Here is a 53,318-nt window from a genome sequence, read left to right on the forward strand (position 1 = left end):
GGAGTTCCGTACGGGCGGTGGTGTTGTCCTGACGGTGTGCCGCTGCTTGCGCGACGCGTCCAGGTCAACCCGCAGGATCTGGTCGATCGTCGCCTTGAACGGATCCAGGCGCGAGACCCGGTCCGGAAGCTTCGCCGCCGGGGCGCTTACCGGCTACTGGGTGCGCGCCACCAGCGTCACCGCCGCCTCCGCTCCCGCCCTTCTTCCTCCGCCCCGAACGCGCTCGAGCACCGGAGGGCTCACACGGCGGGCTGTTCGCCCCTGGACTTCAGCGTGATCCCCTCCGGCGCCCGCCGCAGCGCGCGGATCGCCGGGATGGCGAGCATCGCGGCCAGCAGCACGAACGACATGACCGACGAGAAGATCAGCACCTCGTTCGCGCCGAACGCGTCCGCTGCCGGGCCCGCCAGCGCGCGGCCCAGTGGGATGACCATGATGGAGCCCGCGACGTCGTACGCGGAGACGCGGCTCAGGACCGTCAGCGGGATGTGAGACTGGACGCTCGTCGCCCACATCACGCCCCAGAACGCGAAGCCGTAGCCTGCGACGACGTGGGCCACGGCCGTCGCTGCGAACGACCATTCCAGGGCCGGGGCGAGGGGGTTGAGCGCGAAGCAGAGCATCGCCAGGGCGCCGGCCACCAGGGGGCGGCGCGGGCGGACCCGCATGCCGATCAGGCCGCCGATGATCGTGCCGGCGCCGTCCGCGGAGGCGATCCAGCCGTAGCCGCTCGCTCCGTGTTGCTCGATCATGAGCGCTGCGCCCAGCGGCAGCGCGGGGCCGAACACGAACAGGCCGTAGATTGACCAGACCGCGATGACGCCCCACAGCCACTGGCGGGACCGGAACTCCTGCCAACCGGTCGCCAGCCTGCGCCACATCGGGTCGTCGCCCTCGTCGCGTTCCGTGTGCAGCTTCCGCAGCGGCAGCAGCACCAGGGCGCTTAGCGCGTACGCCGCCGCGATGACCAGGTACGAGCCCGATACCTGCCAGTAGGCGACCAGGATGCCCGCCAGGCCGGGGCCCAGCAGGGTGCTCAGGGCCTCGGAGATCCGCAGCAGCGCGTTGGCTTTCTGGATGTCCTCGGCGACCCGGGGGACCATGCTCGCCATACCGGGCTGGAACATCGCTGTCGCGGCACCGCTGAGTGCCATCAGCCCCATGATCTGCCACAGCGGGACGCTGTCCGAGAAGAAGAGCAGCGCGCCGAGCGTGATCATGGCCAGCATCCGCACGAGGTCGGCGCAGATCATCATCAGCTGGGGGGTGAACCGGTCGGCCAGCACTCCGCCGAACAGCACCAGCAGGACGATCGGGGTCATCCACGCGGCCAGCGCGTAACCGACGCCGCTCGCCCCGTGGCCCGCGCCCAGCACGGCTGTGGTGAGGGACACCATCAGCATGCCGTCGGCCAGCAGCGAGGCGCTGCGGGCCGTGAAGAAGAGCCGGAACCGGTTCGACCGCCAGGGGCTGGGCAGCGGCTCCTCGTGCTGCTTCTGCGGGAGGTTCGTGTTGTCAATGCTCATGTCGTACCTGCCGGCTTCTGCCGGTCCCTTCCTCGATGATTTGCAGCCGACGCCAGGCGTCGCTCCGGTCCCGCTCGGCAGGCGGGCTTTTGACGAGCACGTAGCGGGCCGGGGCGATGACCCCCGTACCGCCATGGGCGGGGAGCTCGGCCATCAGCGCCTTGTGGACCCCGGTCGGGGTCGGAGCCGTGTCACTGCCGCGCGCGATGTACGCGACCAGGCCGGAGCCCTCCGCGTCCGTTGCGATGTGCACCGGCAGGCCCCCCACCGCCGCTCCCAGCGCGTCCCGCACGGCGGACGGCGAGACCCAACAGCCGTTCACCCGCGTCCAGTCGGGACCTCGCACGGCCTGCCCGACGCCCGTCACCCCGGTGAGCGAGTCCAGCGGTACGTCCCGGGTGGCGGCGGCCTCCAGCAGCCGCACCAGGCCGGTCAGGAAGCCCTCCGCCTCGCCCGGGGTGAACAGCGCGGGATCGGCCCACAGGGAGATGTGGAGCTGGGGTGCCGTTTCGTAGGTGAAAGCCAGCATGCGTGTTGGCAGCGCTTGGAACGGGCCCCAGGTCAGGCTGGGTTCGGCCGCTCGGTTCTCCTGCGGTGAGGTCGACAGGAGGGTGGCAGGAAGCACGCTGACGTCGTTGAACACCACGTCCCGCGCGAAGTGGCTGCCCCGTTCCCCGGTGACCCGGTCGATCATCTCCCACAGTCTTACGGAGTCGAACTGGCTGTGCCGGTACGCGTTGAGCGCGGCGCCCCAGGTCTTGCGGACCAGGGTGTCGAAGGACGGGACCCGGACGTCCAGGCAAAGCAGCGCGTCCTGGGACAGGGTGTTCACGGAGCGGGCGATTGTGGGGTGGAACCGGTTGGAGGTCGGGACGGCGGTGACGCAGGAGTCCTGGCCCGACCGGTGGGCCACCAACGCGCACCAAGCCGCCAGCAGCACTGTGGCCTCGGGGTTCCCGATGCGCCCCGCCGCCGCGGCGAGCGCCCGCGCGCCGCGCCCGGACCGGAGCGTGAGCTGCCGGGCCCGGCCGTCCGCGCCCGCGGCCCGCGGCTCCGCGAACATCTCCTGCGGCTCGGTGCGGATGATCCGCTCCCAGTACCCCAGCGACGCCTCCGACTTCCGCTTCCCAGTGGGGGAGGCTTCCTGGGCGGCCAGGTCGAGCGGGGCGAAGGAGGCAGGGGAGGGGAGCTCCTCCCCTGCCAGCAGAGCGAGGAACTCCTCCCGCAGCACGGCCAGCGCGCTGCCGTCCGTCACCGCGTGACTGGACGCCAGGGCGGCGTGCACGGGTACGCCCTCGAGGGTGAGCAGCGAGATCCGCAGGGGGAATTCCCGGTCCAGCGCGAAGCGGCCGGCGCGGGCCGCCCGCGCCACCGACTCGGCGTACCAGGCGGGCTCCTCGGGGAACTCGCTGTGGTCGACGATGCTCACCGTGAACGTGCCCTGGGCAGCCACCACCTGTTCCACGGGCGCGGTTCCCGGGGCGTGCGGGAACGTGGTGCGCAGCCCTTCGTGGCGTAGGGCCAGGGTGCGCAGGGCGTCGATCGCGGCGTCCACTGCGGTGCCCGCGGGGATCGCCCACACATCGTGGTTGTTGATGTGCTCGGGGTCGTCCCGCAGAATGCAGCGGATCATATTGGCCTGGCCCATGGTGAGGGGGCCGCGGCGCTCGTCTCCGCCCGCGTAGGTGACGGAGACGGTACGCGGGGCGTGTGGGGTAGGCGGGGGGTTCAGATGCATGGTGTCCTTGCCGACAGAGGTGTTCATCGGTTCACGGCCAGGCCCGCTTCGGCGCTCGCACGGGCCAGCGCCTCCCAGTGGTCCATCAGGAGAGCGAAGTCGGCCATGTCGTCCCGGGCCTCGTCCAGGAGTCGGGAGCGGCTCTCCGTGAGTGTGTCCGCGACCGTGGTGTAGCGTCCGCCGAGCCGACGGTAGGCGCGTTCGACGGTGTCGAGGCGACGGACGACCTCCGCACGGTCGAGGCCGACGCTGTCGCGGACGAAACCGGCGACCACGGACGCCTGGACGTGGCCCTCGGCGTCGAGCAGCGCGTCGGCGGCTGCCGCTGTCCTTGCGTGCACGGCGTTGAGGTACGTCATCGCCAGCAGGAACTTCGCGAACCGCAGCTGGTACGCGAGGAAACCGGCATCCGTACGCCGCTCCTCCGTATGGAAGTTGACGATGTGCCGGTTGTGCTGGAGGCCGGGCAGTTGTGCGTTGTGGGCGAGGTGGAGCAGGAAGTAGTCGCTGCCGATGGTGTTCGTGGCGGGCGGCAGTGGGACTCTGCGGTAGACCTCGTGGTCGAGTCCGATGTTGCACATGTCCACGCGCATCGGGCTGATGGGGGCGAGCGTGGTCCGGTCGCCGTCGAACGAGGTCTTCCCGGCGCCCCGGAAGGACGCGCTGATCAGATGTTCCCGCCAGATCTCCGGCATTCCCTCCGGTATCGACAGGCCGACCAGTTCGCGGTACGTGTCCGGGTCGAGCTCGCTGATCTCGGCGACGTCCACCGACATCTCGCCCACGAAGGAGCCGCCCGTCAACGCCACCCGGCGGCCCTCGGACCCCGGCGGCAGCTTGCTCCGGTTCGCCGATTCCCTTACCTCGTCTGCCTGTTGGCCCAGGTAGGTGAGCTCCTGGTGGAGGGGGAAGACCGGTTTGCCGCCGAATTGCTGGTAGCGGCTGTCGGAGTCCCGGCGGTGGACGGACGTGCAGCCGAGGGCCTGGGCGATGAGGAAAGCCCGGTTTGTGCACGCCCCGTAGGAGACGCGGCTCGGCAGCATGAGGTCCAGCAGCCGGTCGGGCCGGGCCGCCCCGGACCGGCCGATCACCTCGCGCAGGAAGGCGCGCTGCGTGTCCTCGTCGAAATGGTGGACGGTCACACCGGGGGAGGGGGGCAGCGCGGCCACCGCCTCCCGGTGCTCGGCGAGGACCGGCGCGGGGGAGGAGTCCAGCACCAGCAGATGCACCTCGACGCCGAACTTCTTTGCCCCGTAAGCGGCTTCCTCGCCGACCGCCGCGATGGTGCCGACGCAGGCCCGATGGGTGGGCAGAGTCAGACAGACGCGGCGCACGAAAGCTCCCCGCTCTGCGCGGCGGGTGCCGTGGCCCCGGCGTCCCCAGTGCCCTTTGCGGCGGGTGCGGTGTCCTCGACCGGGTCCTGCCACGAGGCGAGCCCCAGCAGCCGGCTGCCCAGCGGGTTCAGTCCGGCCGTGGGGTAGCGCTTGGACTCGGGGAGCACCGGGTCGCCGACCAGGGTGCGGTTCCAGCGCGGGGTGCGCAGATGACGCCAGGACTCCACCCGGGACTTGCGCAGCCGCTCGTGCTCCTCCAGCGCGGGCATCATCGACAGGTACTGCACCGCCCGCACTCCGCTCTGGGAAAGGTTGCGCGCCACGCCGTGGGCCAGCAGACCGTTCCAGATGAGCAGGTCGCCGGGGCGCAGATCCGGTCGTACGACGGGGAGCTCGTCCCGGTCGATGATGGGGCGCAGGGGATCCCGGTCCCCGGGCTGGCCGACTTTCCAGGTGTGGAACTGGCGGAAAAGCTCCGGGCAGCACTGGAAACCGCCCGTGTCCGGCCGGGTGTCGTTGAGTGCGATGATGCCCTGCACCCGCTGCGGCGGGACGGCGCGCGTGGTGTCGATGTCCCAGTGGAGCTCGATGTCGAAGCCCCGGTCCGTCGGCTCGATCAGGGCGCGGTCACGGTTGCCCCGGTTGGGCGGGTTGAGGTTGAGCCGGTCCAGGGTGACCCACAGCTCCTCGCAGTCCCAGACGTCGACGAATGCGTCGTAGACCCGTTGCGACTGCCTGTTGTCCCAGAGGAGTTGGTGGTGGTACGCCTCCACGAAACCGTAGATGTGCAGTTGCTGGTCCAGCTCGGAGCGCAGCGGTCGGTCCTCGTACCAGCTATCAGGCCGTTCGGGGTCGAGCCCCTGGAAGTCCCAGGTGAAGTCGAGCAGCCGGCGCGCCACCGGGGCCGGGACCGCTTCCCGGACGATGACGTAGCCGTAGGTCTGCCAGTGGGCGAAGTCCTCCTCGGACAGCACCCGCAGCGGGCGCGACTTGTCGAGCTCCCGCAGGGCGGTCTGCGCGAGATAGGCCTCGCCGTCCGCGCTGAAGTACGGGAGGTCCGACGCCGCGCGGTGCAGGCGGGACCGACGGCGAGGGGTGGGTGTCGTCATGAGGTTCATGGCAGGTCCTTCTCCTCGGCCGGCCGTGCGGCGACCCCGGGGGGAGCGGGGTCGCCGCTGACGGCAGGACGGATGGCAGTGCCGTGGTGGGAAGAGCCGTGACCACGTCGGTCAGCAGGATTGGTCCAGACCGCCTGGGCTGTCAAGTGCGCTATGCATATGGGGATATGGCATACCTGTCTGTGCCAGGAGGCCACGGAACCGATACCTGCCGTTCGGTTTCTTTGGTCTAGACAACACCCGAGCAACGGGCCTACTGTCCAAGGGCGCGGTCGGAATTCGTGACGGGCTGTCAACCCGTTTTCCTGCCTGCGTTCCGGCCGCTGATGGCCCTGTTCAGGACCGCCGCCACGGCGATGTGGTCCGTACACCCGGTGGGTGTCCCGATTGCCGGCCCACACCGAGAAAGACGCGGTTTCATGAAGACATCCAGCATCACGGCCCTGCCGGGTATCGAGCTGAAGAGTCCCGGTGCCGGGCTGATCACGCTGGACCCGGTCCGCACTGCCCTGCTGCGGGGCCTGGACGAGCTGCTGACCAGCCTGGCCGCGCGGCTCGCCGCCCCCGAGGTCGTGGGGCCGCCCCTGCTGTCCGTCGAAGGACTCGCGCGGCTCGACTTCTTCCGCAACTTTCCTCATCTCGGCGTATCCGCCGGGCGGTTCGGCTCCGATGCGCTCGACGGCCTGGCCTCCGGTGGCTCACCCCAGAAGCTCCCGCTGCAGCCGACCGGCCATGTGCTGCCGTCCGCGACCTGTTACGGGCTGCTGCTCTCCCTGGAGGGCGAGGACGTAGGCGAAGACGGGCTCAGGCTCTCGGCGGTCGGCCGCTGCTTCCGCAACGAGACCCACTACGACGGTCTGCGCCGCCTGTGGGGGTTCCACATGCGGGAGGTGATCTACCTCGGCACCAAGGACGGGGCGAGCGAACACCAGGAACGTGGCGGGGAGTTCGTCCAAGAGGTGGCCGGGCGGCTCGGGCTCACCCTGACCCGGGCGGCGGCCGACGACCCGTTCTACGACAACGGGGGATCGCGGGCCCGTCTGATGGCGCTGGACCCGGTGAAGTTCGAGTACAGCTCCCCCGACGGCACGGCCATCGCCTCCGTCAACCGGCACCGCAACTTCTTCGGCGAGAGGCTCGGCATCCGGGCGGGCTCTCACGGGCCCGCCTACAGCTCCTGCGTCGCTTTCGGCATGGAGCGCTGGGTGCACGCGATGATCCTGGCCCACGGCACCGCCGAGCAGGCCCTGGAGCGGCTCCGCGCCGCCGGTTCCTGACCTCGACACCTGGCAGTCACCAGAAAAGTTAGAGGAGCGTTTTCCCCATGCAACGTGTCGCAGCGTGGCTGAATGAGAAGAATCCCGGCCTCGACGGCCCGATCGGCGTCGAGGAGGACCTCATCGAGGCCCGCCTCATCGACTCGATGGACTTCCTGGAGTTCATCGATCTCCTGGAGGAGATCTCGGGTGACAGCATCGATCTGCAGGAAGTCACCATCGACGACTTCCGCACCCTCGCCCTCGTCAGGGAGCGCTTCCTCGGCTCCGCCGTCCTCGCGGACGCGCCGGCCAGCTGAGCACGGGCCGGTGACCCGCCACCCGTCGCCGTATCTTCCGCAGCCTGGTCTCCCGCCGTCGTACGAGAAGTGCGTGGCCGCCTCCGTGCTGGTCGCCACCACCGCCGAGGTGCTGGCGCACCCGGAGCTGGACGAGGGCATGCTCGCCCCATGGGAGCAGCGGCGGCTCGCGCACATCCGGGTGCCGGGCCGGCGCGACGACGTGGTTGCGGCCCGGCTGCTGCTGCGGCTGTGCGCCGCCCTGGTCATCGGCCGGCCGCCGCGGGAGGTGTATCCGGCCCAGCTCTGCCCCGGATGCGGGCGGGACGGGCACGGCCGCCCGTATCTGCCCGGCCACCCCGGGCTGGGCGTCAGCTTCAGTCACGCCGACGGCCTTGCCGCCGCGGCGGTCGGGCCGGGCCCGGTCGGCATCGACGTGGAGCCCCTCGAACGTCGGCCGGGACCCCTGACCGTACTGCGCCGGCTGCTGCCTGAGGCCGAGGTGGACGCCGCCGGCGCTGAGCCGGAACCCGGCCCGGCGCTGCTGCGGTTGTGGGTGCGGCGGGAGGCGCTGTTCAAGGCCGGGCGGGACGACGCCCGGCTGACCGGGTGGACGGATCACCGCCGGGCAGCCGTGGTGGCCCTCGCGGGCGGGGGCCCCTCGGTGACCGGCCCGGTGGACGGGGCCCCCCGGTCGCAGCCCCCTTGGGCGGGCCCGTCGCGGGCCTCGATTCCCAAGGGCTCGCAGAGAATCAACATGCTGGTTTGATCTTCGTGGGGTTGCTGTTGGTGAGGAACTCGGTGACGTCAGCGGATGTCCGGAACCTGTCTGTCGAAGGTGAAATGGTGCAACCGTGTTCGGCCAGAAGAGGCTGGACTTCGTGAAGGGCGCTGGTATCGACTCCCAAGAGCTGGGCGAGGAGTTCTCGGGTGAACAGGCGCCGAGCAGTGGCACTCGCTGACCTGGGCACATCTCTCCTGGCACCTACATCCCCTTACTCCATCCGTATGTGAGGGACGTTGTCCCTGCTCAGCCACCGCCTGCGGCGGGTAGGGCTGAGGAGGCGGAGCGGACGCCGAGATCCCGGGAGGAGAACGGCCGTGACGGAAGGTGACCAGGGGCGGGGTGTGCGTCCCAGCCGGCGTGTCTTCGTGCGGGGAGCCGCAGGTGTCGTGGGGGCTGCGGGTCTGACCGGCACGATGGCAGTGGGTGCTGCTTCCGGCACGCCGAGGACTGGCTCCGGCGATGGGCGGGTGCCGTTCCACGGGGCGCATCAGGCGGGGATCCTCACCCGGCAGCAGCGGTTCGGCGGTTTCGCCGCCTTCGACGTGCTCGCGCGCGACCGGGCCGAGCTGGCGGCGCTCCTGAAGAAGCTGACCGTGCGGTGCCGCACCCTGACGACCGGGGTCACCCCGCTGGACCCGGATGTGGCGGCGGTGCGGGGACCGGAGGACCGGCTGACCATCACCGTCGGTGTGGGTGCCTCACTGTTCGACGGACGGTACGGACTGGCAGGGGCACGGCCGCCCAGACTCGTCCCGATGCCGGGGTTCCCCGGGGACCGGCTCGACCCGGAAAGCTGTCACGGTGATCTCTCGGTGCAGGTCTGCGCCCAGCACCCGGACGCCGTGCTCCATGTCGTACGGGATCTGGCGCGGGAGACCTCGGGCCTTCTGCGGACGCGGTGGCGGGCCGACGGCTTCCTCAACCCGCCGCGCCCCGAGGGCGCCCCCAGGTCGTTCGTCGGCTTCAAGGACGGCACCGCGCACCCGGACACGACATCAGCGCGGGAGATGGACCGGCTGGTCTGGGCCGGGCCGGAGGGGCCGGGCTGGGCGCGCGGCGGGAGCTACCAGGTGCTGCGCACGATCCGGCTGCGGGCCGAGGCGTGGGACGGGGTCCCGCTCGGTGAGCAGGAGCGGATCTTTGGCCGGCGCAAGTCGACCGGGGCGCCGCTCGACGGACGCGAGGAGAGCGACCTGCCCGACTACGGGCGGGACCCGGAGGGCCGGGTCACACCGCTGGACTCCCACATCCGTCGGGCCAATCCGCGGACCCCCGGAAGCGAGGACTCGGTGCTGCTGCGCCGGAGCTACAACATCGACCGGGGCCTCGCACCGGACGGGACGCTGGATGTGGGGCTGGTCTTCTGCTGCTATCAGCGGGACGTCGCCCGGCAGTTCGCGACCGTGCAGAAGCGGCTGGAGGGCGAACGGTTCGCCGACTTCAGCACCACGACGGGCGGCGGCTACTTCCTCGCACTGCCCGGGGTGGCCGACGCCTCGGACTGGTACGGCTCCACTCTGCTCGACTCCTGAGAGCCCAGACCCTGCGGTTTGACCAAGCTCAGCTGGGACAGCCCGAAGCTGATCGTCCCTGCCCACAGCAGTCGCGGCATCACGTGCTCCAAGCCCCTCAGGCGGCGTCGGAAGGGGCAGCGGACCGGGCGCCCCGGTTGGGTCCGGTCCGCTGCCCGCCTCGTCGATCCTCTTGCTGGGCCGGATGGCTTGCATCTTCACCGGCCCGCCCGCGTTGCTCCGACCCGGTTGCCGCACTGCGGGCGGGACTCCAATTTCGGGGGGAGCGGGGGCCGGGGTCAGTGGGTGATGGAGCGGAGGAGGCGGAGGCCGCGTTCATAGTTCGCCACGGCGAGGCCGAGAGCGAGGAAGGTTGGTGACCATTCGCCGACGAAGATGCCCCACCGGTCGGCCCGCGCGGTGCCGGTCGGCTCGACCTTCATCGATCCGCATAGGAAACGAAGGACAGGCCGATCGAGGCGAACGCCGCAATGTAGGCGTGCTCGGCCTTCAGGCCCCTCTCGCAACACCTTGACGATCATGACGCTGCAGTCGACGCAGGGAAACGGTCTCTGTCCACTGTCGCCTCCGGACACCGGCCTCGCATCTCAGCCCAGAACGCCCGCCCCGCCGCAGGGGGCCGGGACGTTCATCACCTTCCCAACGCAGGGAGAGCCCCCGCACGATCGCGTCCACGGCCTCGACCTGATGCGGCCGGAGAACAAGCCCCTAGCTCGTCGCCGTCGCCGTCATCGCTCCTCAATCCCCGCCCTGGGCATGTGGCCTGGGACGAACGGTGCGACGGACAGTGTCCCGTCCTCACCGACGGACACCCGCTTGGTCAGCTGGGCCACTACTTCGTGGGGTGTCAGCCCGGCCCGCGCGGCTGCCGCACGGATCCGCCGCCCCGCGGCCCCGCTCAGCCACACCTCGGTCCGCAGCTCGTCCTGCTCCTCACGCCGCCGCTGCGCCCACGCCGCCTGGGCCCGCAAAGCCTGGGCCCGCAGCGCCTCGGCGCGCCGCTCCTGCCGCTCCCGCGCCCAGGCACTGCCCTCCTTGTCGTGGTCGGCGTCGTAAGCGCGGGCGCCGGTCGCGGCGAGGTGGGCCGCGACCCGCCGCCACTCCGCGAGCCTGGCCACCCGCCGCTCTGCCACCTCTTGTGGATCCGGCGCCGGCTCAGCACGATGCTGCGTCTGCGGGGAGCGCAGGGCCTCCTGGGATTCCCGCACCCCCACCACCGCCTCGTCCACGGCCTGCGCCACCTGCCGCGCGTCCATGCCCGCCGCCTGACGGCGCACCTGGTCACGCGCAACGTCCTGCGAGCTCCAGATCACACATCCCCCTACATATGCCCATTAGTTGCCAAAGTCATGGTAAATGTAACACCAAGTAACGCTCAACGGTTGTACAGTTATTGGGTATGAGTGCAGGAACCGGCGTGGAAGCGCTCCTCGAAGAGGCCCGTCTCGCCAAGGTGTTCACATCCCCCGAGGAGCGGCAGCGGCTCCGGGAGGCAGCCGGCCTCTCCCGCGCCCAGGTCGCCGCCGCCGTGGGCGTGGGGCGCAACACCGTCGGGAACTGGGAGACCGGCGTCTCCGACCCCACGCCGCCCGCCCGGCTGGAATACCTGCGCCTACTGGAGGGCCTTGCCGAGCTCTTCCCTCCGGCCGCAACCTCCGACTGCATCGTCGCCTCCGCCGGTCCCGCCGCACCCGAAGCCTCGGCCACGCCCGTGGCCGAGCCGGTTCCCCCGACGTTCACCGCCACCCCTTCGCAGACACTGCGCGGCCCGGACGAACGTGCCGTCGAGGGCGACCCGGGCCCATGCGTTTAGCGCAGGGTGGAGACGACCAACTAGGTCACGACGGCCGACACCTGCACTCCGGCGCCATGTGCACCCCCGCTGCTGCGCTGGCCGCGGTCCCGCCCGCCATCGAAGCTGCCGCACCCAGCATCCCGGTGCCGACCCGGGTCTCACCGCAGCCGATGCCGCTATCCACCCGTCCGCAGCGCCGGGCCAAGTCCGCCGAACGCGCCCAGGCCGACCTGGCCGCGCTCATCAGCCGCGCCGTCCGGGCTCGCGGACGAGGCCGTCCCGAGAACAACCCGGCCGCCTGGGCGTCGCCTACTGAGACCTGCGGTGCCGCAACGTCGCCGCAGGCCTGAAGCGCCGCCTCCACAACGGCGGGCGGGGAACCAGCGTGGAGATCAACCCGGTCAACAAGTTCGCCGTAGACCAGCGCTCCCTTTCCAACCGCAGTATCAACGTCCGCGACCTCGACTTCTGGGGCCGCACGGTCAACGCCCGACCTCGGCTCCGACTATGAGCCTGCAGCAGCGTCTCCTCCATCGGCTGGGCCGCCTGACCGAGACCGCCGTACCGACCGCGACGCGGCGCAGAACTACCTCGATGGCCCTTGCACTGGCCGAGTCTCCGTTGGGCGGCCCGTCCTCGGGTGCAGCGGCGGTGAACATGGCGGAAGCTCAGGTCGAGCGGCTCCCAGCCGTACCGGCCCGGGGAGCCGGCCGTGCAGAGCTTGCGTGCGCCGCCGAGAGGCGGGCGGCGGCGGCCGGATCAGCGCTGTCGCCATGGCCTTCATGCCGATGTGAGCGGCGGCGGGCCCGAGCCGGCCCCGGCTGGGCGGGACCCGTACAAAGATCGAGGGGTGGACAAGCCCCGATTGAACCACTTGGCCCCGGGGTTGCTAAGGGGGTTGCGCTCGTTGCGGCAAGCCCTTCGTCTTACAGCTGGGAGCCAGCGCTTCGCAGGAAGTATGGGCACCAGGTAGTCGAGCGTCTGCGAAGAGGTCGACGACCTTCGCGCCCGTAACGCGGTCATGAAGGCGGACGCGGTCGCCCAGGGCGACGGCGAGTCGCGACAGGAGAGACGACCACCATGCCGACAGGCTTGACAGCTCGGCGCCTCGTCGGCGAGGCCGTCGAACTGGGCAGTGGCCTCGGCATTTTCCGTGGCCGCGGGTGTGTCGGCCGTCGTCGAGCAGAGTGGTGCCCTACTGGACCGGCCGACCCGCAGGGCCGGCCGGTCGTGCCGGGTCTCAGTAGCGCTCGGGCAGGTCACGCTCGGCGGGCAGCGGTGCGTGGTCAGGGGCGGCGGAGGGCGCCGTGGAGCGGGCGGTCGAGGTGGGTGTCGGCTGCTTGCCGCAGAACGCGGCTTCCAGGGTTCCGCCCAGCGCAGTGCTCGCGGCGCCGTGGTTGGAGGTGTTGGCCAACGCCGAAAGGCTTCGGCGGCCGTCGCGGGTGGAGAAGGCGTAGGTGTAGAAGCCTTGGACGGTGCCGGTGTGGCCGTACACCTGGGTGCCGCACGTCAGGTCGTAGCGGCGCAGACCGAGGCCGTAGAACCGGGTGTTGGTGATGTCCGTCGGCGTCACGGTGGTCATCGCCTCCAGCGTCGCTGGGGACAGCAGTCGTCCGCGCATGAGGGCGCTGGTGAAGGTGTTGAGGTCGGCGGGGCTGGAGATGACGGCGCCGGCGGACTGCGCCCAGGAAACGGTCTGCTCGGTGGAGTCGACGAGTGGCGCACCGGCTTCGTCGGGGTGCAGATAGCCGCGCACGTGCGTGCCCTTGATGCGCGTGTCCGGGTGGACGTACGCGGTTTTGCGCAGCCCCAGCGGCTTGATGATGCGCCGCTGATAGGCATCGGCCACCGGGCGCCCTGTCAGCTTCTCGATCAGCATGCCGACGACGACGAAGTTGGCATTGGAGTACTTGTACGCGACACCGGGCTCGGTGGTCCGGGGCTCGGAGAGGGAGAGGTCTACCAGCTCCTGGTAGCTGAACACCCGGTTTCGTACGGCCTCGAAGCCTGGCACGGTCTGGTTGAACATGGCGTTGGTGTAGTCGGCCAGGCCGCTGCGATGGGTGAGGAGGTGACGGACCGTGATCCGGTCGTCAGGCAATAGCCCTTCGAGGTAGGTGTTGACAGGCGCGTCCAGCTCCAGCCGGTCCTCTTGGACAAGCTGGAGCAGCACAACGCTGGAGAACGTCTTGCTGACGCTGCCGATCCGGAACCGTGCCTGGGTGTCCATGGACGCGCCGGACTCCCGGTCGCGGACGCCGACAGCTCTTTCCTTGACCCCGTCCGGGCCGGAGTAGCGGGCCATCGCACCAGGCGCCCCGTTGGCCATCGCGGACTCGAGTGCGGCGACGACGCCGGCCATATCGGGTGCCGGCGCTTGCGCTTGGGGGGCGGCCGGGGCTGCGGACGCGCTGGTGGCGGGAGCGAGAGCTCCGGCGAGTGCGGCGATCAAAGCGGCACTCACGGTCAGACGTCGGTGTGACGACAAAGGCACGGTCATCCTCGGTTCTTCCTCGGCTGGATCGGTACGGCACCACGACAGTGATCAACTATGGGCACCATGGAAGGGGAGTCCCGGACAGCCGGAGCGGTTCCCAATACGCGGGATACAGCATCCGGCCAGTCCGGCTCCACCCGGCGGCTCTCCACGGCCCTGATGGATCTTCAAACGTGTATTCGTCGACGGGTGAGCGCGCTCGGACGGGCTGCAGCCGGTCGGAGCCGCCAGCCGTTATTCCCCGGGGCCGGACCGCGCGGAGCCGGGTGGCGGGGCGGGCTGGATGGGCTGTTCGGCTCAGCACTGGCCCACGCCGGGGACCTGATTCTCGGCAGCGCTGAGATAGATGTTGGTGACGTAACCCCCGTACTGGGGCAGATAGGCCCACCAGTCGTTGGTGTACGGAGGGATGCTGACCTCCTCGCCCCGCTTCTGGCAGGACACCAGAACCTCGGCACCAGCGGGCAGCACCGTCAGGTTCCGGGACGTTGTGGTGGGGTTCTCGCGGACGTTGACGTCAGCACCCCACGTGCCGATCCACGTGCCGGCGGGGCGCGCGGCCCCGGGCACGTTCAGGGAGCGGGTCAGCCGGCCCAGGTCGGTGTACGCCTTGCCGTACGAGGTGCCGTCCGGGTGCAGGGTGAGGACGGCCACGATCGCGCGGTCGTCGGGGCCGACGGTGCCGGTGCTGTGGAGGGCCGGCTGGCCGAGGTCGACCCCAGTGACGGCCGGACCGCTGGTGCGGGTTGCCGGCGTGGCCGCGGCCGGTGTGGTGCAACCGCCGGAACGGAAGCCCGACCAGCCCTGCTTCACCGCCCAGGGACGCTCGAAAGCGCCGGGGATGCCGAAGTGCTGGTCATATCCGTCGTCGGCACAGCGGGTGGAAGAGCGCAGGCCGCCCATGACGTAATCGCGTACCGCGGCGGGCGCGGTGTCCAGCAGGTAGTGGTAGATCCTGACGGTGTCCCGGGCTGAGAGCGCGGTGTATCCCCAGTAGCCGGGGTGGGTCGCCGGAGGGCGGGCAGTGTCGGTGAGGCCGAGCTTGCGCACCATCCGGTCGATGATCGCGCCGGCGCCGTTCACCGTCCAGAAGTGGCTGGCCGCGTCGTCGTCACTGGCGCGCAGCATGGCGTCAACGCGTGCGCGGTCCAGCGCCCCGAGCGCGTCGGGGCCGCGGTCGCCCAGAAGGTCCAGGGTGATCAGGAGCTTGACGACGGAAGCCGAGCGGAAGGGCTGGGACGGGTTGAGTTGTTCGGTGAAGGAGCCGGACCTTCGGTCGAAGACGGCGACGCCAGCTGTCACTCCGGACGGCACGTCAGCACGCACAGTCCTGGCCGACGGGCCGGGAGACGGGGCGGCTGCTGTTGGCAGGGCGGCCACGAAGACCAGCGCCAGGAGAACAGCCCCGAGCACGGTGGCGCGCGCCGACCGCCAGGGCGGGCGGCGCCGAGCGGCGGCAAGGAAACGGATGAGAGACGGAGTCATGGATCGTCCAGGGATACGCAGGCATCGGATGGCGACGGTGACCTGAGGGTCGGTGGGCCGAAGCAGGGTCCGCCGCGGGCCGCGACGACGGTGTGCCGGTTCGCGGCCCACGGCGGACACCCAGGGCTGGGCCGGGTCTCAGTTGCGTCGATGGGTTACCACCAGTCGACACCGTTTTTGGTGGCGCAGCGGACGATGCCGTTGGTGGCGAGGGAACCGCAGACCCGGAACTGGTAGTTGGGGTCGGTGCTGGTGCGCTTGAAGGGGGTGGTCAGGCTCTGGCCGTGGCCCTGAACGGTAAAGGGTCCGCACTGGAGCCAGGGCCGGACCGGCCATTCGGGCCTGCCACCGTCGTCCCATCCGGCGGCCCGCCAGTCCATCCACACCTTGTCGCCCGGACGGGTGGGGCCGCTGATCTTCCCGAATCCGATCTGCTGGTCCCCGTACACCCCCTTCTCCAGGGTGATCACGACGCCGCCGCCGAGGTCCAAGCTGCGAGGCTTGTCGGTGTCGCCGGAGGCGTTGTCCGGGTGGTCGCGAAAGCCCCGGGCGCCGCCCGTACAGTCCGACGACGCGGCCTGCACCTGGGCAACGGGCCCCGCGACGGCCAGGCCGGCCGCCAGGGCGCATACCGCGGTGAGGGAGGTGAGTACGGAAGACAATGGACGCATGATGTAGATGCCCTTTCAGGTGGTTGGGGGACGCGACGTCAGCCGCGCCAGACCTTCACGTACGTGACCGCATCGTTCAGGGTGTTGCCGACGTAGGGGACCTGCCCTGTGAACGAGCCGTTGCCGCGCGGGCCACTGAGGTATGTCTTGGAGCAGCCGCCCATCACCTGGAGGGACGTCAGGTTGTTCGACCACCACGTGCTCGGCGTGAAGCTGTATCCGGACGCGTCGCACGGGCCGTCGTCGCCGTAGATGCGGTCGTACACACCGCCATAGTCACTGTGCTCCGCCCAGAGCATGAGCTGCGTTGCGGCGGCCGGTGCCGCCCGCCCAGCGCGCTTCTCCGCATCTGGTCCCGTGAAGCAGATGCGTGAGCGGACCGTCGACTCCCCCTCGCCGCGCCCGACCCCGTTCAGGACGGTCACGCACTGCTTGGCCCCCGTCCGTTGCTCGGCGGCCGTCGCGGCGGGCGCCACGGCCGCCAGACAGGTGATGGCGCCGAGCACGGCGGCGAGCGACGCACGGAGGCGGTAGCGGGCCGACCGCTGTACGTCGCCGAACGAGGCTCGTGCCGCTGGTGTTTTTCCGAACATGTGTGATCTCCCCGTGGGTCCGGGCGGATCCCGTCGTCCACCCGGAGCCGATCGTGGCGGGAGCCCTCTGTGCCGCGCTATGGGGAGAAGTGCGTATGGACAGCGGCGGGTTACGGTGAAGAGGCACATTCACGGGGACGTCGGGGGAAGTCGTCATGCCGGATCGGTACACACGCATGCTGGACCTGGCGGTCGAGGTGATGAGCACCGAAGCCCCCGAGTCAATCTGGCCGTTGCTCACACAGGAACTGCTCACAGCGCTCGACGGGGAGCTGATCGTGGTCAAAGAGGTGCCCTGGACACGTGAGCAGGGCAACGTGCTGATCCGGTCCCCGCGACGGATACCGGAAGTCGGCGTCGATGACGACTCGGTGCACGCTCACATCCGTTCGGGGTACCCCTTCATCGAACGCTACGGGGCCAGCGCCGACTGGACGCCGCAGAGCGCCACACGTGTGGTGGGGGCCCGGACCTGGCAGAACAGTCCGACCGCAGACGCCCTCCGCCAGGCGTTCGGAACACGGCACGTGTTCGGCCTGCCGCTGCCGCAGCGGGGGCCGCACGTCAGCGGGTTCCTGGTGCACCGCTCCGGCGGCGACTTCTCGCGGCATGACGAGCGCTACGCCGCACGCGTCCAGCCGCTCCTCAAGGCCGCGACAGCCCACCGGTCCCTCCTGATGGCGCTGCGTGATTCCTCCGGCAGTGATCGCAGACTGCAGGCCAACCAGGCCTTGGCGGCGCCGCTGACCCCGCGCGAAACAAAAGTGCTGCACCTGCTGGCCACGGGACTGACCGCCGAGGTGATCGGACGAAGGCTTGGCATTTCTCCCCGCACCGTCCACAAACACCTGAACGCGCTGTACCGGAAGCTCGGAGCGGCGGACCGGCTGAGCGCGGTGCTCCGTGCCCAGGACGCAGGCCTGCTTCCCGTGTCGGCCAGGCCGTCCGGCGCGCGCCCCGGCGTGGACTCGGCCGGCACGCATTCCGGATAGGGCGGGAAGCCTGCTGCCTGCGTGCCTCGCGGCCACGGTCGTCACAGGAGGGGGCGTATGCGCAGGCCGTGCCGCTGCCGCTGGATGGGGTACCCCGCTTGGCTAACCTGTGAACCGGAGCCCGCGGTTCTTCGTGCTGGGCAGAACGGCTGGCGCTGTTGCCAGACCGTCGGGAGCACCGCGCCAAGCCGCCGCCCGGGAGCCCAGAACTCCTGTAAGCGATGAACGCCCTTGCGGTCGCGTCGTCGTCCTTGCTCACCTTTGGCACCGGCCCTCTTCCGGGGCCTGGAGGACGGTGAGCTTGGACGGCCGGTCCCCGGCAGGGGCGTGCTCGGCGGCGAGCAGTGCCGTGGCCATGTCGTACTCGCTGGCAGTCGGCCTGCTTTTGTTCGCGCGGTCTTGGGTACCGGCCGCGAGCAGCTGCCCGATGAGCGGCTCGTCCTCAGGTGCGCTCGCCCGCTCCGGGTACGCGGTTCCCCGGCACAGGTCATCGACATACCGCAACAGGGCGTAGTACTCGTGCGTGTGCGTCGGGCCGTGGACGCCCAGGCGGGGCATCCCCACACCCAACGATCGGCGGTGGGCCGCGCCTTCGGCGATCGCGGGGCCCAGGGTGCCCTCCCGGTGGGAGGCGATGGCCCGCGCGGCCCAGGCCCGATCCGAGGTCGAGCGGTGGCAGTCGATCTTACGGTCGCGCATGTCGACGTATTGGTGCCCAGCGAGGGCGGTATCGAGGTGGGCGCGCATGTCCTCCTGCCGGGGCCCGTCCGTCCACATCGCGATCCACCGGGCGCCGGTGTCGTAGTACAGCCCCACCTCGACGTCGGTGACCTCGGACAGGTGCCGGGCCAGCAGAGCGGCCTGACGGCTGCGACTCATGCGCTGCCTCCCGGGCGACGGTTGAGATCGGACGGCTCTCGCCACGACCGCTCCGCGCCGCTGGCAGCCGTACGGACATCGAATGGCACGTGTTCCGGGCTCTCTTGGGCAGCTTGGGCCAAATCCGTGTACATCAGCGCGGCTGTAGCGCCACCGAGCAGGCTTCCGAGACCCTCAACTCCCCATCGGGTGAGATGGCGTGCAGCCTCGTCCAGGCCGTCCTCGGGGGCCGTGGGGAAGACCTCGCGCAGCGCGGCACGTGCGATCTCCACTGTGCTTCGTGTTCGCATGAGAACCGTCCTTCGTGCGATCTACAGGTGGTTCGCTCGTGCGGTTCGACTGCCTGAACCGTGTGCCGCAGAACTGACCCACAATGCTGCCACGCTCCACTCAACTGGCCTCGGGTGAGAAATCCCCCTCACCTCACAGGCAACGAAACCAAGACCCAGCAGGCCCGGACCCTTCGGTCCGGGCCTGCTGGGTCTTCAGGCCGGCCCTGTCGGAACTCGGCAGGTCACGCGTCCTGCGGTCCCTTCTGGGGCGGCACACCGAGGTATTCGTGGTCGAGGATGGAGTGGGTCACCGAGTCCCGCCACTTGCCGCCGCGCTGGACGTGCTCGCGGATGTAGCCCTCCTGGGCGAGCCCTGCGCGTTCCAGCGTCCGGGCGGAAGCAGTGTTCCGGGGGAGCAGGCGCCAGATGGAGGCGACGCTCACCGCCGAGCGCGAGCGCGCCGGCCAGCTGGCAGCCGCCCACCCCGAAGTCTCCGAACTCATGGGGGAGCGCGACGTCCTGCGCCAGGAAGTCGCCCGGCTTGGCCACGAGCTCCAGGAGGCGCGGGAGCAGCGGGCGGGAGCGGAGGCGCGCTGCGATCTGCTGGAGCGCCAGCTCGAAGCCGTCGAGCACCCGGCCCCATTACCGCAGCCCATGCCCAAGGTCCTCGTGGTGGACGACCAGCCCGACAACCTGCTCGCCATGACCGCCGTGCTGGAGACACTGGACCAGGAGCTCGTCACCGTCTCCTCCGGGCGCGACGCACTCAAGGCACTGCTCCACCATGACAACTTCGCCGTCACCATTATGGACGTGCAGATGCCCGGGATGGACGGCTACGAGACCGCCGCCCACATCAAGCGCCGCCCCCGCAACCGGGACGTGCCGATCATCCTCCTCACCGCGATGGGCATCGACCCCGAACACACCGCCCGCGGGTACGCGGCCGGCGCGGTCGACTACATCAGCAAGCCCTTCGACCCCTGGGCCCTGCGGGCCAAGGTCGCCGTCTCCACCGAGATCCACCTCGAACGACGCCTCAGCAACCCCATGGGCTGACCTCCGCCCTGCCCCGCGCCAGCGCGGGGCAGGGCGCTGACCGGCAGAGGCCTTCTGACGTGGGCGACGAGACGTCGGTTGCGCCGCAGCAGGCCCGGAGACGCTGTGCAGGGGACCAGCCCGAACCGCCCCGACCTCCGTGGTCACGACCGCGGCCTGCGAGACCGCTCCGGCGACCAAGGGCTGCCGTGTGCTTCCACCCCTCACCCGAGGCGATCGCCGAAGTCACCAGCCTGCTCGCGCCGGGCGATCGCCGGCGCTGACCACGTTTCCGGCATCTGCGGCAGTCAAGCCCAGGAGGTCCCGGCCGCCGGTGGCCCCGGTCGTGTTGCCCGCGCCGTGCCCGGCCGCCGTCGCTCCGGTCCTGGAGCCGGAGACCACCGTCCTCGACGACGATCAGGAGCTCGTCCTTGAGGACTTGACCCCCGACCAGGTGCGCGACTGGCGGGTGCGGGCGATGAAGGACCACCAGGTCGTCTTCGACCACATCGACCGCTACGGCGAGCCGTCAGCGAGGCGCCTGTTCAGCAATCAGCTGGTCGACCAGGCGCAGCACCACGCCCGGCTCGGGCACCTGAACCTTGGCTACTCGCCCTGGGGGCAGTCGTGAGCGGCGGCGAGGTGTCCGATGTCGACCTGGCGTGCCAGGCCCTGCTCGCCGCCCGGGAGGCGGCGAAGAAGCATGGCAACACTCGCCAGAAGCCGAAGCGGCGCACCACCACCGTCGTACGCCGTGACGGCCGTGAGCCGCTCGGTCTGGGCAGCGCGATCGGCATGATGATGACCGAGCGCGGCATGGCCGCCCCGGCCGCCGGCGGAAGCGTCCTCGCCGACTTCGACACCATCCTCGCCGCGGTCGTGCCCGAACTCGCCGGGCGCGTGAAGGCCGTGGCCTTCGACGCGGAGACCGGACGCCTGGACGTCGCCCCCGACCTTCCGGCAGCCGGGACGCAGCTGCGCTGGAGCGCGCCGAAGCTGGTCGAACGAACCGTTTCCTGGCTGGCTGGCTGCCGACGCCTGCACCGCCGCTACGAACGCAAGCCCGAGCACTTTCTCGCCTTCGTCGGCATAGCCGCAGTCCGCATCTGCCACCGTCGCCTCACCAGCTAGAGCGACGTCTTTTGGGCCCGTGCGCGGAAGATCTCCCCCGCACGCGTCCCCCCAGTGTTGAGCCGATTGGATTCCGGACCAACAGTTGCTCTACAGTCCGTAGCCGCAAGTCACTTTATGTAGCCACGGCGGGCGGGGGGAAACGTATATGCCAGAGACACAGGTCTTGCGTGCGTACCGGTTCGCCCTGGACCCCACGGATGCGGAACGTGCCGAGCTGGCTCGCTATGCCGGTGCCTGCCGGTGGGCCTACAACTATGCGCTGGCGAAGAAGACAGAGTCCCACCGGGCCTGGGCGGCCCGCCGGGCCGTCTACCTCGATGCTGGGCTGAGCGAGGCCGAGGCGAAGTCCCGGATCAAGGCCGACGGCGCCGGGCTCACCGAGCGCATCAAGGTGTGGGACCACCACCGTAAGTCCCTCATGACCACCACCCCCGGCAAGCCGCCCGTGGCTGTGTTCCGGACCCCGGCAGGGCAGGAGGTACTGGCCCGTCGGCTGGCTGCGGCTCGCGCAGAAGCCGTCGCCACGGGGCGCGAGAGCCAGCTCCTGGCCGAGGCCCGCACCTCGGTCAACAGCCTGAAGGCCGAAGCGTTCAGTGCCGGATTCCGCACGCCGTCCGCCATGGACACCAGTGCTCTGTGGCGCATGGACCGCGACCGGTCCAAAGAGGAGGGTGGCAGCCCCTGGTGGGGCGATGTCAACGTGTACTGCTTCACCTCCGGCTTCGACCGCGCCCAGGTCGCCTGGAAGAACTGGCTGGAGTCGTTCTCCGGCCGGCGTGCCGGGCGCGGCGTGGGCTATCCCCGGTTCAAGAAGAAGGGCCGTGCGGCAGAATCGTTCGCTCTCTTTCACCACGTGAACAGGCCGATCATCCGGCTGGATGGCTACCGGCGCCTGGTGATGCCGGGCCTGGGCAGCATCCGCATCCACAACACGGGCAAGCCGCTCGCGCGGCTCGTCGACCGGGGCCAGGCCGTCATCCAGTCCGTGACCGTCACCCGAGGCGGCCACCGCTGGTACGCCTCCGTACTCGCCAAGGTGCAGCAGGACATCCCCCTGCTCTGGGAACACATCGACGAAGACGGCACCCGTACCCCGTACCCGACCCGCGCCCAGGCCGACAAGGCCGCCGAACGCGTCGGCCGCGTCAAGCAGATCGGCCGCCCGACCGCCCGCCAGCGCAACGGCGGGCCCGTCGGCGTCGACCTCGGCTCCCGCTACATCGCCCTGTCCAGCCCCCTCCACCCGGGCGACCCCACCTCCACGCTGGTGGAACACCCGCGGCCGCTCACCGGCCACATGGCAAAGCTGACGAAGACACAGCGTGCACTGGCCCGCACGGCCAAGGGATCGCGACGGCGGGCGAAGCACACAGCCCGACTCGCCCGCGTACATCACCAGATCGCGGTCCGGCGCGCATCGTTCCTGCACGGTGTCTCCAAGAAGCTCACCACCGGGTTCACACACGTGGCGATCGAAGACCTCGACCTCACCGCGCTCACTGCCTCCGCCGGGAGCACCCCCGGTAAGCCCGGCAAGAACGTGGAGGCCGGGGCCCGGGTCAACCGGCACCTCCTGGATGCCGGTCTGGGCGAGCTGCGCAGGCAACTCGCCTACAAAACCGTCTGGTACGGCTCGCAGCTCGTCGTTCTGGACAAGGCCGAACCAACCGCTTATGCCTGCGGGAAGTGCGGGGAGCGAAACCCAAGCTCCGCCCCTTCCAATAGATGGTCCTACTGCCCGTCGTGCGGTGGTGTTCTACACCGTCACGAGAACAGCACCGCGAACATCGTGCACGCGGCGCGCAGGCAGCTCACGCCGGTCGCCTCCGATACGGGGGAGACCTTAAACGCTCGCAGAGCTTCCGTAAGCCCTGACGCCCGCACGGGTTCCGGGCAGGGGGCGTTGAAGCGAGAAGACACCGGCTGACGCCGGTGCCACCCCCGGGGAGCGATCCCCCGGCGTCCCGTACCCGACCCGCCGCGACGGTCACCCAAGATCATGCGCAGACGCAACGATTCTCCTGGGCGAGGACCAGCAGAGAAGCGGCAGCCCGCCGCACGGGTACAGACGGGACGATCTGTGTTCTGGCAGACGGCATACGGTCCGGCGGCCGTCCGCGTGCAGCTGCGCCGGCCGCCGTCGGCGCGGGCCACGGCGTGAACGGGTGAGCGGGATGCTAGCGGGATGCCGCGGATGAAGGGGTTCCAGTCCCTGGCTGGCGAGCGTGTTCGCGGCTCAACCAGATCCGTCATACACCGCTCAACGAGCAAGGACCACCATAAGAAACGACGTCTTACCAGCGGGAAGACGGTCCGGCTTCCATGCGCTCGGTCCCGTTGGAACGGGCGATGGCTCTGGAACCAGGTGTCCCGTCCCATTTCACGTTCCCGCCGGGCACCTCTGTGATCAGGAGATAGGCAAGATGCGGTGAACTTGACGGCTTACGGAATCCCAGGAGGCATTGTCTCCGGCATCGGTTCGGGCACGGGTGTCCCAGTTTTCGTTGTCGGTGGGCGGCACCGCATATAGGCCCCCGGCCGTCTCGGTGCGTGGTCCGAAGACAGCTCCGACGGGCTCGCAGGCGCCTGGTGGCGGTGAGGGAGGGCTTCTCAGGGGGTGAGGCCGGCGTCGCGGGCCAGAAGTGCGGCCTGGACGCGGTTGGTGACGCGCAGGGTGGTCAGGATGCGGCTGACGTGGGATTTGACGGTGCTTTCCCGCATGCCGAGGGTCTTCGCGATGTCGGCGTTGGTGTCTCCTTCGGCGAGCAGCGCTAGGACGTCCTTTTCGCGTGGGGTGAGGGGCGCGATGCGGGCCTGGGCCTGGGTGGCCTGGGGGCGGCCCGTGTGGTGGTAGCGGTCGATGAGGCGGCGGGCAGCGGTGGGGTGGAGCATGGCGGAGCCGGCGGCGACGAGGTGGACGGCTCGCAGGATTTCGGCGGGGTCGGTGTCCTTGAGGAGGAAGCCGTCGGCGCCTGCGGCCAGTGCGTCGTAGACGTACTCGTCGAGGTCGAAGGTGGTCAGGGTGATGACTTTGGGTGGGTGGGGCAGGGCGCGCAGCCGCCGGGTGGCGGTGATGCCGTCCATGCGGGGCATGCGGACGTCGACCAGGGCGACGTCGATGTGGTGGGCGGTGGCCTGCTCGATGGCGTGGAGGCCGTCGGTGGCCTGGGCGACGACCTCGATGGTGTCGTCGCTGTCGAGGAGGTCGGTCAGTCCGAGGCGGACGAGGGCGTCGTCGTCGACGACCATGGCGCGGATCACGTGCGGGGACCGTTCTGTTCGGTGACGGGGTGGGGGATGCGGGCGGCCAGTCGCCAGGTCCCGGCGCCGCCGGGCCCGGCGGTCAGGTGCCCGCCCAGTGTTTCAACCCGTTCGCGCAGTCCGACGAGGCCGAATCCGGAGGGAACCACCGGGGCGCCGCGGAGGTTGGTGCTGGGGGGGTTGGTGACCTCGATCAGGGTGGCGGGAGGCCCGTAGTCGATGCGGATACGGACGGGCGCGTCGGGGGCGTGTTTGCGGGCGTTGGTCAGTGCTTCCTGGACCAGCCGGTAGACGGCCAGCCGGTGTGCTGCGGGAGCCTGCTCGGGGCTGCCCTCGACGGTCGTGTCGATCGTCTGCCCGGCCGCCCGGGCCTGTCCGATCATCTCTACGACGTCTCGCAGGGCCGGTGCGGGCCGGTCGGTGGAGGGAGAGGCATCGGCGCGCAGGGCGCCGAGCACGTCGCGCAGGTCGGTCAGGGCGTCGGTGGAGGCGGTGCGCAGCAGGCTGAGGCGTTCGAGGACGGGATCAGGCAGAGTGTCATTCTTGGTGGCCAGTACGCCGGTGTGCAGGGCGATCAAGCTGAGCCGGTGGGCGAGCACGTCGTGCATCTCCGCCGCGATCGCGGACCGTTCGGCCATGCGTGCGGCCTGTTCACGTAGTTCCCGCTCGATCCGTAGGTGCTCCACCTGGGCGTTCAGCGCCTTGACCAGGCGGCGCCGGTTTCCCATCCATAGCCCCGCGACCACGGCAAGCATAAGGAAAAGTGCCGAGCCGTACGGCTGCGGGTCCCACAGAGATACCACCGGGTGCAGGACGGCGCTGCCGGTGAGGGCCACGGTCGAGCAGGTCACTGCTGCCCAGATCTGCCGGCGGGCGGCGAGGTCGAACAGGGCGAGCAGGAGCAGCGGGAGCATGGGCCACCCCCACACACCCGCGGCTGCCGTCGTCAAAGCAGGAGCGAGCCACCACGGCCCCCGTAGCAGCAGAGCCAGCCCGCACGCGATCGCCACCGCACTGCGGACGGCCACGTAATGGCCGCCTGCGCTCGATGCCCCGTTCTGGACCGCGGCCAGCGTCAGCAACACCACCAGGCCGTAGCGTCCGTACGCGGCCCATCTGTGGCTCTGTTCCCGTTTCACCTGTGCAGCGTAGGCAGGCGGCCGTCTGTTTCACGGCCACCGTTCGGCCATGGCGACCCCCTACTTTCGTAGGGGAAGGCGGTCGCACAAGGGGTGATCCGCAGGAGATCGGCCGTCTCTAGCGTCGAAGACATGAACAACTGGACCACCTCACACGACCGTGTCCTCGCGCAGCGCAACGCCGAGGGCTGGATGTTCCTCCTCGAAGCAGCCCGCGACCTGCGCACCACCGGAGCCATCGCACCCAGCAGCAAAGCGCTCGCACGCCTGCTGACCGACCCGGTCCAGGAGTACGGAACGCAGCCCTTGAACGTGCTGGAGGCCGGCGCGGGCACCGGGTCGGTCACCCGCACCCTGATCTCCCGCCTCTCCCCGGGCAGCCGACTGGACATCGTCGAGGCCAACGCCCGCTTCGCCTCCCAGCTCCGCCACCTCGTCCGCACCCATCCACAACTGGCCGGCGAGAGCGAACGCGCCCGCGTCCACCACGCCCTCGTCGAACAGCTCGACACCGGCCGCCCCTACGACGTGATCGTCTCCGGTCTCCCGTTCACCAACTTCACCCCCGACCAGGTCGAGACGATCATGAACCGGTACCTGGAACTGCTCCACCCCGGCGGCACCCTCACGTACTTCGCCTACCGCGGCACCCGCTACGCCCGCGCCCTGACCGCCTCCCGCGCGGAAGCCCGCCGCCACCGCGCCGTCGAGGAGGTCCTGGACGGCTACCAGCGCCGGTACGCCACCGGCTGCTGGACCGTATGGGGCAACCTGCCCCCGGCCAACGTCTGGCAGCTGCGCCGCCCCGCCCGCGCGTCCGCCCCGGCAGCGCTGGACATCATGGCGGGCGTGGCTTCGTGAATACGCTTACCGGACTGATCGGCCACGTTCCCGCCCTGGCCGCCTACGCGATCCTGGCCGCTGCGGTGCTCGCCGAGTCCGTGCTGCTGCTCGGTGCGTTCATCCCGACCCTGACCCTGCTCCTTGCCGCAGGCGCCCTGGCCCGGGCCGGCGACCTGAACCTCGTCCTGGTCATCGCCACCGCCTCGGGCGCGGTCGTGGCCGGGGACGCCCTCGGCCACCGCACCGGACACCTGCTCGGCAGCCGCCTGCGCACCGGACGGCTCGGCCGCCGCATCCCCACCTCCGCCTGGCAGCGAGCCGAAGCACTCATGGCCCGACGCGGCGGCCAAGCCGTCTTCCTGTCCCGCTTCGTCCCCGTCGTACGCACCCTGACCCCGCACCTGGCCGGAGCGACCCGCATGCCCTACCGGCGCATCGCCCCCTACAGCCTGCTCGCCGCACCTTTGTGGGCAGGCGCCGAAGCCACCACCGGATACGTCGCGGCCACCTTCCTCCAGCACGTCATCGCCTACGGCGGCCCCGCCCTCGCCGGCACCGCCGCAGTGATTACTGCGACCGTCCTGGGCGGCAGCAAATTCCGCAGCCGAACCCGCTCTGCCGACCGCGAGAGCCACACCGCCACCGCCCTGCACACCTGAACGCCTATTCGATATCGGCGGGCTCCGTTTTTGCACCTGATTGGAGGGTCGGCTGGGCCCAGGCCACGGTGCCCTCTCGGTGTTCCTGATTGTCGGCGGAAGCAGGAGGCGCTGGGGCGGCCGTCGTCGCCAGCGTGGAGGGTCGTCACTGTGAAGGGCCGTCAACTTCGCGACGGACTCGACGGGAAGTCCGCGGGCTCGAAGCGGGAAAGACAACAGCGAGCGACAAGACACCTTGGGACACCGTCCCGGGGCGTATGCGACCAGAGGCAACCAGCCCCGGGACGAACAGCAAACTGAACAACGTCACCCCGGACAGCGACAAGATTATGAAGGACGGGACACCAGGTAGGGCCAAGCCCTGGCCGGAGCTTCCCAGGACCTGCCTCATTCAGGGGCCCGTTTTTGAAACCGGCCCCCGATCTCTGCAGATCAATCAGTCAGAAGTCTCTGCGTCTTCTTCGGCCAGAGCCCCGGCCCCGAGGGCCCGACGGGTGCCCAGGGCGCCGGGGAGGTGGGACCGGACGACGCCGCGCTCCCGCAGTTCGTGGAGGTCCGGCAGGCGTATGCCGGGGAGTGCCTCGAGGATGTCGGCCTCAGCCGCGCGGATGCTGCTGGGCGCGGGGGTCTGGGGTCCTGCGCCAAGGACGCGGCGAGTGGTCACGGAGCTCATCGTACGAGCGCGCACCGGTGCCGCCTGACCGTGCCGCTCAGGCGGAGCCCGTACGGGTTTCTGGTCCGCGAAGGCGTCCACAGATCCGCAGCTCAGGGCTCGCCAGTCGCCAGAACTTATGCACAGGCCAACGCTTCTACGTTCGGTCTCCGCTTCCGGGTGTGAGGTGCCGGGACGCACACCGAAAGGGCACGGCCATGGCACGGGTCGCGGAGACCGGCTACCTGACCACCCCGGACCTGGACGCCACCGTGCAAACCGTCCAGGAGTCTTCAAGGACCCCAAGACGCGGGAGCTGGTAGCCAAGGCTAGGAGTCCCGCCGAGACGAAGTTCGACAAGCAGGTGGATGAGTCCGCCGATTCCCTCGCGCGCGGGATCGCCCGGGTGCTGGCCGGCCGGGACCTGGACGGGGTCCGCCGTACGGACGCCACGAAGCCAGGGTGGCGCCGGTTGTCCTTCCGGCTCGCTCTCGGTGGCGGTCCTGGCACCCCGAGGGGCAAGCCGTACGTGCTGGTGAAGAAGATCCGCAAGCCCCCGGCCAAGGGCTGTGGAGAGCCGGGAGACGGCGCTCGCCGCGCTGGAACCCGGCGGGATTCGGCGCGGCCCTCCTCACCGGGGGCTGGCGGAGCAGACCGAGCCGCGGCGCTACCTCCACATCCCGAACAACTTCTCCGACGACGACGCGGAGATCCGCATCGACCTGCCCGCTCGCTTGGGCTTCTCCCGCGACGTGGTGGCCGATGTCATCATGCAGAAGCTCTCCCTTCAAGGCTTGAGCTTCTTATCCGCAGTAGGAGTTACCTATGAAGTGGCCCGCGAGTCCCTCGGAACTGTTCCCTCCGATGCTGCCCTCCCAGTCGATGCACCGGTTCCTCGCGGCGAGGTAGACGGGTCCCGCGTACGAGGTGAAGTAGCCGTAATCCTCTTCTCCGCCGCCACCTCCGGTGAGACCGAGCCTGGTCTTTGCGTAGGTTGTTCCGGAGCCCGGCACGATCTGCATGAGAGAGCAGTTGTAGCCGTTGGAGGAATTGTAGGTGAGGTAGGCATCTCCGAGATGCCTACCGGCCATGGTGGTCATCTTGATGTGATCGATGACCTTGTAGTTGGCACCGCACACCCCGTTGTAGGGGTTGGCTGCCGCGTTCGCCACACCCGGAGTCAGTGCTACTGCGGCAAGAGCTAGTGCGAGCCCGCCGGAGAGAGCGGCGAGTTTTCTGCGGATGCTGGTCACTGAATGTCCCTTTCTTGTTGGGTGAACGGTATGGAGGGTGCGCGCGTGGCCTTTGTCAGCCACGGTGGTTTCACGGTGTCAGCCGCCGCAGGCGAGTTGTATCGGTCGCTGGCTGCGGGAGCGGCGATCAGCGCTCCTGCCGAGATGGATGCGACGGCCGTGAGTATCGCCGCGATTCTCCTGGCTTGCTTCACGGTCACCTTCTCCAGCAGGCGGAATCACCCGCAGTGGCTGTCCCAACGGCTAACTTCTCGATCCTGGATCACGCCGCCCCAGTCGATGCAGGTTCCGCGACCGTCCACGTAGACCGGGCCGGCGTAGGAGGTGTAGTAGCCGGAATCAACGTCTTGGATGCCATTGTTCCGTCCGATCATCGCGCTCATGGAAACGGCTGCTCCCGGCTCGTTGCGCACGACGACCAAACAGTTCTTCCCGGAGTTCGTGTTCCAGGTCAGATATGCCGTTCCCAGATTCCCGATCGGCGCGGAATCTACGAGCTTGTGGCCACTTCCGCAAAGTCCGTATCCGGCGGCATGGGCGGCGGGCGCGGTGATGAGCAGCAGTCCTGCCGTCATCGTCACTGCGGTGATGGCCGAAGTGGCATTCCTGAAGATCCAAAGGTGCTTGGTCGTTTCATCCATGGCACACTGCACCGGGTCCAAATTGTGCGAACGGCATGACCATTTCCCTTCCGCCCGTTATCCGCAGTGCGAGTTGTACTGGCCCGAACCGGTGGGTGCGGGGTCCACATAGCCACCCCAGTTGATGCAGGTCCCGCGTCCGTATGCGTAGACCGGGCCTGCGTAGCGGTGGTACAGGTTCTCGTCCTCTTCCCTGTAGTGATTGGCGGTCCGCTCGATCCACGCGGTCATCCAGTAGAGCTCGCCAAGTTCGTTCGCCCCGTACTTCTGTGTGACGACGCAGTTGTAACCGTTGGAGTTGTTCCAGGTCAGAAAGACTCGTCCGTAACCGTTGATGTCGAGGGAGTCGACCACGCTGTACCCGGACCCGCACGAGCCGTTGTACTTCCCGTTCACCGGGGCTGCATCGGCTGTCGTTGGAATCGCGATCAAGCCTGCCACCGAGGCACACAGCGCAATTCCGGCCCGGAGGCCGATACGTCGATCTTTCCGCACAGAGACTCCCTATTGACCATGACCATCGACCAGGCTCGAGGCCGAACGGTCGCCATACAGTTCTCGTGGGGTGCTGCCATAATTGTGGGGCCCGGCGTTCACGCGGTCATTGACCACCCGCGCACGATTCCTTGTCATAGCGAGCACAGGGTTCGTCGACTGCGTCCGCCTCTGGCGCCGGAGCAGCGGAGGCATGGCTGAGCGGAGAGCTCCAGCGCACCGGCGCTCCGGAGGAGGGCAGGTCCTGCGAGGAACTCGCGACGGCTCTTGGACAGGCGTTCTTGTGCGCCCATGTTGCAGGTCGTATGTTGTCTCCAACTGTCCTGGGCCAGAGGGTGGGAAGCCAGACAGGTGCCACCTGAACAGGGGATCTGATGGCGTTCACGGCGTTCGACACAGCGGGGTTGCCCCCCGACGAGCGATTCGCTTGGTGGTGCGAGACGGTCGGCCGAGGAGTGGCGCCAACCCGGATCACCAGTGACTCCGAAGCCGATTTCTCCGGGAGCATGACGTCTTTGGGCATAGGTGACCTGCAACTATCCACCATGGCCTTTCCCGAGTTACGGTCGGAGCGCACCGAGGAACTCATCCGCGGAGGGGATCCTGAGACCTACGAACTGACCCTGATACTGGGCGGGGCCATGTGGGTTTCCCAGGGACGTAACGAAGCCGACCTGTCGGCGGGGGATTTCGCCCTCTGGACGTCCTCGCGTCCCTATCGTGGCCGCGCGGTCAGCGGACCGACAGTGGGTGACTCGCGCGCACTGATCGTGCATCTGCCCCGAGCCCTGCTCCCGCTACCCGAAACCAAAGTCGATCAACTGCTTGCCCGGGGTCTCCCCGCCCGGTCCGGAATGGGACGGATTCTCGCCGAGTACCTGAGGGCCCTGGCCGAGCAAGGGCCCGCTGCAGACGAACGGGACCGCACGCGGCTCGGTGCGACGACGCTGGACCTGGCCGCGGGATTCTTCGCTCACCTGGCCGACGCGCAAGGCGAACTCGCTCCGGAGACCCGACATCGGGTACTGCTGGCTCGCATCGACACCTTCATCCAGGACAATCTGGCAGACCCTCAGCTCACGCCCCGTAGCATCGCGGCACACCACCACATCTCCGTACGACTGCTGCACCACCTGTTCCGAAGCCGCGACGAGACGGTGTCCGCCTTCATCCGCCGCCAGCGGCTGGAGCGCTGCCACGCGGACCTCGCCGCATCGCAGCTGCGCACCGTCCCCGTGCACGCCATCGGTTCACGATGGGGCCTGAGCAGTGCGGCCGGGTTCAGCCACGCATTCCGCGCCGCCTACGGCATGCCGCCCGGTGAATACCGGCAGATGCACTCCTGACTTCGGCGCTTCAGGGTGCGGTTGGTGTGTCGAGGGTGAGGCCGGTGCCGACTACGAAGCCGCACCGCCCGCTGCGCCCAGAACCGTGCCCGCCTCGTACGGGCCCTCTGCACGCGGCTTGACCGCCTCACCGAACCCCGCCCGGCCGTTCCATAGTTCGGCTGGGGATCGGGCCCAAGATCTCAGGGCCTACACGCACACCAGTGCGATGCCACCGCCTCCATGCCCCGGGCATCACACTTGAGTGCGTGTAGGCCCGGGGCACAGTGCCGCCGACCACGGGCTACCTCACCGAAGCCATCGAGATCGGCCACGGCTGGTGATCCCCCCCCCGCTGGGGAAGCACGAGCGAGGGCGGGAAGCGGCACAAGGAGCCTCCGCCAACTTGAAGTCGCAGGTCAGAGGTCTGGTGTGACCGGCTCTCGAAGTGCTTACGCTGGTCGTGGGCGGCTGTCTGCGGAGTAGATCATCTGACGGAGCCGGACGTTTCGCTGGTTTCTACTCGCTGGGGTCAGGCGGCCATTTACGTTCCGTGCATGGATCCCGAGCTGCTGGTGCGGATCACCGCGCGACGCGCGGAACTGGACGAACTCGAAGAACGGCTGACCAAGCAGCTGACGGAGGTGCGGGCCGAGCGCGACGAACTCGCTGTCGCCGAACGGGTCCTTGAGCGGGTGAGCGAACAGATCGCTGATGAGCGTGTCTCGGCCTCGCCGGTGCCCGCGCAGGTGGGCGGGCGGGCGGTCATGCTGATCCCACACCGCACCTCCGATGTGGAGGAGAGCGTGCTCCCGCCGGATTATCAGCGCATTCTCGCCAGCGTGCGGCAGGCCGCGGGACCGGTCAGGGCTCGGCAGGTCGGCGAGTTGCTGGGAGTGGACGTCAGCGTCCGGGCCAAGCTGGAACCGCTGCGCGGGAAGCTGGTCAGACTCGTCGCCCTGCAACCTCCGACGGCTTGATCTGCTGTTCAAACAGCTCCGCCGCCTGCATCCGTACAGACTCCCGACGCTGACGACCCGTAGGCGTCAGCCCACCCCCGGCTGAGGGTGAGCGTGAAGTCGGCTTACCAGTGGCATCAGTTGTGGCGGGACGGTGGCGTTGAGGCCCTGGCCTCCCGCGGTCCGAGCGGGTCGCGGTGCCGCTTGTCTCCGCGGTCTCTGGAGAAACTGGCCACGTACCTGGAGCAGGGGCCGGCCGCGCACGGTTGGGTGGAGGACCAGGTGTGGACCGCGTCGAGGGTGGCCACGCTGATCGGCCGGAAGTTCCACATCGCCTACAGCGTCTCGGGGGCCACCCGGTTGATGCGCCGGCTGGGCTTCAGTCCGCAGGTCCCCGCCCGGCGGGTCGCCGAACGCGACGAGCAGGCCGTCGCCGTGTGGAAGGAGGCGACCTGGGCGGAGGTAAAAGGGCGAGGGCGGCCTGCGGAGGCTATGTCTGTTTCGAGGACGAAGCCGGCTTCACTCGCAGGCCGCCCCGGGGACGGACCTGGGGCCGGCGAGGGATTACCCCGGTCGAGACGGTCGGCGGACGACGCTCGGGCCGGCTGTCGGTGGCCGGGCTGATCGCGATGCGACCGGGTTCGAGGACCCGGCTGTGTCACCGTCTGCGGACCCATCCAGCGGGCAAGGGCGCACGCCGCAGCATGAGCGAGCGGGACTTCATCGCACTCGCCGACGGAGTCCACCAGCTGGTCAGGGCCCCGATCGTGCTGGTCTGGGACCGCTTGAACACTCACGTCTCCCGCAGAATGCAGGGCCTCGTGGCCGAGCGGGAGTGGCTGTCGGTGTTCCTCCTGCCCGCCTACTCACCCGACCTGAATCCCGTCGAGTGGGTATGGGCCCACGTCAAACGCAGCCTCGCCAACCTCGCGGTCATGGCCCTCGACCGCCTCGAAACCCTCGTCCGCAACCGCCTCAAACGCCTTCAATACCGGCCCCACACACTCGACGGCTTCATAGCCGGAACCGGCCTCACCCTCGACAACCCAGCCTCACCCTGAAGCGCCGAAGTCAGTAGTAAGTCACTGTGGCCGTGCACCGTACCTGGCACCGATGGACACCTGCGATGCACAGCGTGGGCGGCATGGTCGAGGCCCGGTCGCGCTGCTCAGTACTTGATCTCTTTGGCTTCGTACCCTTCGAGCCCCCTCGTGACGAGGGCCGGCACGAGGGCGTGCAGGTACCAGGCGAGGTCGGTGAACGCAGGCGCCGCCGGGATGTGCCGGCGGTCGATGCTGGGCGAGAACAAGACTTCCTTGCGGCCGGGCATCAGCATGAACATCCCGCCGGTCCCGGCGTCCGGGTGGTAGACGTTGATGGCCACGGTGTACGGCAGGTTGCCGGGCGCATCCAGGCGTACCAGCACCTCATCGATGTCTTCGGGGGCGCTGGCGTACCACTCGTACATGTCATCCGCGTCGTTGATCATGTGGGTGACACCCCCGACAGGGTCCTCCACCGACCAGCCCACCGCGGTTAGGGCATCCACGATCGAGCGTACGGTGGTCGGGTGCGTGAACGTGAAGTCGATGTCGGCGTCTCTGGATCCCACGGAACCTCCGCTCAGCGTGGCGCAGCCACGCATGCTCGCCCTTCGAACGCAGGGCCGTCGATCGATTTTCCATCAGGTCCAGGCCCCGACCGTCGCTGGGACGGTGCGCCATAGACGGCTCCGACGGCCAACTTTGTTGCTCAGGATTCGTTCGCGTAGATGCTGAGGGTGTGGGTGTGGCTATTGGAGCGTTCGCCCCAACGGCCGCGGTGCGGTGAGGGCCCGGCTTGAGCGGGACGAAGACGAACAGCCAGAGCGGCCCTGCTCCCGCTGCGGTACCGAACTGCTGCTGCACTGGCACGGCCCGCTCATGACGGGCGTCTGGCTGGAACTCTGTCCGGCCTGCGACGCCGGCCGCCCCGCCGCCCGCGCATTCATCCAGTGGCACCGAGACGCCGACCGCGACCCGAAGGCGCTACCGCAGCTCTTCGAGGACTGGGAGACCGAGACCATGCACGCCCAGCGCTGGGTCCACGCTCCCCAGCCTGACGCCCAACCCAGCTCCCCGGCCCACCTCCACCCCGTACCTCGCGGACACGGCTGACACCAGGCACATCGAGGAAGCCTGACGGTGCCGCATCACACAGCTGCCTCGTGGGTGGGCATGACGACATACGACACCGCTCCCCGGCCGGCCCCGAAAGCGGAGGGCGCCATCCCCACGACCGTCCACTTCGAACTGGGCGAGTCTCAGCTCGGCTTGGCCTGGGCCTCCTTGGCGGACGCCTCCAGCCTGTTCCAGTACTCCTGGTACCAGGCCTCGTCGCCGCCATCCATGTTGCTGTTGGTCTCCCGCATACCGGTCTTGCCGTCGATCAACTCGCGGACGATGTCGGCGTGCCCGGCGTGACGGTTCGTCTCGGCCGTCGTATGCAGCATGATCCGCTGAAGCGTCACGTTGCCGTTGTCGCCCCACCACGTGACGTGGCCCATCGCATCGAGCGGCAGCGCCTCGATCGTCGCGTCCGCGTGCGCCCAGGCGCGGTGGTAAAGGCCGAGAATATCCTCGCGAGACTCGTTGGCGGGTGCCCACATGTCCGAGTTGGGCTCGGACTCCTCCTCGTCCCAGGGGAGGGATTCGTTGTGCGGGCGGCCGAAGGTCGGGCCGAAGTACCCGAGCTCAACGCTGGCGAGGTGCTTGACGAGGCCGAGGATGTTGGTGCCAGTCGGAGTCAGGGGGCGGCGGCTGTCGTATTCGGACAATCCGTCCAGCTTCCAGACAATGGCTTCGCGGGCCGCCTGGAGGTAGCCGCGCAGGTCGCCTTTAGGATCATTGGGCTTCATGGGACCGAGTCTCCCACCGTGGTAGAGGCCGAAGGCGGCTGCTCCGACGATGATCAGGGCGCCGGGGGCGACGAGCCACACGGGCCACAGGTTCGGGGTATGGCGGCCGTCCTGCGTCGGGCGGCGCTGCAAGGGATTGGTCACGTTGGCGATCGTGCCGCTCGCGAGGGGAGCGACGAGTTGCGTGTGGCCGCTCTGTGACACACCTGCTTGAAGTGGAGCCGCGACGAGCCGTCAGGCCTCGCAGAAATGCTGTCCGAGGCGGTGGTTCCGTCACCGGCACCACACGCCAGCCGCCCACCCCGGACCTCGGCAGCCTCCCACACCCCCGCACCCCACCGCAGACGAGCCGCAACTCCCGGCGGATCACACTCATCTGACGGCGGAAACACCTGTCCATCCGCCGGGCCGTCACGTTGAATGGCCCCGGTAATGATCATGGAGGTCTGGGGGATGACGGTGAAGTACGGCATACGCGCTGCGGCGCTCGCGACCATTGTGGTGTGCGGGCTGACAGGCTGTGGCAGCGAGAGCAAGCCGCTGTCGGAGGAGGGGGTCAGAGGGGCGTTGCTGTCCGAGAAGACGCTCCCGGACGGCTGGAAGCTGCGCCATGCGCCCAGGATGGAGGATTTCGCCGCGGGGGAGAACGACTGCCGTAATTGGTCGGACACGAAGTGCCCCGGCTTTGTGGCGACGGGGAGCACGGGCCTCGAGGGGGTGGACGTTCAGGCGTCCGGCCACGGCAGCCTCGCGGGCGTCACCATTCATGCCTTCGACACGGCCGGGAACGCGGAAGCGGCCTTCAAGGGCATGACACCCACGCACGAGCAGCGGACCGGCCTGGAGGTCCGGACCGGGGCGGATCAGACCACGGCTTCACACTCGGTCCTCGTGCCCTTCCCGTGGAAGCACTACTCCTCCTATGTGGACATGCGTGTCGGGTCGACGATCATCACCGTCGCGGCCCAGGTGAAGAAGCCCAAGGACGTCACCGACCTCGCCCGGTACGCCGCCGACCACATCAGGAAGAAGCAGAGCGGGGGCTGACCCGGTCCGCACCCCGTACGCTCCGCCCGTCCCAGCCCTCCGTCTGACGCCCCGCGATAGCCGGATCCTGGCGACCCGGCGAGGCAGACCGCCCCACGGCAGGCAGGGAATTCCAGTGCGGGAGGCATGAGCGGGAGGTGCTCGCGGCCGACAAGGACGTCCCCGCCGAGGAGTACGCCGCGCGGATGCTCACCGACGACGTTATCCGCGCCTGGTTCCTTGCCGGCGCCGAGCAGTTCGTCACCGAGCATGCCCCCGGCTTCGCCGAACACTTCGGCCCCGGCCCCCCGCCCCGCCGCGGGGGGCCGGGCGGCGTGATCCTCACCGTCGGCCTCGTCTGGCTCCTGCAGATCGCCCAGGAGAAACTGCCCGGCGAACCCGGCATCACCGACTACGGCGCTCTGGAAGCCGCCCGCGCACGCCACTGCGCCGTAGTTCTGGGCACCACCGTCTATCCCGAACCTCACCACCGCGCCGCAGCTCTCCTGCAGTCCCTGGTCCGGTTGCCCGCGCTGGAACACTCCAAGGAGCTCTACGCGGCCACCGCCGCCGCGGCGTTCCTCAACGCCGGCGGCCGTCCCGTGAAGGTGAGTACCGACCAGGCTGTCGACCTGGTCGAGCAGACCGCGAACGGACTCGACGTCCGCGACATCGCCACCGCCCTGACTACCTGGACCCCCTGAACCCTCGCCGTCCTGACGTCTTCGTCGTCTACTGTGCCGATCGTCAGCAGCGCAAGTGTTCGCACGGGTGGGGGAACAATGAAAGCGAAGTTCAGTCCAGGGGCACGGATGTGGGGGAACATCTTCGGATGCGTCCTGTTCGGGGCCTGTCTCGTCTGGGGCACGATCAATCCGCCCGCCGAAGGCATCTGGTGGTGGCTCGGGCTCATCGGGGTCGTATCCGCATTCCTCAGCTCGTGGCGAGGTGCCTACCTGGCACACCAGGAGAAGGCCACCGCCACCGCCACCGCCACCGCCTGAGCCTCCCAGCCGACAGCCACGCGCCTCTGGCCGGCCTCAAGGGCGGAGTTCGGGTTCCTCCCGCCACCGGCCTTGAGCTTGTCTTTTTAGCGTCGCAGGCCGGTTACGTTGCGGTCCCGGGCCTGTCGCTGGCCAGCCTCCCAGGGCGGAAGCGAGCCGGTCCTGGAGTGCCGGATCTTGCACTTCGCTGGCGAGGCGATACGCAATGGGCCCGATTTGCCAGCCGGCGTGATGGTCGAAGTGCGGATAGGGCCCGGCAACGTTGTGCGCGAGCTTGCCGACCAGCTCAGCGAGTCGGAGGACCAGATGTTCCGCGGGTCGGTCTTCGCTGCTCAGACTGCTCCCGCGAACGCGATCGAACAATTCGCGGCCACGACCCCACTGCGTTTGGTCAGCGGCCATCTCCAGGGCTGCTTCGATCTCAGGAGTCCTGCCCAGACTCAGTGAAGCTGCCTCAAGGACGTGGCCGGCCCATGTCACTGGTTGCTGCTGCCGCTCGAACAGAGATCGCCCCCATTGGTGGATCTCGGTCGTTCTGTCGCTGCTCATTTCACGATCATGACAACGTTGAAGGTCAGGAACAACGGTGTTTGGGTCTGTTCGAGGCCCCGTTCAGGTCGACTCGAACGGGTCCTCGAACTTGATCGATGTTTCGCAGTCCAGCGGGCGCGTAGGCGGCCTTCGTCTGATCCTGTGCTCCGTCACAGAGGCAGAAGAACAGCGCGAAGGCCGTGGTCGTGAGCTTGGTGCATCAGAGTGAGCTTGCTCCGCTTTGACGGACATCTTTGGTGTGGTGGTCAGGCTGCGGGCAGGCAACACGCCCCCGCCCGGTTGCCTTGAGGTCTGGACGCGGGCGGAATCTAGCTGTCCGGGATGGCCAGGGCCTGGTGTAGCGCCCTTTTGCGGGGCGCCCGGGGCTTGCAGTCCTGTGACCGGGGCGGGTGTGCCATGGCGTCGGGGCGGGCGCCGGACATGCTGTCGCCGTCGGAGGCGAGCACCGCGCGGCCGAGGATTGTCTTGTCGCAGTCCACGCAGATCATCGGCGTCGCGCTTCCTTCCACTTCCGGGAGAGGACGACCACTTGGGGGCAGTGCTTCTTCCCTTTGCAGCGGCCGCAGTCGGTGGTGTGGTGCAGGAGTGTGCGGTACGCGGCTTCGGCTTCGGGGCTCATCGGGGCGAGGTGCTTCACCGGATGCCCCCAGGGGGGACGGGGACAAGGGTCCCGGCGAGGAGGGTATCGAGGTTGTCGCGAAGCTGCTCGGCCTCGGTCCGGGACAGAACCAGCGGCACTTCGGCCTGGAGCTCGTCGAGGTCGTACAGGGCGACGGGCACCCGCACTTCCCCGGTGGTGGGGTCGCCGAGCGGTAACACTGCGCGCTGCGGTGATGCGTGCCAGTTGGTGACAGTCATGGGAAAGCCCCCTGCGGCCGGCCAGTGATGGGCCGTCACCGTAAGGGGCATGGCAAGGGAGAACAGGTACAGCCTGTACTCCTGTCCCGGCCTGTACCCGTTACCCGACGGTAGCGACGCCGACCGCTTCGGCGAGCCGGGACGTCTCCGCCCGCATCGACCTGGGACTGTTGCGCCACAGGTCCGCGGTCACCACCCGGGCTGACGGGGTGTATGCCACAGTCTCCGCGCCGATCCGGTGGGCCATCTGCATCACGTGCAGGGCGGCCGTGCGGTCCCCGCGCTGGAGGTGCCCACGGGCCACCTCCACCCACAGACGGGCACGGCGCTCCCGGGACGGCATGGTGTCCGGGTCGATATCGTCAGCCAAACCCAAGGCCTTCTGCGACTTCCGGAGATCGGTGGCCACGCTCACCGCGTGGAAGTCGACGTTCGCCCTGCCGAACACGGTCGACGGGTGTACGTAGTTCGGTGGCAGATTCTTGGCGACCTGGTCGCCCTTGCCCCAGTACCGCCAGGCGTCGCCCTCGTTGCCCTCCCTGGCGGCCGTGACCGCGGCGTGCAGTTGCAGCGCACCGTAGATGCCCCGCCAGTCCTCCGGGGCCCCCTCGAGGTGGGGGCGGATCAGGTCGGATGCCTCCATCACGACACGCAGCGCCTCTTCGGGGTAGGACGTCTCGCGGAGGATGTTGCCCATGTTCCAGGCGCTGGCCGCTATGGCCGCCGGCTGGTCCGCGGCCTGCGCTGCGGACAGGGCTCGGTCTGCGACAACCCAGGCGAGTTCGGCGGGGGCGATGTACGCGGTGGCCTGCCCCGCCAGCCGGTAAATGTCGGAGAGGGCGACGTAAGCAGCCCGCCGCTGGTCGCCGTCGAGAACACGAACGGCGTGCTCACCGTCCCGGATCAGAGCGGGGAGCAGCGCCCCGACCTCGGTCCTGTTTCGGGGCGATGAGTGCCACAGGCGCCACGTCTGATCGACCTTCCCCTGCAGGACGGCTGGGTCGACGGGGCCGCCGGTGGGCGGTGTGAGGGTGCGGGTCATGACCGCCGACCAGATGTCCGGCATGACGGGGTTGGACAGCCGGCCCAGTTGGACGGGCTGTGCGGTGCCGCCGGGATCGGTGCCGGTGATGACGGACAGGTCCGCGACCTGAAGGGCAGAGGCGAGCTGGAGCAGCAGGTTGTGGGACCGCAGCTCGCGTTCCCCTGTCTCGATCTTCTTCAGCCACTCGACACCGCGCCCGCAGAGTTGGGCGAGGACCGGGCGGGACATGCCCCGGGACTCTCGTAGGACCCGGATGCGTTCGCCGGTGCTGAGTTCTGCGGGGATGTCCATTGGTGCCCCTCCGTCTGGCCGGTGCCGTACCCGTCAGCGTAAGGGCGCACCACGAGGTCTGGGGAGACCGAGCAGCACTGGGCACACAGAAGCGCCCCCTGCCCGGTCGGTGCGGTGTCGTCCGAGCATCCACCCGCCCAGCGTTGGCTCCCGGTAGGCGATGAACGGCGGGGAGTTCGGCCGGGCGCCCGCAGCCGGAGTGCTCTGTGATGGGTCGGTCCCGGCAGCTGTGCGGGCTGCCGGGACCGACTGCGGCCTGGTCGTACTCCATCCCAGGACAAGCCTGTAAGGCACCGGGCCTGCTCCACACACTCCATGTCGGTGCGGCTTGGAGGCGAGCGTAGTGCGGCCAACGGGCACGGTCAGGGGAACGGGGGCCGCAAGGTGAGGACCGAGCTCCCGGCCGCAGTGGTGCCCCTGTCCACCACTGCAGTCCTTGCCGGACCGCAAACACCATCGCTCCCTCTCCAGCCGCAGCGTCAACGTCTGCGGCCTCGATCTCTGGGGCCGTGCGGTTGACGCCTGGATGGACGAGGCCCTCGCAGTACCCGATGTCGTCTGGGACGGGATCATCGAGGACCTCAACTCCGACTACGAGGCCTACAGCAACGTCTCCTCCATGGGCCGGGCCGCCTGACCGGGGCCGCTGTGCGGGCCGGAACGGGAGACTGAATGTCGCCATTTCCGTACGGCGCCGGCGCCGGTTGCCCGGGCATGACGATCGCGTACCTCCCCTTACCCGCAGACGATGTGCCGCCCTACGAGCCGTGGGCCGGTGAGCTCGAGGTCCTGGCCGAGGCTGCGGAGGCCGGCCGCCGTGCGGCGGCATGGATCCGGTCTCTCCCCGCCCCGCCGACCCCCCGCCCGGTCGGGACCTGGCTCGCCGGGACCCTGCCCGCCGCGGTCGAGGCCGCGATGGAATCCCTCGACCCGGCGCAATGCGACCGGATGGGCCCGGACGGGCGGCTCGTCGAGGGCAACGGCGGCGTCGACGCCGGAACGACAAGCACCCTGTCCGTCGTGCCGTGCGTCCTCTCGGACGCGGACTGGCTCACCCCCGACCAGCACATCCGGCTCCTCGCCGTGGCCTCCGTCACCACCGGGATCGCGCGGCTGCTCGCGGACGACCCGGGAACCGCGATCCTCCACGGCCTGGTAGCCCGGATGTGCGCCACCCTCGACCACGCCACCCGCCCCGACCATCCCGGGTTGGCCTCGGAATTCGAACACGCACTCTAATAGGTAGATGGACCGCTTCCCCTTTCCCGCCGACCTGATCCACGCCCAGCAGCAGTGGCACTTCACCTACCGCGCCCTCGACGCACCCCGCCCCCGCCATGGCACGGAGCTGCGCCGCCGTCTGCGTGCGCTGTCTGTCCGGATCCACTGGCACCCGTTCTGGTCCACCCCGGCGGGCCGTCTGCCCGCGGCCCGTGTGGAGCTCCGGCAGCGGACAGCTGCTGACCGGACGCAGGTAGCGGTGTGAGACGCGAGAGGCCCCTGTCGGTCCGGCAGGAAGCGATCCTGTACGTGATCCGGCCCTGGATCATCGAGCACGGCGAGGGGCCGACCGTCCGGCAGATCGGTCCGCGGGTAGGTCTTTCCAGTACGAGCTCCGTCGCTTACCAGCTTGGCCGGCTCGAAGCGCTGGGTCTGATCAGCCAGACCGGCCGGGGCAGGGCCCCGGGGAGAGTCCTGTTCGCCCGGCTTGATCACGCGTCGGTGTGGTCGGGTCAGGTCCGGTTCAGGATCAGAGTTCAGCTGGTGGCAGGCCGAGGTGGTCGTGCAGTGCCCGGCGGCCGGTGGGTGTCACGAGGAGGGCGCGGGTGGTGCCGATGCGTGTCATCCACCCGGTGGCGAGTGCGTGGGCGGACAGGGCGGCGCCCACAGCGCCGGCCAGGTGGGGACGGCGCTCGGTCCAGTCGAGGCATGCGCGCACCGGTGGCCGGCGTGAGCTGGCGGGCACCGTGATGCCGGTCTCGGCAAGCCAGAGGGTGCCTTTGCCGGTCAGGCCCGGCTCGGGTCCCCACTCCAGGAGTCCGCGTTCGACCATTGCGTCGGTGATGGCCAGTGCGGTGGTTCCGGCCAGGTGGTCGTAGCACAGCCGGGCGCGGGCCAGTGCCTGCTGCCGGCCGGAGGCCGACAGCGAGCGTGGTGGGGCGCTGTGCTTCGGGGCCAGCGCGGCAAGGCTCTCGATCAGTTCGACCACTCTGCGGTCGGCCACCCGTACGTAGCGGTGGCGTCCGTGCCGCTCCTCGACGAGGAGTCCGCCGTTTACGAGCAGGTTCAGGTGCGAGGTCGCGGTGGACGGTGCGACTCCGGCATAGCGCGCGAGCTCGTTCGCCGTCCATGCCCGGCCGTCGAGCAGCGCGAGGCAGAAGGCGGCCCGGGTGCCGTCGGCCAGCAGTCTGGCCACGCCCGCGAGGTCCACACCCACATCCTGGCCTGCGCGCTGAATGTCCACGGTGCCCATTGTCGCCGACGTCGCTTCGACGTCCGTCGAAGCGTCCCCGTCCTAGCGTCGGTCCGTGCGCCGGGCTCACCGGCCCCGCACCCGCATCCGCTCACGTACTGGAGCAACCATGCCTGCGTCCGACACTGCCGTCACCGTTTCCCGCCAGCCCGCCCCCCATCCGGACTGCATGCTCACCGACGTCCCCAACCCGGAGGACGTTGCGGCAATCTCCGACGCGCTGGACCGCTTCAACATCGAACACACGGGAATCGCCGACCGCAGACCTCTGGCCGTCCTGGTCCGTGATCCCGAGACGCACCAGGTGGTCGGCGGACTGACCGGGCGTACCTCGCTCGGGCTGTTCTTCCTCGACCTCTTCTACCTGCCGCCCCGGCTGCGTGGCAGCGGGCTGGGAACAGAGATCCTCCGGCAGGCCGAGGACGAGGCTCGTGCCCGTGGCTGCCGCACGGCCGTGCTCTACACCATCACCTTCCAGGCCCCGGGCTTCTACCAGAAAAACGGGTGGAAGCGGCTGGGAGAGGTGGCATGCGATCCGCCGGGCACCAGCCGCGTCTTCATGACCAAAGAACTCACCGCACCGGCCGGTGAACCAGTTCGGTCCCGGTAAGGTCGCCGTGCTCGTTGCACCATCATCTGTTCCGTCCGCTCTGCACCTGCCACAGGTCGGGTCCGGGGCGTCACGGTCCGAGGCGGTGGTGCCGTCCGGGCTGCTCGACGCACTGTCCCTGGTGCCCGATCCGAGGAATCCGCGCGGGGTGCGGTTCCGGCTGGCAACGCTGCTCGCGGTCGGCGTGTGTGCCCTCACCAGCGCCGGACACAACTCCCTGACCGCCATTGCCGAGTGGGTACGCCGCTGCGACCAGGATGTCCTGGCCCGGCTGGGCTGCCCTTTCGACCCCTTTACCGGCCGGTTCAAGGCTCCGGGCGAGCGCACCCTGCGCGATGTATTCGCCCGCGTCGACCCCGCGCTCCTCACCGCCGCTGGTTTCACCAGACTCACCACACTCCAGGCCCGCCCGGTGACCGCGACCGGCCCGGACGGGATCGTCGAGCGCGAACAGCGCCGCGCCCACCGGATCGCCCAGCACGAGACGGACCGGCCGCAACCGCGTCGTGCGGCTTTTGCCGTGGACGGCAAATGCCTGCGCGGAGCGGTCCGCGCGGACGGCAGCCGTGTCTTCGTCCTGTCCGCAAAGCGCCACCACGATGCGCTGACTGCTGCTCTGCGCGAGATCAGTGCGAAGACGAACGAGATACCCGAGTTCGCTCCGCTGCTGGACACCCTCGATGATCAGGACCTGACCGGCTCCGTCGTCACCGTCGACGCCCTGCACGCCCACACGAGCCACGCTCGCTACCTTGTCGAGGACCGCCAGGCCCACTACCTGCTGTCGGTGAAGAACAACCAGCCCACCCTGGCTCGCCAGTTGACCAAACTGCCCTGGTGGCAGGTACCGGTCCTCGAGCAGTCCCGCGACCGCGGACACGGCCGTGAGGAGGTCCGCGAGGTGACGGTGGTGAGCGTGAACGGTCTGCTGTTCCCTCACGCCCGCCAGGTTGTTCGCATCCACCGCAAACGCCGCCGAATCGGCACATCGAAGTGGCAGACCGAGACCGCCTATGCCGTCACCGATCTCGCGGCCCACCAGGCGTCTCCCGTTGAGATCGCTGCCTGGGCGCGTGGCCACTGGATCATCGAGAACACCGTCCACTGGACCAAAGACGTGACCTTCGCCGAAGACGCCAGTCAGATCCGCCGGCATCGCACCCCAGCCGTCATGAGCGCACTGCGCGACCTTGCCCGCGCCACCCTCCACCGCTCCGGATGGGCCAACATCGCCAGCGGCCGACGAGCCCACACGCACCCCGCAGCCACGCTCACCCTTCACGGGATTCCGTGATCAAACCGGGCGAACGGGACTCTCCCCGGGGCCCTGGGCGGGGCCCTCGCTCTGGTCGACGAGGCGGTGGCCGACACGGTCTGGCGGTCGTTGTTACGGGTGGTTGACGGGAATTACTCGGAAGGGGCCCCATTGGATGGTGGCTGCCGGGTGGACGTCCGACTCGTAGAAGCTGATCTCACCGCCCTGGTAGGTCGAGGCGGCGAAGGAGACGTGACTGCCGGTGAACTTCAGGCCGCTGAAGGAGACCTCGCCGCCGCGGAACGTCGAGCGGTCGAATCGAACCTGGCCGGCGGACAACGTCGATTCGCTGAAGAAGACCCAACCGCTGTCGTAGGTGGAGTCGGAGAAGGAGACGGTACTGCCGGAGAACGTTGAGGCGCTGAAGGAGACCTCGCCGCCGGTGAACTTCGAGCGTTCGAAGGAGATGTCACCGCCGGAGTACGTCGAGCAGCTGAAGTGAGCATGCCCTCCGGAGTACGTCGAGCTGTCGAAGTACACCCGGCCGCCGGAGAACGTCGAGCCGGTGAAGCCCACTCCGCCGCCGGAGTACGTCGAGCGGCTGAAGTGGGCCTCGCCGCCGGTGAACTTCGAGCAGCTGAAGTCGACCCTGCCGCCGGAGTATGTCGAGCCGGTGAAGTCGATTTCCGCGGCGGAGAACGTCGAGCCGCGGAAGAAGACCTCACCGCCGGAGAACGTCGAGCCGCTGAAGTCGATCCTGCCGCCGCAGAACGTCGAACCGAAGAAGTCGATCCTGCCGCCGGTGAAGGTTGAGCCGCTGAAGTCGCCGCCGTCGAAGGTGGCTCCGGTGAAGGCAAGGTCCAGGCCGCACCAGGTTGTGACGGCGGAGGAGTCTTGGAGGTGGTTGCGGATGGTGCGGATGATCGTGAGGCGCACTTCCCGCTCGCCGTGCCGGAAACCGGAGCCGGCGGGGTCGGTTTCGTAGGGCATGCGCAGGTAGGCGCAGAGCACGTCGACGCACACCTGGCGCTGCTCGGGCCAGTCGTCGGCGAGACGTGCCATGGCGTAGACACCGGCGAGCCGGACCGCAGCCTGCTCATGGCCTAGCTGCTCGGCAGCTTTGGCGTACCGCTCGGTGAGCTGGGTGGAGTCCGCCCGGTGCGAGGTGCCCTCGTCCAGGAGCTGCTTGCGGTAGGCGTACAGCGCGGCGAGGACGGCACCTATCAGGGTCAGGACCGTGACGGTGGTGCTGATGATGTCCTGCACCTTGACCGGCGTCCTACCGGTGTTCTCACTGGCCAGGAGCAGTTCGGCACCGCCGTAGAGGCCGAGGGCGGCTGCTCCGACGATGAGGAGGGCGCCGGGGGCGACGAGCCACACGGGCCAGAGGTTCGGGGTATGGCGGCCGTCCTGCTTCGGGCGGGGCTGTAAAAGATTGGTCACGCTGGTGATCATGGCGCGCGGGAGGGAAGCGACGGGCGGCGTTCAGCCACTCTGTGACAGTCCTGGATGAGGCCAGGCTGCAGGACCGCCGAAGACACGACGTCCGGTGGCGGCGTCGGCCGCGGAGTGATCCGGCCAACCAGTATCGCTTTGCGTCATCATCCGGTGACTGCCGGGCATGGCGGGATGCGGGCCGGTACACAGAGGGCCGGACCTGACGCGTTGACCTGGGGGAACCGTGCTGACGATCAATCTGGGGTTACTGCTCGCGGTGATCGTGTTCTTCCGGCTCCGGCGCCGTACCGAAGCGCGCAGCCGGAACGACGAGAAGCTGACCGTGGTCATCGTTCTCGCCCTGGGCGTGGTCATCGCACCCACCCCGGTCGGCCAGGGCATCGGTGAGTTCCTGGGCCAGCTCGCCTCCGGCATCACCGACTCCACCCGCTGAGACCACCGGAGCCGCCCCATGGCCACCCGCCGCCCCCAACGCCGCCGCCCCGCACCCCGACGCCGCCCAGCACCCCGACGCCGCCCCGCACGCCGCACCCCGACCCGCCGCTACGCCTCTCGCTCCCGCCGGCAGCGGCAGCGTCATGCCGAGATGGTCGCCCCCGGTGTGGGTGTCCTGGTGGCCGCCGCTGTGGCGTGGACGGTGCTCTCCTGGCTGGTGGCGAACTGGTGGATCCTCATCGTGCTCGGCGCCGCCGCCGCCACCGTCGGCGGGGCGGTGTGGATCCACCGCCTCCAGCAGCAACGCGCCTGGGACCGGGTCCGGCAGCAGGCGCTGCGGTACGGGCTGCCGCAGCTGGACGCCCTGCACCACCGCGACTTCGAATACGCGATCCGCGACCTGATGCGTCGCGACGGGTGCACGGATGCCCGGCAGGTCGGCGGGGCCGGCGACAACGGTGCCGACGTCCTGGCCACCGACCCGCTGGGCCGGACCTGGGTCATCCAGGTGAAACACCGCCGCGACGGCGACCGAGGCTCCGCCGTCGGCACCCCCGACCTGCAACGCGTCAACGGCACCGCCCGCCAGCTCTACGGCGCCGACATCGTCCTCGTCGTCACCAATGGCCGCTTCAGCACCCACTGCCCGCCCTTGGCCCAGCAGCTGCACATGCACCTCGCCGACCGGCGGGTCCTCGCGACGTAGGCGAGCGGGGGGCGCCCGCTGTGGGAACTGCTCCCGAAGATTCCCTCGCCCCGTAACGGCCGGTGAAGCGCTGGGTGGCCTCCACCGGGCCAGATTCGTCCGTACCGGGTCCGGGCGGGCTGCCCCGGCGCTACCGTGGGGGGCACACGCCAGATGACAGCCAGGAGCCCCCGGATGAGCGAGCAGCCGGCCCTCATGCCCGACCGCCAGCCTCTCGATGAGCACGCCGCCGCTTCCGCCCGTGCGTACGCGGCCGACCAGCGCGCGCGGGCCGACGTCCTCGCCTCGGTGCTGGAAGACATCGCCGCCAACGGCTACCCGTCCCCAGAGACGGGCGTGCTGTGGGAGGAAGCCCGCGACGCCCACCTGGAGCGCCTCGCCGGCGAGCAGCCCCGCCGTGTCGCCTGAGCACGCGCCGCGCCGGTCCCAGGTCGTCCTGGTGGAGCCCGCGCTGAGCCAGCTGCCGAAGCTGTCGGCCAGCGAGACGCACCGCCTGGACCGCGCGATCGTCGCGATCAGCGTCAACCCCGAGCTGGGCACCCCGGTGCCCGACACCCTGCTTCGCGACTACACAGATGACGTGGACGGGGTCCGCGTCATCTACTACGTCACGGCCCTTCGGCAGATCACGATCGTCGCGTACGTCGAGGCGTAGGAGCCTCCCGAGCACCCATGCAGCGCCCCGGATCGCAAAGGCTCGGGGCGGTGTTGTGTGCGCTGCTCAACGGTTGGGCGCCGCTGCTTCTGGTGGTGGGGTGCATCTCTCCGAGAGGGCTGCAACCGCGGTAGGTGCGTCCGCCGTGCCGGGGGAGGCCCGTGGGGTCGTCTGCGGCGGCCGCCGCAGACCATGTGACACCACTACCCCTTCCACGGGAGACGGGCGCCCTCCCTGCCCGGCTACGGGGACTTGACGGAACCAGCCCCACGGGGCGGGCCTCGTCAGCATGATGACCGGCATGAACGAATTTTGGATAGCCCTGATGGGTGCACTCGTGGGCGGCGGCTTCACTCTGTTGGGAACGTGGCTCACTTCCAAAAGCGGCGACAAGGCCGCGCACTTGGCGCAGACGCGTGCCACGGCCCAGCGAGGAGTCGAAGCCGCAACCACACTCGCCATTACCATCCAGCGACAGCCGTACCGCGATCACGGCACCTTCGAGGACCGCGAGGGCTGGGGCCGGGAGTTGATGGCCCACCAGTCGAACCTGACCGCCCTCCTGGGTCTGCTGCCCGACGATCAGCAGGCGATTCGAAACCAGGTTTTCGTCCTCCTGGACGGCGTCCAGAACTGGGACGGACGAGAGGTATGGGCGGAGTACCGCATCCGCACCACAATCGTCCTCGGCGAGATGGCGGCCTGGCTCGTAACGCTGGCACGTGGTTCGAAGACGCCGGAACCGAAGGAGATGGAACCGATCATTGAAAAGCAAATCTTGGATCACCGCCAAGCCGAACTGGAGCACGAGCGGGAGACGCTCATCATGAACGCCGAGCTGTACGAGCTGGACGCTCAGGACCATGAGCGGGTCGGCGAGATCGACGCAGCTCTGGAAGCCATCCAGCAGAAGCGCAGCATCCCTGGCCAGACGAACCAGGGGCAGATCACTGCATCATGACGTCCGTCAGAGCAGAAACTTGGTTTCCGGAACAACGTTCCGCATAGTCGCGATCAGCAGGACCTTTGCGTCCACGTCCAGGCCCCGACTCCTATGGAGGTACGTGACCTTTTTGCGTTCCCGGGGAGGCCGTCAGTGGAGGACGGGGTCTGGATGACGGTCAAGGAAGCGGCACTCTTCACGGGCGTCAGAGTTCAGGCGGCCTACTCATGGGCGCGGCGCGGATATCTGAAGGTCCAGGGCCTCGATTACCGAGGCCAGAAGTGAGCTTGTTCCGCTTTGACGGACACCATTGGTGTGGTGGTCAGGCTGTGAGTGCGGTCTCGTACTCGGCGGGGCTGAGGTAGCCGAGGCTGCTGTGCAGTCGGTGCAAGTTGTACCAGCCCTCGATGAAATCGAAGATCGCGGTTCGGGCGGCGGCCCGGCTGGGCCAGGCGGAGGTGCCGAGCAGTTCGCGTTTGATGGTCGAGAAGAACGACTCGGCGAGCGCGTTGTCCCAGCACTGGCCGGTGCGGCCGACCGAGAGTCTGACCCCGAACTGGGCTGCCAGGGAAGCGAATTGCTGGCTGGTGTATTGACAGCCGCGATCCGAATGGAAGATCACGGGGTGGGTGGGGCGACGCTGCCGGCAGGCGGCTGTCAGCGACTCGGCCACCGGTTCGGTACGCAGGTGATCTGCGGTTGCCCAGCCGACTACGCGCCGGGAGGCGATGTCGATGACCGTGGCCAGATAGAGCCAGCCCTCCTCCGTCGGGACGTACGTGATGTCGCCGCACCAGCGGGCATCGAGCCCGGCGCGGTCGGGCTGGAAGTCCCGGACGATGAGGTCGGGACGGAAGGCAGCCCTGGGATCGGGGATCGTGGTCACGTGCCGTCGTCTGCAGTGCCGGCCCTGCAGCCCGGCGGCCCGCATCAGTCGTGCGACACGACGACGGCCACACCCGGCACCCTCGCGCTTGAGCACGGCATGCACGCGCGGGGACCCGTAGGTTCCGCGGGACTTCGCATGGGCCTCGAGAATCTGCTCGGTCAGCTCGGCATCCCGCAACGCGCGGGGTCCGGGCAGGCCGGAGCGACGGGCATAGAAGGCGGTCCGGGAGACCTTCATCAGCTCACACGCCCGTTTGACGCTGTGACCTGCGCGCTTCTCCGCCTCGATGAACGGGTGCACCGTCACCGGGTCTCCTTCGCGAAGAAAGCTGTGGCCCGCTTGAGGACGTCGACATCCTCACGCAGCCGGCGGTTCTCCCGCCTCAACGCGGCCAGTTCCTCGCGCTCGCTGCTGGTCAGCCCGTTGCGCTCGCCCGCGTCGACCTCGGCCTGCTTCACCCAGTCCCGCACCGCCGTCTCGGTCAGTTCGAAGTCTCTGGCGACCTGCCCGACCGAGCGGTCACCTCGTCGGCACAGACCGACGATCTCGGCCTTGAACTCCGGCGTGAACGAACGACGAGGGCGGCGAGGCTTCTTCTTCCCCATGCTCTCCATGATGGACATCCTCCCGGGGCAGAACCCCAGATCTCGAATGTCCGTCAAAGCGGATCAAGCCCACTTCCCGGCTTTCACCAGCACCGTCGGCACCCCCGATACCGCTGATTCGTCATCGAGATGCGCCCTCAAAAGGCGAACCTTCCTAGGGTTGCCAGATCCCATTGGCGGCGGAGTGCGGAAGAAGTTTCGCCCCTGCCACGCTCGCAGGACGAAGGAGACCCCTGAGCGGCTCCGAGGCTGTGGCATGACCGGTAGCTCGGCGCCCCTGCCGACATGGCCCAATGTTCGTCGGTACGCGAAAGCTGACAGGGACATGAGCGTCGCTGTTGGGGAAACCCGCTGGGAATGACAGATTCCTCGAAGCCGGGATCCGGCGATGAACACGCGGGCGGGAACGTACGCCGTGACGGCCAAGTGGGACCTGATGACCAGGTGGAGGAGCGGGCACCGGACCGTCCGACCGAGCTGCCCCGGCGATCCTGGACGGCGGTGCTGCGCGGCACCCTGAAGGAGTTCAAGGATGACGAACTCGCGGACCGGGCGGCAGCGCTGACGTACTACGGGGTGCTGGCCCTGTTCCCGGCCCTCCTGGTGCTGGTGTCCCTGCTGGGCATCGCGGGCGAGTCCGCCACCCGGCAGGTCCTTGAGAACCTCCAGAAGCTGGCGCCCGGCTCTGCCCGGGACATCATCAGTGATGCCGTGGAGCAGCTCCAGGGCAACGCCGGTGTCGGTTCGTTCATGGCGATCGTGGGTCTGGCCGTCGCGGTGTGGTCGGCCTCCGGTTACGTCGCCGGGTTCATTCGTACGTCGAACGCCGTCTACGACATGCCGGAGGGCCGGCCGGTGTGGAAGGTCCTGCCGCTGCGCCTCGCCCTGACGGTGACGTTGATGATCCTGGCGTGTGCCAGCGCGCTCATCGTGGTCTTCTCCGGCGGTCTGGCACGGCAGGCCGGTGCCGCCCTGGGGATCGGGGACACTCCCCTGGCCATCTGGTCGATTGTGAAGTGGCCGGTCCTGGTCCTGCTCGTCACCGTCATGATCGCGGTCCTCTACTGGGCCGCGCCGAACGCCAAGGGCCGCGGCTTCACGTGGGTGACGCCGGGCAGCTTCCTGGCCCTGGTGATCTGGCTGGCCGCGTCGGCCGGCTTCGCGTTCTACGTCGCGAACTTCGCCTCGTACAACAAGACCTACGGCGCCCTCGCCGGCGTGGTCGTCTTCCTGGTGTGGCTGTGGATCACCAATCTGGCGATCCTCCTGGGGCTGGAGTTCGATGCGGAGATGGTCCGCCAGCGGGCGATCGCCGGCGGCCACCCGAAGGACGAGGAGCCGTACGTGGAACCCCGTGACACCCGGGCCTGGAGCGACGGGGACCGCCACCGCATGGAGCACTGAGCGGCACCTCGTCGTGGGACGGGTGCGGACCCGGTTGCTGGGTAGCCGGACCCCCAACGGCACACACATCCGGATGCGGAGGTTCCGTCGCAGCGGCCAACTTCCAGATGATTCGGCGGATTAAGTAGGGCTAGGTGACCTCATGAGCACATCAGAAAGGCGGGCGCCCGCAGTCGGCGAGGAGCCGGTGGGGGTTCTGATCTCGCGTGCCTCGCAGCAGATCTCGGAGCTGGTCCGCGAGGAAATGCAGCTGGCACGTTCGGAGATGACGCAGAAGGGCAAGCGCTTCAGAAAGGGCGGCGGCCTGTTCGGCGCCGCAGGTCTCCTCGGCATCCTGGCGGCCCAGGCCCTGGTGGTGACCTGCATCGCGGCACTCGCGCTGGTACTTCCCGTGTGGGTGGCGGCGCTCATCGTCACGGCGGTGCTGGCCGCAGTAGCCGAGGTGGCCGCCCTGACCGGGAAGAGGCAGATCGCCCGGGCGGGCACCCCCGTCCCGGAAGAGACCATCGACAGCGTCAAGGCCGATCTGGCCGAGGTCAAGGAGAAGGCACACCGATGAACGACCAAGCGCAGAACACAATGGGCACACCCACCCCCGAGGAGCTGCGCGAGCAGGTCGAGCGGACGCGCGACGAACTCGGGCAGACCGTCGAGGCGCTGGCGGCCAAAGCCGACGTCAAGGCACAGGTAAAGGAGAAGACCGCGGCGGTGAAGGAGCAGGCTGCCTCCGCCTCCACGCAGATCCGTGAGAAGACGGCACAGGCAGCCCAGCTGATAAAGGACAGGACTCCGGACGCCGTGCAGGAGAAGACGGCACAGGCCGTCGCCCAGGTGCGGGAGACCGCATCCCGGGCGGGGCAGTTCGCGGCGGAAAGGACCCCCGACCCGCTGCTGGAGAAGGCAGACCGGGCCGCGAGGGCCGCCCGTGCCAACCGCACCCCGCTCCTTGCGGGCAGTGCCCTGCTGATCGCCTTCCTGCTGGTACGTCGCAGCCGCGGACGCAACCGATGAAGGCGTCCAAGCTCGCCTACAAGCCGGTCGGATTCGCCCTCGGTGCGGTCAGCGGCATGATCGCGGGCGCCGCGTTCAAGCAGGCGTGGAAGCTCATCGAGGGCGAGGGCGACGCACCCGACGCCTTCGACCAGAATCGTCCATGGCGGCAGATCCTTCTCGCCGCCGCCGTGCAGGGGGCGATCTTCTCCGTGGTCAAGGCCACGGTCGAACGCTCGGGCGCCCAGGCAACCCGGCACGTCACAGGCACCTGGCCCGCGTGACGGCACGGTGCTGGCTCTCCTGCGGACCAGGCACCGAGCCCTTGCCTGGGCGCGCCTGCTGACCGATGTGGAGTACATGTGCCGCACCCTGGCCGACATGGCGTCACCAGACTCGCCGCCGGAGCCGAAAGTCTGGGGAGAAGGCGGCCCCCGCCGGGAACGGCGGGGGCCGCGTCGAGTCGATGCGTGTCACTGGGCGGCGTAGTGGGCTGAGCACGGATGTAGCGCCTCCGCAAGCCCGGCGCGTTCAGTTGTGCTGGCGGAAGCGGTGATGGGGCCGGTGCGTACTGGCCTCGCCCGCATACCCAATGAGCTTGAGCCATCAAGCGGATGACGAGAAGGCCTGAGTGAAAGCAGTCAGTGTGAAGCGCCGCGGTCCAGCGAGATCATGGATGAAGCGCTGCGGGTGGGAAACGGATACGACATGGAAATCGTGACTGTGCTGCGCGACGGCGATCGGCGACTGACCCGGTGGATGGCTGCCTGGGACTCCGACTGGGCTCGCCGGGGTCTGCCTCCGGTTGAGGGGGCAGCTGAGCGCACGAAGCTGTGGTGGGCTGCCGCCGTGCTCATGGCGGCGGGGGGCGGGTGGCGTGGCCGCAAGGCCGCAGTCGCCGGGATCACGAGCATGGCGGTGGCAGAGCTGCTGTCGAACGGCGTTGTGAAACAGCTCGTGGAGCGGCGTAGGCCGCCGAAGGAGTGGATTCCGCACGACGACGTCGAAGACCGGCCCGACAGCTCTTCCTTCCCCTCCGGGCACACCGCC

59 protein-coding genes and 5 pseudogenes (1 of these 64 only partly in view) are annotated in these 53,318 nt (G+C 69.1%); 36 read left to right on the forward strand and 28 right to left on the reverse strand.

What is annotated here, in order from left to right:
* Positions 1-239: 239 nt before the first annotated feature.
* From ACK8N7_RS36910 to ACK8N7_RS36925, 4 genes are read right to left on the reverse strand one after another with little or no spacing between them, the layout of a single operon-like run.
* The gene (locus tag ACK8N7_RS36910) at positions 240-1,526 is read right to left on the reverse strand and encodes an MFS transporter (RefSeq protein ID WP_500445494.1); all 1,287 of its coding nucleotides are present in this window, start codon (positions 1,524-1,526) and stop codon (positions 240-242) included.
* Positions 1,516-3,291, reverse strand: coding sequence for a condensation domain-containing protein (locus tag ACK8N7_RS36915; RefSeq protein ID WP_500445496.1), 1,776 nt, complete (start codon positions 3,289-3,291; stop codon positions 1,516-1,518). Before ACK8N7_RS36915 ends, ACK8N7_RS36910 begins: the two co-directional genes overlap by 11 nt.
* The gene (locus ACK8N7_RS36920; protein WP_403218372.1) at positions 3,288-4,598 is read right to left on the reverse strand and encodes a DUF6271 family protein; all 1,311 of its coding nucleotides are present in this window, start codon (positions 4,596-4,598) and stop codon (positions 3,288-3,290) included. The genes ACK8N7_RS36915 and ACK8N7_RS36920 overlap by 4 nt, the downstream gene beginning before the upstream one ends.
* Positions 4,580-5,716: a phytanoyl-CoA dioxygenase family protein gene (locus tag ACK8N7_RS36925; protein ID WP_500445499.1), complete on the reverse strand. Its 1,137-nt coding sequence runs from the start codon at positions 5,714-5,716 to the stop codon at positions 4,580-4,582. Before ACK8N7_RS36925 ends, ACK8N7_RS36920 begins: the two co-directional genes overlap by 19 nt.
* A gap of 419 nt (positions 5,717-6,135) precedes the next feature.
* On the opposite strand from ACK8N7_RS36925, the gene ACK8N7_RS36930 reads away from it, so the two are divergent.
* The 3 genes from ACK8N7_RS36930 to ACK8N7_RS36940 all read left to right on the forward strand — a co-directional run bounded on the left by ACK8N7_RS36930 (position 6,136) and on the right by ACK8N7_RS36940 (position 8,040).
* The gene (locus ACK8N7_RS36930; protein ID WP_403218374.1) at positions 6,136-6,993 is read left to right on the forward strand and encodes a class-II aminoacyl-tRNA synthetase family protein; all 858 of its coding nucleotides are present in this window, start codon (positions 6,136-6,138) and stop codon (positions 6,991-6,993) included.
* A gap of 47 nt (positions 6,994-7,040) precedes the next feature.
* Complete coding sequence (locus ACK8N7_RS36935) at positions 7,041-7,292, forward strand: acyl carrier protein (protein WP_500445501.1); 252 nt, start codon at positions 7,041-7,043, stop codon at positions 7,290-7,292.
* Between the two features lie 73 nt (positions 7,293-7,365).
* Positions 7,366-8,040 (forward strand): 4'-phosphopantetheinyl transferase family protein, encoded by a 675-nt coding sequence (locus ACK8N7_RS36940; protein WP_500445503.1) that lies wholly within the window; start codon positions 7,366-7,368, stop codon positions 8,038-8,040.
* On the opposite strand, the pseudogene ACK8N7_RS36945 reads toward ACK8N7_RS36940, so the two are convergent.
* Positions 8,024-8,215, reverse strand: a pseudogene (locus tag ACK8N7_RS36945) (ISAzo13 family transposase); the annotation flags it as partial. The gene ACK8N7_RS36940 and the pseudogene ACK8N7_RS36945 overlap by 17 nt on opposite strands.
* A 229-nt stretch (positions 8,216-8,444) precedes the next feature.
* Between ACK8N7_RS36945 and ACK8N7_RS36950 the strand changes: the two are divergent.
* Entirely contained in the window at positions 8,445-9,590 is a 1,146-nt protein-coding gene (locus ACK8N7_RS36950) for a Dyp-type peroxidase (RefSeq protein WP_403218384.1), read from the forward strand.
* 278 nt (positions 9,591-9,868) lie between these two features.
* On the opposite strand, the pseudogene ACK8N7_RS36955 reads toward ACK8N7_RS36950, so the two are convergent.
* A pseudogene (locus tag ACK8N7_RS36955) lies at positions 9,869-10,111 on the reverse strand (hypothetical protein).
* A 207-nt stretch (positions 10,112-10,318) separates the two neighbouring features.
* Positions 10,319-10,846, reverse strand: a complete 528-nt coding sequence (locus ACK8N7_RS36960) for a hypothetical protein (protein WP_500445505.1) — start codon at positions 10,844-10,846, stop codon at positions 10,319-10,321.
* Between the two features lie 143 nt (positions 10,847-10,989).
* On the opposite strand from ACK8N7_RS36960, the gene ACK8N7_RS36965 reads away from it, so the two are divergent.
* Together ACK8N7_RS36965 and ACK8N7_RS36970 are read left to right on the forward strand one after the other, a co-directional pair.
* The gene (locus ACK8N7_RS36965; protein ID WP_500445507.1) at positions 10,990-11,403 is read left to right on the forward strand and encodes a helix-turn-helix domain-containing protein; all 414 of its coding nucleotides are present in this window, start codon (positions 10,990-10,992) and stop codon (positions 11,401-11,403) included.
* Positions 11,404-11,459: 56 nt separating this feature from the next.
* Entirely contained in the window at positions 11,460-11,735 is a 276-nt protein-coding gene (locus tag ACK8N7_RS36970; RefSeq protein ID WP_500445509.1) for a hypothetical protein, read from the forward strand.
* An 890-nt stretch (positions 11,736-12,625) separates the two neighbouring features.
* Here the strand turns inward: ACK8N7_RS36970 and ACK8N7_RS36975 are convergent.
* From ACK8N7_RS36975 to ACK8N7_RS36990, 4 genes are all read right to left on the reverse strand, one after another.
* Positions 12,626-13,885: a serine hydrolase domain-containing protein gene (locus tag ACK8N7_RS36975; RefSeq protein ID WP_500445511.1), complete on the reverse strand. Its 1,260-nt coding sequence runs from the start codon at positions 13,883-13,885 to the stop codon at positions 12,626-12,628.
* Between the two features lie 294 nt (positions 13,886-14,179).
* Entirely contained in the window at positions 14,180-15,367 is a 1,188-nt protein-coding gene (locus ACK8N7_RS36980; RefSeq protein ID WP_500445513.1) for a hypothetical protein, read from the reverse strand.
* Between the two features lie 155 nt (positions 15,368-15,522).
* Positions 15,523-16,038, reverse strand: a complete 516-nt coding sequence (locus ACK8N7_RS36985; protein ID WP_420014590.1) for a hypothetical protein — start codon at positions 16,036-16,038, stop codon at positions 15,523-15,525.
* Between the two features lie 38 nt (positions 16,039-16,076).
* The gene (locus ACK8N7_RS36990; RefSeq protein WP_500445515.1) at positions 16,077-16,631 is read right to left on the reverse strand and encodes a hypothetical protein; all 555 of its coding nucleotides are present in this window, start codon (positions 16,629-16,631) and stop codon (positions 16,077-16,079) included.
* 155 nt (positions 16,632-16,786) lie between these two features.
* Here ACK8N7_RS36990 and ACK8N7_RS36995 point away from each other — a divergent pair, with 155 nt between their 5' ends.
* Positions 16,787-17,623 (forward strand): helix-turn-helix transcriptional regulator, encoded by an 837-nt coding sequence (locus tag ACK8N7_RS36995; RefSeq protein ID WP_500445517.1) that lies wholly within the window; start codon positions 16,787-16,789, stop codon positions 17,621-17,623.
* 255 nt (positions 17,624-17,878) lie between these two features.
* On the opposite strand, the gene ACK8N7_RS37000 is transcribed toward ACK8N7_RS36995, so the two are convergent.
* Positions 17,879-18,502, reverse strand: a complete 624-nt coding sequence (locus ACK8N7_RS37000; protein WP_500445519.1) for a hypothetical protein — start codon at positions 18,500-18,502, stop codon at positions 17,879-17,881.
* Positions 18,503-19,016: 514 nt separating this feature from the next.
* Complete coding sequence (locus tag ACK8N7_RS37005) at positions 19,017-19,217, reverse strand: GNAT family N-acetyltransferase (protein ID WP_500445521.1); 201 nt, start codon at positions 19,215-19,217, stop codon at positions 19,017-19,019.
* Between ACK8N7_RS37005 and ACK8N7_RS37010 the strand changes: the two are divergent.
* From ACK8N7_RS37010 to ACK8N7_RS37025, 4 genes and pseudogenes are all read left to right on the forward strand, one after another.
* A pseudogene (locus ACK8N7_RS37010) lies at positions 19,198-19,833 on the forward strand (response regulator); the annotation flags it as partial. The gene ACK8N7_RS37005 and the pseudogene ACK8N7_RS37010 overlap by 20 nt on opposite strands.
* Positions 19,834-20,158: 325 nt before the next feature.
* Entirely contained in the window at positions 20,159-20,443 is a 285-nt protein-coding gene (locus ACK8N7_RS37015; RefSeq protein WP_500445523.1) for a hypothetical protein, read from the forward strand.
* Positions 20,440-20,943 (forward strand): DciA family protein, encoded by a 504-nt coding sequence (locus tag ACK8N7_RS37020; RefSeq protein ID WP_500445525.1) that lies wholly within the window; start codon positions 20,440-20,442, stop codon positions 20,941-20,943. Before ACK8N7_RS37015 ends, ACK8N7_RS37020 begins: the two co-directional genes overlap by 4 nt.
* A 148-nt stretch (positions 20,944-21,091) precedes the next feature.
* Positions 21,092-22,873 (forward strand): RNA-guided endonuclease TnpB family protein, encoded by a 1,782-nt coding sequence (locus ACK8N7_RS37025; RefSeq protein ID WP_500445527.1) that lies wholly within the window; start codon positions 21,092-21,094, stop codon positions 22,871-22,873.
* Positions 22,874-23,556: 683 nt separating this feature from the next.
* Here the strand turns inward: ACK8N7_RS37025 and ACK8N7_RS37030 are convergent.
* Both ACK8N7_RS37030 and ACK8N7_RS37035 read right to left on the reverse strand, forming a co-directional pair.
* Positions 23,557-24,207: a response regulator gene (locus ACK8N7_RS37030; protein WP_500445529.1), complete on the reverse strand. Its 651-nt coding sequence runs from the start codon at positions 24,205-24,207 to the stop codon at positions 23,557-23,559.
* A complete protein-coding gene (locus ACK8N7_RS37035; protein WP_500445531.1) occupies positions 24,204-25,346 on the reverse strand; it encodes a sensor histidine kinase in 1,143 nt (380 codons plus the stop codon). The genes ACK8N7_RS37030 and ACK8N7_RS37035 overlap by 4 nt, the downstream gene beginning before the upstream one ends.
* Positions 25,347-25,478: 132 nt before the next feature.
* On the opposite strand from ACK8N7_RS37035, the gene ACK8N7_RS37040 reads away from it, so the two are divergent.
* Together ACK8N7_RS37040 and ACK8N7_RS37045 are read left to right on the forward strand one after the other, a co-directional pair.
* Complete coding sequence (locus ACK8N7_RS37040) at positions 25,479-26,207, forward strand: class I SAM-dependent methyltransferase (RefSeq protein WP_500445533.1); 729 nt, start codon at positions 25,479-25,481, stop codon at positions 26,205-26,207.
* A complete protein-coding gene (locus ACK8N7_RS37045) occupies positions 26,204-26,848 on the forward strand; it encodes a DedA family protein (RefSeq protein ID WP_500445534.1) in 645 nt (214 codons plus the stop codon). Before ACK8N7_RS37040 ends, ACK8N7_RS37045 begins: the two co-directional genes overlap by 4 nt.
* A gap of 436 nt (positions 26,849-27,284) precedes the next feature.
* Here the strand turns inward: ACK8N7_RS37045 and ACK8N7_RS37050 are convergent, their stop codons facing one another.
* From ACK8N7_RS37050 to ACK8N7_RS37065, 4 genes are all read right to left on the reverse strand, one after another.
* Positions 27,285-27,512 carry a hypothetical protein gene (locus ACK8N7_RS37050; RefSeq protein WP_500445536.1) on the reverse strand — a complete coding sequence of 76 codons (228 nt, stop codon included), beginning with the start codon at positions 27,510-27,512 and terminating at the stop codon, positions 27,285-27,287.
* Positions 27,513-28,303: 791 nt separating this feature from the next.
* On the reverse strand, positions 28,304-28,753 hold the full coding sequence (locus ACK8N7_RS37055) for a spore-associated protein A (RefSeq protein WP_500445538.1): 450 nt from the start codon (positions 28,751-28,753) through the stop codon (positions 28,304-28,306).
* 218 nt (positions 28,754-28,971) lie between these two features.
* Positions 28,972-29,394, reverse strand: coding sequence for a spore-associated protein A (locus tag ACK8N7_RS37060; protein ID WP_500445540.1), 423 nt, complete (start codon positions 29,392-29,394; stop codon positions 28,972-28,974).
* A gap of 57 nt (positions 29,395-29,451) precedes the next feature.
* Positions 29,452-29,790: a spore-associated protein A gene (locus tag ACK8N7_RS37065; protein ID WP_500445541.1), complete on the reverse strand. Its 339-nt coding sequence runs from the start codon at positions 29,788-29,790 to the stop codon at positions 29,452-29,454.
* 473 nt (positions 29,791-30,263) lie between these two features.
* Here ACK8N7_RS37065 and ACK8N7_RS37070 point away from each other — a divergent pair, with 473 nt between their 5' ends.
* The 3 genes and pseudogenes from ACK8N7_RS37070 to ACK8N7_RS37080 all read left to right on the forward strand — a co-directional run.
* Positions 30,264-31,235, forward strand: coding sequence for an AraC-like ligand-binding domain-containing protein (locus ACK8N7_RS37070; RefSeq protein WP_500445543.1), 972 nt, complete (start codon positions 30,264-30,266; stop codon positions 31,233-31,235).
* A gap of 536 nt (positions 31,236-31,771) precedes the next feature.
* A complete protein-coding gene (locus tag ACK8N7_RS37075) occupies positions 31,772-32,194 on the forward strand; it encodes a hypothetical protein (protein WP_500445545.1) in 423 nt (140 codons plus the stop codon).
* A 78-nt stretch (positions 32,195-32,272) separates the two neighbouring features.
* Positions 32,273-33,234: pseudogene (locus ACK8N7_RS37080) on the forward strand (IS630 family transposase); the annotation flags it as partial.
* A gap of 107 nt (positions 33,235-33,341) precedes the next feature.
* Here the strand turns inward: ACK8N7_RS37080 and ACK8N7_RS37085 are convergent.
* Positions 33,342-33,662, reverse strand: coding sequence for a hypothetical protein (locus ACK8N7_RS37085; RefSeq protein WP_500445546.1), 321 nt, complete (start codon positions 33,660-33,662; stop codon positions 33,342-33,344).
* A 337-nt stretch (positions 33,663-33,999) separates the two neighbouring features.
* Between ACK8N7_RS37085 and ACK8N7_RS37090 the strand changes: the two genes are divergently transcribed.
* Positions 34,000-34,329 carry a DUF6300 family protein gene (locus ACK8N7_RS37090; RefSeq protein ID WP_500445548.1) on the forward strand — a complete coding sequence of 110 codons (330 nt, stop codon included), beginning with the start codon at positions 34,000-34,002 and terminating at the stop codon, positions 34,327-34,329.
* 146 nt (positions 34,330-34,475) lie between these two features.
* Here the strand turns inward: ACK8N7_RS37090 and ACK8N7_RS37095 are convergent, their stop codons facing one another.
* Positions 34,476-35,069 (reverse strand): DinB family protein, encoded by a 594-nt coding sequence (locus ACK8N7_RS37095; RefSeq protein WP_500445944.1) that lies wholly within the window; start codon positions 35,067-35,069, stop codon positions 34,476-34,478.
* Between the two features lie 453 nt (positions 35,070-35,522).
* On the opposite strand from ACK8N7_RS37095, the gene ACK8N7_RS37100 reads away from it, so the two are divergent.
* The 3 genes from ACK8N7_RS37100 to ACK8N7_RS37110 all read left to right on the forward strand — a co-directional run bounded on the left by ACK8N7_RS37100 (position 35,523) and on the right by ACK8N7_RS37110 (position 37,099).
* On the forward strand, positions 35,523-36,116 hold the full coding sequence (locus ACK8N7_RS37100; RefSeq protein ID WP_500445549.1) for a hypothetical protein: 594 nt from the start codon (positions 35,523-35,525) through the stop codon (positions 36,114-36,116).
* Between the two features lie 137 nt (positions 36,117-36,253).
* Positions 36,254-36,799 carry a hypothetical protein gene (locus tag ACK8N7_RS37105; RefSeq protein WP_500445551.1) on the forward strand — a complete coding sequence of 182 codons (546 nt, stop codon included), beginning with the start codon at positions 36,254-36,256 and terminating at the stop codon, positions 36,797-36,799.
* A 108-nt stretch (positions 36,800-36,907) separates the two neighbouring features.
* The gene (locus tag ACK8N7_RS37110; RefSeq protein ID WP_500445553.1) at positions 36,908-37,099 is read left to right on the forward strand and encodes a hypothetical protein; all 192 of its coding nucleotides are present in this window, start codon (positions 36,908-36,910) and stop codon (positions 37,097-37,099) included.
* Positions 37,100-37,959: 860 nt separating this feature from the next.
* Here ACK8N7_RS37110 and ACK8N7_RS37115 read toward each other — a convergent pair.
* The 3 genes from ACK8N7_RS37115 to ACK8N7_RS37125 all read right to left on the reverse strand — a co-directional run bounded on the left by ACK8N7_RS37115 (position 37,960) and on the right by ACK8N7_RS37125 (position 39,845).
* Positions 37,960-38,139, reverse strand: coding sequence for a hypothetical protein (locus ACK8N7_RS37115; protein ID WP_500445555.1), 180 nt, complete (start codon positions 38,137-38,139; stop codon positions 37,960-37,962).
* 145 nt (positions 38,140-38,284) lie between these two features.
* Positions 38,285-38,509, reverse strand: a complete 225-nt coding sequence (locus tag ACK8N7_RS37120; RefSeq protein WP_500445557.1) for a hypothetical protein — start codon at positions 38,507-38,509, stop codon at positions 38,285-38,287.
* A 100-nt stretch (positions 38,510-38,609) separates the two neighbouring features.
* A complete protein-coding gene (locus ACK8N7_RS37125) occupies positions 38,610-39,845 on the reverse strand; it encodes a helix-turn-helix domain-containing protein (protein WP_500445558.1) in 1,236 nt (411 codons plus the stop codon).
* 436 nt (positions 39,846-40,281) lie between these two features.
* Between ACK8N7_RS37125 and ACK8N7_RS37130 the strand changes: the two genes are divergently transcribed.
* The 4 genes and pseudogenes from ACK8N7_RS37130 to ACK8N7_RS37145 all read left to right on the forward strand — a co-directional run.
* Positions 40,282-40,482 (forward strand): hypothetical protein, encoded by a 201-nt coding sequence (locus tag ACK8N7_RS37130; protein WP_500445560.1) that lies wholly within the window; start codon positions 40,282-40,284, stop codon positions 40,480-40,482.
* 77 nt (positions 40,483-40,559) lie between these two features.
* On the forward strand, positions 40,560-41,084 hold the full coding sequence (locus ACK8N7_RS37135; protein ID WP_500445561.1) for a hypothetical protein: 525 nt from the start codon (positions 40,560-40,562) through the stop codon (positions 41,082-41,084).
* A gap of 7 nt (positions 41,085-41,091) precedes the next feature.
* Complete coding sequence (locus ACK8N7_RS37140; protein ID WP_500445563.1) at positions 41,092-41,331, forward strand: DUF8825 domain-containing protein; 240 nt, start codon at positions 41,092-41,094, stop codon at positions 41,329-41,331.
* A pseudogene (locus ACK8N7_RS37145) lies at positions 41,328-41,501 on the forward strand (LexA family protein); the annotation flags it as partial. The gene ACK8N7_RS37140 and the pseudogene ACK8N7_RS37145, both read left to right, overlap by 4 nt.
* 94 nt (positions 41,502-41,595) lie before the next feature.
* Here the strand turns inward: ACK8N7_RS37145 and ACK8N7_RS37150 are convergent.
* Positions 41,596-42,318 (reverse strand): ArsR/SmtB family transcription factor, encoded by a 723-nt coding sequence (locus ACK8N7_RS37150; RefSeq protein WP_500445565.1) that lies wholly within the window; start codon positions 42,316-42,318, stop codon positions 41,596-41,598.
* Between the two features lie 109 nt (positions 42,319-42,427).
* On the opposite strand from ACK8N7_RS37150, the gene ACK8N7_RS37155 reads away from it, so the two are divergent.
* Both ACK8N7_RS37155 and ACK8N7_RS37160 read left to right on the forward strand, forming a co-directional pair.
* Positions 42,428-42,928: a GNAT family N-acetyltransferase gene (locus tag ACK8N7_RS37155; protein ID WP_500445567.1), complete on the forward strand. Its 501-nt coding sequence runs from the start codon at positions 42,428-42,430 to the stop codon at positions 42,926-42,928.
* 7 nt (positions 42,929-42,935) lie between these two features.
* The gene (locus ACK8N7_RS37160; RefSeq protein ID WP_500445946.1) at positions 42,936-44,222 is read left to right on the forward strand and encodes an ISAs1 family transposase; all 1,287 of its coding nucleotides are present in this window, start codon (positions 42,936-42,938) and stop codon (positions 44,220-44,222) included.
* A 93-nt stretch (positions 44,223-44,315) separates the two neighbouring features.
* Here the strand turns inward: ACK8N7_RS37160 and ACK8N7_RS37165 are convergent, their stop codons facing one another.
* Positions 44,316-45,626 (reverse strand): pentapeptide repeat-containing protein, encoded by a 1,311-nt coding sequence (locus tag ACK8N7_RS37165; RefSeq protein WP_500445569.1) that lies wholly within the window; start codon positions 45,624-45,626, stop codon positions 44,316-44,318.
* A 238-nt stretch (positions 45,627-45,864) separates the two neighbouring features.
* Between ACK8N7_RS37165 and ACK8N7_RS37170 the strand changes: the two genes are divergently transcribed.
* The 5 genes from ACK8N7_RS37170 (at position 45,865) to ACK8N7_RS37190 (ending at position 48,398) form a co-directional block, all read left to right on the forward strand.
* Positions 45,865-46,074, forward strand: coding sequence for a hypothetical protein (locus ACK8N7_RS37170; RefSeq protein WP_201106480.1), 210 nt, complete (start codon positions 45,865-45,867; stop codon positions 46,072-46,074).
* Positions 46,075-46,092: 18 nt separating this feature from the next.
* On the forward strand, positions 46,093-46,782 hold the full coding sequence (locus tag ACK8N7_RS37175; RefSeq protein WP_500445571.1) for a restriction endonuclease: 690 nt from the start codon (positions 46,093-46,095) through the stop codon (positions 46,780-46,782).
* Positions 46,783-46,956: 174 nt separating this feature from the next.
* Positions 46,957-47,190 carry a hypothetical protein gene (locus ACK8N7_RS37180; protein ID WP_500445573.1) on the forward strand — a complete coding sequence of 78 codons (234 nt, stop codon included), beginning with the start codon at positions 46,957-46,959 and terminating at the stop codon, positions 47,188-47,190.
* The gene (locus ACK8N7_RS37185) at positions 47,180-47,437 is read left to right on the forward strand and encodes a hypothetical protein (protein ID WP_500445574.1); all 258 of its coding nucleotides are present in this window, start codon (positions 47,180-47,182) and stop codon (positions 47,435-47,437) included. Before ACK8N7_RS37180 ends, ACK8N7_RS37185 begins: the two co-directional genes overlap by 11 nt.
* Before the next feature lie 301 nt (positions 47,438-47,738).
* Complete coding sequence (locus ACK8N7_RS37190) at positions 47,739-48,398, forward strand: hypothetical protein (protein WP_500445576.1); 660 nt, start codon at positions 47,739-47,741, stop codon at positions 48,396-48,398.
* A gap of 304 nt (positions 48,399-48,702) precedes the next feature.
* Here ACK8N7_RS37190 and ACK8N7_RS37195 read toward each other — a convergent pair whose 3' ends face one another.
* Together ACK8N7_RS37195 and ACK8N7_RS37200 are read right to left on the reverse strand one after the other, a co-directional pair.
* Positions 48,703-49,575 carry an IS3 family transposase gene (locus ACK8N7_RS37195; RefSeq protein ID WP_500440357.1) on the reverse strand — a complete coding sequence of 291 codons (873 nt, stop codon included), beginning with the start codon at positions 49,573-49,575 and terminating at the stop codon, positions 48,703-48,705.
* Positions 49,572-49,883, reverse strand: coding sequence for an IS3 family transposase (locus tag ACK8N7_RS37200; RefSeq protein WP_032774357.1), 312 nt, complete (start codon positions 49,881-49,883; stop codon positions 49,572-49,574). The genes ACK8N7_RS37195 and ACK8N7_RS37200 overlap by 4 nt, the downstream gene beginning before the upstream one ends.
* Before the next feature lie 348 nt (positions 49,884-50,231).
* Here ACK8N7_RS37200 and ACK8N7_RS37205 point away from each other — a divergent pair, with 348 nt between their 5' ends.
* From ACK8N7_RS37205 to ACK8N7_RS37225, 5 genes are all read left to right on the forward strand, one after another.
* On the forward strand, positions 50,232-51,278 hold the full coding sequence (locus ACK8N7_RS37205; RefSeq protein ID WP_500445578.1) for a YihY/virulence factor BrkB family protein: 1,047 nt from the start codon (positions 50,232-50,234) through the stop codon (positions 51,276-51,278).
* Between the two features lie 142 nt (positions 51,279-51,420).
* On the forward strand, positions 51,421-51,837 hold the full coding sequence (locus ACK8N7_RS37210) for a phage holin family protein (protein WP_500445580.1): 417 nt from the start codon (positions 51,421-51,423) through the stop codon (positions 51,835-51,837).
* Entirely contained in the window at positions 51,834-52,289 is a 456-nt protein-coding gene (locus ACK8N7_RS37215; RefSeq protein ID WP_500445582.1) for a DUF3618 domain-containing protein, read from the forward strand. Before ACK8N7_RS37210 ends, ACK8N7_RS37215 begins: the two co-directional genes overlap by 4 nt.
* Entirely contained in the window at positions 52,286-52,552 is a 267-nt protein-coding gene (locus ACK8N7_RS37220) for a DUF4235 domain-containing protein (protein WP_500445583.1), read from the forward strand. The genes ACK8N7_RS37215 and ACK8N7_RS37220 overlap by 4 nt, the downstream gene beginning before the upstream one ends.
* Before the next feature lie 424 nt (positions 52,553-52,976).
* On the forward strand, positions 52,977-53,318 hold the 5' portion of the coding sequence (locus tag ACK8N7_RS37225) for a phosphatase PAP2 family protein (protein ID WP_500445585.1). 213 nt of this gene lie beyond the right edge of the window; only the first 342 of its 555 coding nucleotides appear in the window; it begins with the start codon at positions 52,977-52,979; its stop codon lies off the right edge, out of view.

This window comes from Streptomyces griseobrunneus, assembly GCF_046713465.1.
GTDB lineage: Bacteria > Actinomycetota > Actinomycetes > Streptomycetales > Streptomycetaceae > Streptomyces > Streptomyces microflavus.

Excerpts from the sequence above, each read along its gene's own strand:
- ACK8N7_RS37210 (WP_500445580.1), top strand. The coding sequence starts at position 51,421 with ATGAGCACATCAGAAAGGCGGGCGCCCGCAGTCGGCGAGGAGCCGGTG.
- ACK8N7_RS37110 (WP_500445553.1), top strand. The coding sequence starts at position 36,908 with ATGTGGGGGAACATCTTCGGATGCGTCCTGTTCGGGGCCTGTCTCGTC.
- ACK8N7_RS37220 (WP_500445583.1), top strand. The coding sequence starts at position 52,286 with ATGAAGGCGTCCAAGCTCGCCTACAAGCCGGTCGGATTCGCCCTCGGT.
- ACK8N7_RS37120 (WP_500445557.1), bottom strand. The coding sequence starts at position 38,509 with ATGACTGTCACCAACTGGCACGCATCACCGCAGCGCGCAGTGTTACCG.
- ACK8N7_RS37135 (WP_500445561.1), top strand. The coding sequence starts at position 40,560 with ATGACGATCGCGTACCTCCCCTTACCCGCAGACGATGTGCCGCCCTAC.
- ACK8N7_RS36975 (WP_500445511.1), bottom strand. The coding sequence starts at position 13,885 with ATGACCGTGCCTTTGTCGTCACACCGACGTCTGACCGTGAGTGCCGCT.
- ACK8N7_RS36965 (WP_500445507.1), top strand. The coding sequence starts at position 10,990 with ATGAGTGCAGGAACCGGCGTGGAAGCGCTCCTCGAAGAGGCCCGTCTC.
- ACK8N7_RS36910 (WP_500445494.1), bottom strand. The coding sequence starts at position 1,526 with ATGAGCATTGACAACACGAACCTCCCGCAGAAGCAGCACGAGGAGCCG.
- ACK8N7_RS37085 (WP_500445546.1), bottom strand. The coding sequence starts at position 33,662 with ATGATCAACGACGCGGATGACATGTACGAGTGGTACGCCAGCGCCCCC.
- ACK8N7_RS36985 (WP_420014590.1), bottom strand. The coding sequence starts at position 16,038 with ATGCGTCCATTGTCTTCCGTACTCACCTCCCTCACCGCGGTATGCGCC.
- ACK8N7_RS36930 (WP_403218374.1), top strand. The coding sequence starts at position 6,136 with ATGAAGACATCCAGCATCACGGCCCTGCCGGGTATCGAGCTGAAGAGT.
- ACK8N7_RS37095 (WP_500445944.1), bottom strand. The coding sequence starts at position 35,069 with ATGAAGCCCAATGATCCTAAAGGCGACCTGCGCGGCTACCTCCAGGCG.
- ACK8N7_RS37000 (WP_500445519.1), bottom strand. The coding sequence starts at position 18,502 with ATGAGTCGCAGCCGTCAGGCCGCTCTGCTGGCCCGGCACCTGTCCGAG.
- ACK8N7_RS37205 (WP_500445578.1), top strand. The coding sequence starts at position 50,232 with ATGACAGATTCCTCGAAGCCGGGATCCGGCGATGAACACGCGGGCGGG.
- ACK8N7_RS37070 (WP_500445543.1), top strand. The coding sequence starts at position 30,264 with ATGGCGTTCACGGCGTTCGACACAGCGGGGTTGCCCCCCGACGAGCGA.
- ACK8N7_RS37040 (WP_500445533.1), top strand. The coding sequence starts at position 25,479 with ATGAACAACTGGACCACCTCACACGACCGTGTCCTCGCGCAGCGCAAC.
- ACK8N7_RS37155 (WP_500445567.1), top strand. The coding sequence starts at position 42,428 with ATGCCTGCGTCCGACACTGCCGTCACCGTTTCCCGCCAGCCCGCCCCC.
- ACK8N7_RS36995 (WP_500445517.1), top strand. The coding sequence starts at position 16,787 with ATGCCGGATCGGTACACACGCATGCTGGACCTGGCGGTCGAGGTGATG.
- ACK8N7_RS37115 (WP_500445555.1), bottom strand. The coding sequence starts at position 38,139 with ATGATCTGCGTGGACTGCGACAAGACAATCCTCGGCCGCGCGGTGCTC.
- ACK8N7_RS36960 (WP_500445505.1), bottom strand. The coding sequence starts at position 10,846 with ATGGACGCGCGGCAGGTGGCGCAGGCCGTGGACGAGGCGGTGGTGGGG.
- ACK8N7_RS37025 (WP_500445527.1), top strand. The coding sequence starts at position 21,092 with ATGCCAGAGACACAGGTCTTGCGTGCGTACCGGTTCGCCCTGGACCCC.
- ACK8N7_RS37180 (WP_500445573.1), top strand. The coding sequence starts at position 46,957 with ATGAGCGAGCAGCCGGCCCTCATGCCCGACCGCCAGCCTCTCGATGAG.
- ACK8N7_RS37175 (WP_500445571.1), top strand. The coding sequence starts at position 46,093 with ATGGCCACCCGCCGCCCCCAACGCCGCCGCCCCGCACCCCGACGCCGC.
- ACK8N7_RS36970 (WP_500445509.1), top strand. The coding sequence starts at position 11,460 with ATGTGCACCCCCGCTGCTGCGCTGGCCGCGGTCCCGCCCGCCATCGAA.
- ACK8N7_RS36980 (WP_500445513.1), bottom strand. The coding sequence starts at position 15,367 with ATGACTCCGTCTCTCATCCGTTTCCTTGCCGCCGCTCGGCGCCGCCCG.
- ACK8N7_RS36935 (WP_500445501.1), top strand. The coding sequence starts at position 7,041 with ATGCAACGTGTCGCAGCGTGGCTGAATGAGAAGAATCCCGGCCTCGAC.
- ACK8N7_RS37100 (WP_500445549.1), top strand. The coding sequence starts at position 35,523 with ATGACGGTGAAGTACGGCATACGCGCTGCGGCGCTCGCGACCATTGTG.
- ACK8N7_RS36925 (WP_500445499.1), bottom strand. The coding sequence starts at position 5,716 with ATGAACCTCATGACGACACCCACCCCTCGCCGTCGGTCCCGCCTGCAC.
- ACK8N7_RS37140 (WP_500445563.1), top strand. The coding sequence starts at position 41,092 with ATGGACCGCTTCCCCTTTCCCGCCGACCTGATCCACGCCCAGCAGCAG.
- ACK8N7_RS36915 (WP_500445496.1), bottom strand. The coding sequence starts at position 3,291 with ATGAACACCTCTGTCGGCAAGGACACCATGCATCTGAACCCCCCGCCT.
- ACK8N7_RS37150 (WP_500445565.1), bottom strand. The coding sequence starts at position 42,318 with ATGGGCACCGTGGACATTCAGCGCGCAGGCCAGGATGTGGGTGTGGAC.
- ACK8N7_RS37075 (WP_500445545.1), top strand. The coding sequence starts at position 31,772 with ATGGATCCCGAGCTGCTGGTGCGGATCACCGCGCGACGCGCGGAACTG.
- ACK8N7_RS37190 (WP_500445576.1), top strand. The coding sequence starts at position 47,739 with ATGAACGAATTTTGGATAGCCCTGATGGGTGCACTCGTGGGCGGCGGC.
- ACK8N7_RS37125 (WP_500445558.1), bottom strand. The coding sequence starts at position 39,845 with ATGGACATCCCCGCAGAACTCAGCACCGGCGAACGCATCCGGGTCCTA.
- ACK8N7_RS37215 (WP_500445582.1), top strand. The coding sequence starts at position 51,834 with ATGAACGACCAAGCGCAGAACACAATGGGCACACCCACCCCCGAGGAG.
- ACK8N7_RS37060 (WP_500445540.1), bottom strand. The coding sequence starts at position 29,394 with ATGGATGAAACGACCAAGCACCTTTGGATCTTCAGGAATGCCACTTCG.
- ACK8N7_RS36990 (WP_500445515.1), bottom strand. The coding sequence starts at position 16,631 with ATGTTCGGAAAAACACCAGCGGCACGAGCCTCGTTCGGCGACGTACAG.
- ACK8N7_RS37200 (WP_032774357.1), bottom strand. The coding sequence starts at position 49,883 with ATGGAGAGCATGGGGAAGAAGAAGCCTCGCCGCCCTCGTCGTTCGTTC.